General features: G+C 48.8%; 56 protein-coding genes and 1 tRNA gene (2 of these 57 only partly in view). 38 read left to right on the top strand and 19 right to left on the bottom strand.

Going from position 1 to position 56,620, the window contains the following annotated elements:
• Both ACZ50P_RS09140 and ACZ50P_RS09135 read left to right on the top strand, forming a co-directional pair.
• Window positions 1-3,206, top strand: the 3' portion of a protein-coding gene (locus tag ACZ50P_RS09140) for a hypothetical protein (protein WP_464130717.1). 2,587 nt of this gene lie to the left of the window's left edge; the window shows 3,206 of its 5,793 coding nt (coding positions 2,588-5,793); its start codon lies off the left edge, out of view; its stop codon occupies window positions 3,204-3,206.
• Window positions 3,207-3,218: 12 nt separating this feature from the next.
• Complete coding sequence (locus tag ACZ50P_RS09135) at window positions 3,219-3,581, top strand: hypothetical protein (protein ID WP_464130715.1); 363 nt, start codon at window positions 3,219-3,221, stop codon at window positions 3,579-3,581.
• Window positions 3,582-3,623: 42 nt separating this feature from the next.
• On the opposite strand, the gene ACZ50P_RS09130 is transcribed toward ACZ50P_RS09135, so the two are convergent.
• Window positions 3,624-3,699 (bottom strand) — tRNA-Val (locus ACZ50P_RS09130).
• Window positions 3,700-3,820: 121 nt separating this feature from the next.
• Between ACZ50P_RS09130 and ACZ50P_RS09125 the strand changes: the two genes are divergently transcribed.
• Window positions 3,821-4,432 carry a glutathione S-transferase family protein gene (locus ACZ50P_RS09125; RefSeq protein WP_464130714.1) on the top strand — a complete coding sequence of 204 codons (612 nt, stop codon included), beginning with the start codon at window positions 3,821-3,823 and terminating at the stop codon, window positions 4,430-4,432.
• 17 nt (window positions 4,433-4,449) lie between these two features.
• Here the strand turns inward: ACZ50P_RS09125 and ttcA are convergent, their stop codons facing one another.
• Both ttcA and ACZ50P_RS09115 read right to left on the bottom strand, forming a co-directional pair.
• A complete protein-coding gene (gene ttcA, locus ACZ50P_RS09120) occupies window positions 4,450-5,232 on the bottom strand; it encodes a tRNA 2-thiocytidine(32) synthetase TtcA (RefSeq protein ID WP_464130713.1) in 783 nt (260 codons plus the stop codon).
• Window positions 5,207-6,271 carry a mechanosensitive ion channel family protein gene (locus tag ACZ50P_RS09115; protein WP_464130711.1) on the bottom strand — a complete coding sequence of 355 codons (1,065 nt, stop codon included), beginning with the start codon at window positions 6,269-6,271 and terminating at the stop codon, window positions 5,207-5,209. The genes ttcA and ACZ50P_RS09115 overlap by 26 nt, the downstream gene beginning before the upstream one ends.
• A 111-nt stretch (window positions 6,272-6,382) precedes the next feature.
• On the opposite strand from ACZ50P_RS09115, the gene ACZ50P_RS09110 reads away from it, so the two are divergent.
• Together ACZ50P_RS09110 and ACZ50P_RS09105 are read left to right on the top strand one after the other, a co-directional pair.
• Entirely contained in the window at window positions 6,383-7,951 is a 1,569-nt protein-coding gene (locus ACZ50P_RS09110; protein ID WP_464130710.1) for a hypothetical protein, read from the top strand.
• 198 nt (window positions 7,952-8,149) lie between these two features.
• Window positions 8,150-8,857, top strand: coding sequence for a L,D-transpeptidase family protein (locus ACZ50P_RS09105; protein ID WP_464121273.1), 708 nt, complete (start codon window positions 8,150-8,152; stop codon window positions 8,855-8,857).
• Between the two features lie 59 nt (window positions 8,858-8,916).
• On the opposite strand, the gene ACZ50P_RS09100 is transcribed toward ACZ50P_RS09105, so the two are convergent.
• Complete coding sequence (locus ACZ50P_RS09100) at window positions 8,917-9,879, bottom strand: hypothetical protein (protein ID WP_464130709.1); 963 nt, start codon at window positions 9,877-9,879, stop codon at window positions 8,917-8,919.
• 115 nt (window positions 9,880-9,994) lie between these two features.
• Here ACZ50P_RS09100 and ACZ50P_RS09095 point away from each other — a divergent pair, with 115 nt between their 5' ends.
• The 3 genes from ACZ50P_RS09095 (at window position 9,995) to ACZ50P_RS09085 (ending at window position 13,242) form a co-directional block, all read left to right on the top strand.
• Complete coding sequence (locus tag ACZ50P_RS09095) at window positions 9,995-10,693, top strand: PilZ domain-containing protein (protein ID WP_464130707.1); 699 nt, start codon at window positions 9,995-9,997, stop codon at window positions 10,691-10,693.
• Window positions 10,694-10,756: 63 nt separating this feature from the next.
• The gene (locus ACZ50P_RS09090; protein ID WP_464130706.1) at window positions 10,757-12,592 is read left to right on the top strand and encodes a hypothetical protein; all 1,836 of its coding nucleotides are present in this window, start codon (window positions 10,757-10,759) and stop codon (window positions 12,590-12,592) included.
• A 98-nt stretch (window positions 12,593-12,690) separates the two neighbouring features.
• A complete protein-coding gene (locus ACZ50P_RS09085; protein ID WP_464130704.1) occupies window positions 12,691-13,242 on the top strand; it encodes an RDD family protein in 552 nt (183 codons plus the stop codon).
• On the opposite strand, the gene ACZ50P_RS09080 is transcribed toward ACZ50P_RS09085, so the two are convergent.
• The gene (locus tag ACZ50P_RS09080) at window positions 13,219-14,385 is read right to left on the bottom strand and encodes a class I SAM-dependent RNA methyltransferase (RefSeq protein WP_464130703.1); all 1,167 of its coding nucleotides are present in this window, start codon (window positions 14,383-14,385) and stop codon (window positions 13,219-13,221) included. The genes ACZ50P_RS09085 and ACZ50P_RS09080 overlap by 24 nt on opposite strands.
• Window positions 14,386-14,449: 64 nt before the next feature.
• On the opposite strand from ACZ50P_RS09080, the gene ACZ50P_RS09075 reads away from it, so the two are divergent.
• On the top strand, window positions 14,450-14,890 hold the full coding sequence (locus ACZ50P_RS09075; RefSeq protein WP_464121265.1) for a hypothetical protein: 441 nt from the start codon (window positions 14,450-14,452) through the stop codon (window positions 14,888-14,890).
• Here the strand turns inward: ACZ50P_RS09075 and ACZ50P_RS09070 are convergent.
• Window positions 14,887-15,525, bottom strand: coding sequence for a hypothetical protein (locus ACZ50P_RS09070; RefSeq protein WP_464130702.1), 639 nt, complete (start codon window positions 15,523-15,525; stop codon window positions 14,887-14,889). The genes ACZ50P_RS09075 and ACZ50P_RS09070 overlap by 4 nt on opposite strands.
• A gap of 62 nt (window positions 15,526-15,587) precedes the next feature.
• Between ACZ50P_RS09070 and ACZ50P_RS09065 the strand changes: the two genes are divergently transcribed.
• On the top strand, window positions 15,588-18,506 hold the full coding sequence (locus ACZ50P_RS09065) for a M28 family peptidase (RefSeq protein WP_464130700.1): 2,919 nt from the start codon (window positions 15,588-15,590) through the stop codon (window positions 18,504-18,506).
• 80 nt (window positions 18,507-18,586) lie between these two features.
• Here the strand turns inward: ACZ50P_RS09065 and ACZ50P_RS09060 are convergent, their stop codons facing one another.
• On the bottom strand, window positions 18,587-19,288 hold the full coding sequence (locus ACZ50P_RS09060; protein WP_464130699.1) for a hypothetical protein: 702 nt from the start codon (window positions 19,286-19,288) through the stop codon (window positions 18,587-18,589).
• A gap of 149 nt (window positions 19,289-19,437) precedes the next feature.
• Between ACZ50P_RS09060 and ACZ50P_RS09055 the strand changes: the two genes are divergently transcribed.
• The 7 genes from ACZ50P_RS09055 to ACZ50P_RS09025 all read left to right on the top strand — a co-directional run bounded on the left by ACZ50P_RS09055 (window position 19,438) and on the right by ACZ50P_RS09025 (window position 24,612).
• Entirely contained in the window at window positions 19,438-19,836 is a 399-nt protein-coding gene (locus ACZ50P_RS09055) for a hypothetical protein (RefSeq protein ID WP_464130698.1), read from the top strand.
• A gap of 50 nt (window positions 19,837-19,886) precedes the next feature.
• Window positions 19,887-20,771, top strand: coding sequence for an alpha/beta hydrolase-fold protein (locus tag ACZ50P_RS09050; protein ID WP_464130696.1), 885 nt, complete (start codon window positions 19,887-19,889; stop codon window positions 20,769-20,771).
• 5 nt (window positions 20,772-20,776) lie between these two features.
• Window positions 20,777-21,088, top strand: coding sequence for a KH domain-containing protein (locus ACZ50P_RS09045; protein WP_464121259.1), 312 nt, complete (start codon window positions 20,777-20,779; stop codon window positions 21,086-21,088).
• A 79-nt stretch (window positions 21,089-21,167) separates the two neighbouring features.
• Window positions 21,168-22,133, top strand: coding sequence for a phosphotransferase enzyme family protein (locus ACZ50P_RS09040; RefSeq protein WP_464130695.1), 966 nt, complete (start codon window positions 21,168-21,170; stop codon window positions 22,131-22,133).
• A gap of 65 nt (window positions 22,134-22,198) precedes the next feature.
• Window positions 22,199-23,020, top strand: coding sequence for a D-alanyl-D-alanine carboxypeptidase family protein (locus tag ACZ50P_RS09035; RefSeq protein ID WP_464130694.1), 822 nt, complete (start codon window positions 22,199-22,201; stop codon window positions 23,018-23,020).
• A 32-nt stretch (window positions 23,021-23,052) separates the two neighbouring features.
• Window positions 23,053-23,742 carry a YjjG family noncanonical pyrimidine nucleotidase gene (locus ACZ50P_RS09030; protein ID WP_464130692.1) on the top strand — a complete coding sequence of 230 codons (690 nt, stop codon included), beginning with the start codon at window positions 23,053-23,055 and terminating at the stop codon, window positions 23,740-23,742.
• 144 nt (window positions 23,743-23,886) lie between these two features.
• On the top strand, window positions 23,887-24,612 hold the full coding sequence (locus tag ACZ50P_RS09025) for a substrate-binding periplasmic protein (RefSeq protein ID WP_464130691.1): 726 nt from the start codon (window positions 23,887-23,889) through the stop codon (window positions 24,610-24,612).
• A 45-nt stretch (window positions 24,613-24,657) separates the two neighbouring features.
• On the opposite strand, the gene ACZ50P_RS09020 is transcribed toward ACZ50P_RS09025, so the two are convergent.
• Together ACZ50P_RS09020 and ACZ50P_RS09015 are read right to left on the bottom strand one after the other, a co-directional pair.
• The gene (locus tag ACZ50P_RS09020; RefSeq protein WP_464135201.1) at window positions 24,658-28,416 is read right to left on the bottom strand and encodes a tail fiber domain-containing protein; all 3,759 of its coding nucleotides are present in this window, start codon (window positions 28,414-28,416) and stop codon (window positions 24,658-24,660) included.
• Window positions 28,417-28,673: 257 nt separating this feature from the next.
• Window positions 28,674-30,032 carry an MBL fold metallo-hydrolase RNA specificity domain-containing protein gene (locus ACZ50P_RS09015; RefSeq protein ID WP_464130689.1) on the bottom strand — a complete coding sequence of 453 codons (1,359 nt, stop codon included), beginning with the start codon at window positions 30,030-30,032 and terminating at the stop codon, window positions 28,674-28,676.
• A 137-nt stretch (window positions 30,033-30,169) separates the two neighbouring features.
• Between ACZ50P_RS09015 and ACZ50P_RS09010 the strand changes: the two genes are divergently transcribed.
• The 3 genes from ACZ50P_RS09010 to ACZ50P_RS09000 all read left to right on the top strand — a co-directional run bounded on the left by ACZ50P_RS09010 (window position 30,170) and on the right by ACZ50P_RS09000 (window position 34,612).
• Window positions 30,170-30,946 carry an NADAR family protein gene (locus ACZ50P_RS09010; RefSeq protein WP_464130687.1) on the top strand — a complete coding sequence of 259 codons (777 nt, stop codon included), beginning with the start codon at window positions 30,170-30,172 and terminating at the stop codon, window positions 30,944-30,946.
• A gap of 3 nt (window positions 30,947-30,949) precedes the next feature.
• On the top strand, window positions 30,950-32,119 hold the full coding sequence (locus tag ACZ50P_RS09005) for an aminotransferase class V-fold PLP-dependent enzyme (protein WP_464130686.1): 1,170 nt from the start codon (window positions 30,950-30,952) through the stop codon (window positions 32,117-32,119).
• A gap of 180 nt (window positions 32,120-32,299) precedes the next feature.
• The gene (locus ACZ50P_RS09000) at window positions 32,300-34,612 is read left to right on the top strand and encodes a Fic family protein (RefSeq protein WP_464130684.1); all 2,313 of its coding nucleotides are present in this window, start codon (window positions 32,300-32,302) and stop codon (window positions 34,610-34,612) included.
• Here the strand turns inward: ACZ50P_RS09000 and ACZ50P_RS08995 are convergent.
• The 6 genes from ACZ50P_RS08995 to ACZ50P_RS08970 form a co-directional block, all read right to left on the bottom strand.
• Entirely contained in the window at window positions 34,590-34,970 is a 381-nt protein-coding gene (locus ACZ50P_RS08995) for a hypothetical protein (RefSeq protein ID WP_464130683.1), read from the bottom strand. The two genes, ACZ50P_RS09000 and ACZ50P_RS08995, sit on opposite strands and share 23 nt — an antisense overlap.
• A 9-nt stretch (window positions 34,971-34,979) precedes the next feature.
• The gene (locus ACZ50P_RS08990; RefSeq protein WP_464130681.1) at window positions 34,980-36,128 is read right to left on the bottom strand and encodes an outer membrane protein assembly factor BamB family protein; all 1,149 of its coding nucleotides are present in this window, start codon (window positions 36,126-36,128) and stop codon (window positions 34,980-34,982) included.
• 19 nt (window positions 36,129-36,147) lie between these two features.
• Entirely contained in the window at window positions 36,148-36,954 is an 807-nt protein-coding gene (locus ACZ50P_RS08985) for a tetratricopeptide repeat protein (protein ID WP_464130680.1), read from the bottom strand.
• Between the two features lie 216 nt (window positions 36,955-37,170).
• The gene (locus ACZ50P_RS08980) at window positions 37,171-38,301 is read right to left on the bottom strand and encodes a Glu/Leu/Phe/Val family dehydrogenase (protein WP_464135198.1); all 1,131 of its coding nucleotides are present in this window, start codon (window positions 38,299-38,301) and stop codon (window positions 37,171-37,173) included.
• Window positions 38,302-38,415: 114 nt separating this feature from the next.
• Window positions 38,416-40,194 carry an arginine--tRNA ligase gene (gene argS, locus ACZ50P_RS08975; protein ID WP_464130679.1) on the bottom strand — a complete coding sequence of 593 codons (1,779 nt, stop codon included), beginning with the start codon at window positions 40,192-40,194 and terminating at the stop codon, window positions 38,416-38,418.
• Window positions 40,191-40,781: a hypothetical protein gene (locus tag ACZ50P_RS08970; RefSeq protein ID WP_464121239.1), complete on the bottom strand. Its 591-nt coding sequence runs from the start codon at window positions 40,779-40,781 to the stop codon at window positions 40,191-40,193. Before ACZ50P_RS08970 ends, argS begins: the two co-directional genes overlap by 4 nt.
• Window positions 40,782-41,426: 645 nt before the next feature.
• Between ACZ50P_RS08970 and ACZ50P_RS08965 the strand changes: the two genes are divergently transcribed.
• The 13 genes from ACZ50P_RS08965 (at window position 41,427) to ACZ50P_RS08905 (ending at window position 48,971) form a co-directional block, all read left to right on the top strand.
• On the top strand, window positions 41,427-42,041 hold the full coding sequence (locus ACZ50P_RS08965; RefSeq protein WP_464130677.1) for a hypothetical protein: 615 nt from the start codon (window positions 41,427-41,429) through the stop codon (window positions 42,039-42,041).
• A 488-nt stretch (window positions 42,042-42,529) separates the two neighbouring features.
• Entirely contained in the window at window positions 42,530-43,138 is a 609-nt protein-coding gene (locus ACZ50P_RS08960; RefSeq protein ID WP_464130676.1) for a type IV secretory system conjugative DNA transfer family protein, read from the top strand.
• Window positions 43,139-43,403: 265 nt separating this feature from the next.
• Complete coding sequence (locus ACZ50P_RS08955) at window positions 43,404-44,519, top strand: hypothetical protein (protein ID WP_464130674.1); 1,116 nt, start codon at window positions 43,404-43,406, stop codon at window positions 44,517-44,519.
• An 84-nt stretch (window positions 44,520-44,603) separates the two neighbouring features.
• The gene (locus ACZ50P_RS08950; RefSeq protein WP_464130673.1) at window positions 44,604-44,933 is read left to right on the top strand and encodes a GNAT family N-acetyltransferase; all 330 of its coding nucleotides are present in this window, start codon (window positions 44,604-44,606) and stop codon (window positions 44,931-44,933) included.
• A gap of 2 nt (window positions 44,934-44,935) precedes the next feature.
• On the top strand, window positions 44,936-45,673 hold the full coding sequence (locus ACZ50P_RS08945; RefSeq protein ID WP_464130672.1) for a hypothetical protein: 738 nt from the start codon (window positions 44,936-44,938) through the stop codon (window positions 45,671-45,673).
• Window positions 45,674-45,676: 3 nt separating this feature from the next.
• Window positions 45,677-45,922, top strand: a complete 246-nt coding sequence (locus ACZ50P_RS08940; protein WP_464130670.1) for a hypothetical protein — start codon at window positions 45,677-45,679, stop codon at window positions 45,920-45,922.
• On the top strand, window positions 45,909-46,613 hold the full coding sequence (locus ACZ50P_RS08935; protein ID WP_464130669.1) for a hypothetical protein: 705 nt from the start codon (window positions 45,909-45,911) through the stop codon (window positions 46,611-46,613). Before ACZ50P_RS08940 ends, ACZ50P_RS08935 begins: the two co-directional genes overlap by 14 nt.
• Before the next feature lie 2 nt (window positions 46,614-46,615).
• Entirely contained in the window at window positions 46,616-47,095 is a 480-nt protein-coding gene (locus ACZ50P_RS08930; protein WP_464130668.1) for a hypothetical protein, read from the top strand.
• 2 nt (window positions 47,096-47,097) lie between these two features.
• Window positions 47,098-47,559: a hypothetical protein gene (locus tag ACZ50P_RS08925; RefSeq protein ID WP_464130666.1), complete on the top strand. Its 462-nt coding sequence runs from the start codon at window positions 47,098-47,100 to the stop codon at window positions 47,557-47,559.
• Between the two features lie 47 nt (window positions 47,560-47,606).
• A complete protein-coding gene (locus tag ACZ50P_RS08920) occupies window positions 47,607-48,080 on the top strand; it encodes a transglycosylase SLT domain-containing protein (RefSeq protein ID WP_464130665.1) in 474 nt (157 codons plus the stop codon).
• A gap of 9 nt (window positions 48,081-48,089) precedes the next feature.
• Window positions 48,090-48,278, top strand: a complete 189-nt coding sequence (locus ACZ50P_RS08915) for a hypothetical protein (RefSeq protein ID WP_464130663.1) — start codon at window positions 48,090-48,092, stop codon at window positions 48,276-48,278.
• Window positions 48,278-48,490 (top strand): hypothetical protein, encoded by a 213-nt coding sequence (locus tag ACZ50P_RS08910; RefSeq protein ID WP_464130662.1) that lies wholly within the window; start codon window positions 48,278-48,280, stop codon window positions 48,488-48,490. Before ACZ50P_RS08915 ends, ACZ50P_RS08910 begins: the two co-directional genes overlap by 1 nt.
• 1 nt (window position 48,491) lies before the next feature.
• On the top strand, window positions 48,492-48,971 hold the full coding sequence (locus tag ACZ50P_RS08905; RefSeq protein ID WP_464130660.1) for a hypothetical protein: 480 nt from the start codon (window positions 48,492-48,494) through the stop codon (window positions 48,969-48,971).
• Between the two features lie 45 nt (window positions 48,972-49,016).
• Here the strand turns inward: ACZ50P_RS08905 and ACZ50P_RS08900 are convergent, their stop codons facing one another.
• Window positions 49,017-49,604 carry a tyrosine-type recombinase/integrase gene (locus ACZ50P_RS08900; protein ID WP_464130659.1) on the bottom strand — a complete coding sequence of 196 codons (588 nt, stop codon included), beginning with the start codon at window positions 49,602-49,604 and terminating at the stop codon, window positions 49,017-49,019.
• A gap of 858 nt (window positions 49,605-50,462) precedes the next feature.
• On the opposite strand from ACZ50P_RS08900, the gene ACZ50P_RS08895 reads away from it, so the two are divergent.
• Complete coding sequence (locus ACZ50P_RS08895; RefSeq protein ID WP_262552077.1) at window positions 50,463-50,996, top strand: tyrosine-type recombinase/integrase; 534 nt, start codon at window positions 50,463-50,465, stop codon at window positions 50,994-50,996.
• Here ACZ50P_RS08895 and ACZ50P_RS08890 read toward each other — a convergent pair whose 3' ends face one another.
• Complete coding sequence (locus ACZ50P_RS08890) at window positions 50,997-51,332, bottom strand: hypothetical protein (protein WP_464130657.1); 336 nt, start codon at window positions 51,330-51,332, stop codon at window positions 50,997-50,999.
• 183 nt (window positions 51,333-51,515) lie between these two features.
• Here ACZ50P_RS08890 and ACZ50P_RS08885 point away from each other — a divergent pair, with 183 nt between their 5' ends.
• From ACZ50P_RS08885 to ACZ50P_RS08870, 4 genes are read left to right on the top strand one after another with little or no spacing between them, the layout of a single operon-like run.
• Window positions 51,516-52,139 (top strand): 2OG-Fe(II) oxygenase family protein, encoded by a 624-nt coding sequence (locus ACZ50P_RS08885; protein ID WP_464130656.1) that lies wholly within the window; start codon window positions 51,516-51,518, stop codon window positions 52,137-52,139.
• A gap of 2 nt (window positions 52,140-52,141) precedes the next feature.
• On the top strand, window positions 52,142-52,891 hold the full coding sequence (locus ACZ50P_RS08880) for an ABC transporter ATP-binding protein (protein ID WP_464130655.1): 750 nt from the start codon (window positions 52,142-52,144) through the stop codon (window positions 52,889-52,891).
• Window positions 52,888-53,643: an ABC transporter permease gene (locus ACZ50P_RS08875; RefSeq protein WP_464130653.1), complete on the top strand. Its 756-nt coding sequence runs from the start codon at window positions 52,888-52,890 to the stop codon at window positions 53,641-53,643. The genes ACZ50P_RS08880 and ACZ50P_RS08875 overlap by 4 nt, the downstream gene beginning before the upstream one ends.
• Window positions 53,644-53,652: 9 nt before the next feature.
• Window positions 53,653-54,582, top strand: a complete 930-nt coding sequence (locus ACZ50P_RS08870) for an ABC transporter substrate-binding protein (protein ID WP_464130652.1) — start codon at window positions 53,653-53,655, stop codon at window positions 54,580-54,582.
• A gap of 35 nt (window positions 54,583-54,617) precedes the next feature.
• On the opposite strand, the gene ACZ50P_RS08865 is transcribed toward ACZ50P_RS08870, so the two are convergent.
• The gene (locus ACZ50P_RS08865) at window positions 54,618-55,295 is read right to left on the bottom strand and encodes a hypothetical protein (protein WP_464130650.1); all 678 of its coding nucleotides are present in this window, start codon (window positions 55,293-55,295) and stop codon (window positions 54,618-54,620) included.
• Window positions 55,296-55,402: 107 nt separating this feature from the next.
• Window positions 55,403-56,620: the 3' portion of an MFS transporter gene (locus tag ACZ50P_RS08860; protein WP_464130648.1), read on the bottom strand. 72 nt of this gene lie beyond the right edge of the window; the window shows 1,218 of its 1,290 coding nt (coding positions 73-1,290); the start codon falls outside the window, past its right edge; its stop codon occupies window positions 55,403-55,405.

Raw genomic sequence — 56,620 nt, 5'->3', positions numbered from 1 at the left:
CGTGGGCCAAGGATCTTGTCGGCAATGTCTCGGCAGTATCGTCCGTGGTGATGAATCTGGATACCACCGTGCCTTCGTTGGCTTTGACAACCTTCCAGGCTGGGGCCTTCCCAGGTGGTACGACAAGGGCCATCGCCTGGAATGCATCGGATATGAATTTTACGGCGACACCGATTCAAATTGAGTATTCCCAAGACAACGGCACCAGTTGGCAGACGGTCACTGCGGGTGTGGCGAACTCCGGGAACTCATGCACGGTCCCCGTGGGCAGCACGGGCTGTTATAACTGGAGCCTTCCCTCAATTGACAGCACTCAGGTGAAGGTGAGAATCACGGCCCGGGATCAATTAGGATACGAGTCTGTGGTGACTTCGTCTGTGGCTCTGACTATCGATTCCACGCCACCGCTGGTAAACTCTTTTGCTGTGAATAGCGGTGTGGCGACGACCACTTCCAGCACGGTCCCCGTGGGACTTTCTGCCCAGGATAATATTTCGAAAATCAGTCATTTCTGTTTGAAGTACACGATGGGTGTGCAGACGCCCTCGGCACCCGCTGTCGATGATGCCTGCTGGGTGGCGGTGAATGCGCCTTCTCCGGGTGTGAGTCCGGCCTTGAGCATTAACTTCAGCGGTTTCTATTATGCTCTGGGTTTGACCAATGGTCATTACCGGATTTTCTCATGGGTAAAGAGTGAAGCGGGTCTGATCTCAGAACTGAGTGCCGCGGGCAATGGTACCTTGGGTGTGGATCAAGGAGAAGTGGAGTATGCTCCAGGAGCGCCAGCGACGGTTGTTAACGTGATCGGTGTTGGCGCAGACACTCATGCGACGCCTCCCACATCGACTGAAACGACGGTCGCGGCGGGGCAGACTTTGATAGTGAAGTGGAAGATCACTGACGATGCGGCCCTTCCAAATAACAATATTAAGATCTATTACACTCTGGATGAGAAGAACTACACCTTGAAAGCGGAGAATATTTCCAATCAGGCCAACGGTGGTTGTTCGGTGGATGGAGTGAACTATACGGGTTGTTATGTGACGACGTCACCTTCTTCGGCCTACTTTAAATTGCGATTGTCAGTCTTGGATTCTTCGCAGAAGGTGTCATTGGCCAGTGCTTTACCCAACAATCTGGGCGCTTTCCGGGTGTTAGCGGGCAACACCGAAACTGGAATTGGAGGCAGTGCCAACAGTGCGGTCTTCAATGTGAATTCCTCCGGGACCACGTCCGGACTTCCAGGAACCCTTGCCATCACCGATGACGGAACTGTGTTTGTTCGGGACACCCTTAACGGAATCCTGCGTATCAATCCTGCGACGGGTCTTGTGGAAAGCTTTATCCCCACAACCGGAGTCATAAATGATGGTCCGATTGGAACGGCGACATTACGTAATGCCAGTGCCCGCATCAGTGTGGATTTTGCCAATAATCTTCTGATTATGGACTATGACCGTATTCGCAAAGTGAACCTCACAACAAATACAGTCTCTACGCTGATCGGTGGAGGTTCGACCCGGGCTTCTGGCACAGCGGCCAGCAGTTTCCAACTCACGGTCTCTTCGGGATGTAATACTTGCACCCTGACGGCTTTGCCAAATGGAGACATCTTGTTCTTTGATGGATTGAGCACAGAGAAAGTGATCTGGCGCTATCAGGCCTCGGATCAGAAAGTTTATGGCTTGCCTATCTCAGGGACCGGGATGACGGGGCGTCCGGTTACAGATGATATTGCTTCTGCAGATTATCTTTTCCGCCACTTCTCGGCGGCATTTGATGTGACGAGTTCACAGATCACGACGCTCATTACTCAATTCCACCCGACGGTTTGCCCCGGCTGCGGCGCCAATGGTATTCCCGCATTTATCGATCCAAATACGGGGCAGACAATCACATCGCCGACTCCGCCAAATTTCCAAAGCGGCAACTTTAAACCCAGTGTGACTGCGCGGGATGGAAAAATCTATTTAGTCTCTGTTGAAGGCAGTCGACGTCTGGGACGATACAATGCTGACACCAACACCTGGACGCCGGTTCTTGGGACGGGTGCGATCGGATTCTGCGAAGACGGGATTGATGCATTGGCTTGTAATGTGAATATCATGGATGCCTTTGTGACCTCCGACAGTCGCATCTTCTTCATCGACAACGGTCTGGTTCGAACAGTGGATAGTGAAAACAAAGTCCGCACCTTGTTCGGGCAGCGTTTGACCTTTGGTGATGGCGGTTTGGCCGTTTCAGCCCGCATTCAGACAGCAAACTTCTTCGACTTCACATCCTCTGGAGATGTTGTTTTCATTGATGGCATTCAGAACGTCATCCGAAGATTCGCTCCGGGTGGCAATATCAGTCTGGTGATGGGGAATGGCAATGCGCAGAATGCAACCAGCGGATCTCCGGCAGTCACCTCGCCATTGACAGGGTCTTGGTGGGGTGGTCGTTATCAGGTCTTCGTGGATAAAGCCACAGACGATATTTACGTCAACCAGGGAAGTTGGATCGGTCGTATTTCAAATGCTGATGGCAACATCTACCGCGTGGTGGGATTGGGCGGAACCGGCTACTTTGTGGCGGATGGTTTGCCAGGATCTTCTATCAATGTGACAGGGGGCGAGAGTGCTCAGTTGATGGCTGTTACCAACGGGAAGCTGTTGGTGGCGACGAGTTCACGTAATGCCAGTGCACAAAACTATCGCTGTTTCATGAAAGAATATGACATTGCCAACAGCTTTACGCAGTCCCATGTCGCGGGTAATGAGAATCTTTGTGTTAATTCCTACCCAGCAGACGGCACCACCACGGCAACGGCAGATACGGGGAACATGTCTTCGAATCTGCATATGCCAGCGCAATGGAGTACGGAGCTTATGGGCTGGATCTCCCCTAGAACCGGCACTACAACTTTAAAAGCCTATGTTCCCGGCGGTGTGATTACGACGGTGAAGTCAGGTTTGCCGCGAATGTATTCGTCCATGACGGTGGTTAAGAACGCCAGTAATCAGAACGTTCTGTATTATTGCGGCGGAGGGCGTATTTATAAATACAACGTGGCCACCAGCACTGAAACCGCACTTCCATGGCCAAGTTCTGCTTATGTTTGTAACGGATATTCAATTCACTACAATGCCGCTCGAGGAACGGTTGTCTTCCCGATCGTGCAAAATGGCCTGACTTCTTTGGTTGAGATTGTGGACACCCATTAAGGTGATGACGGTATGAAGAAAAAACCTTTGACAAGAAATCTTGTGATAACAGCCGTGTGGACGACCTTGATAGTCTGCGGTGTGCTAGCGGTGACGTCCTATCAGGATTACCATCGTCGGCACAGTCTGGGCACGGATCAGGCTAGGGTGGTGCAGGATCTTGGCAAAGAATGGCTGCAAGAGGCCCAGATGCACAACCGCGTGGCTATCAGTAAAGTGTCTTTGAAAAAAGATGCGGATGATAAAATCGTGGAGGTGCGGGTGTATTTAAACACGTCAGAAAGCTTAAAAGAGAATTATCAGGAAAAGCTGATTGCCTATTTGAATTATCGTGGCATTACGCAAACCGGTGTGCCTTATCAGTTCTTGTTTTGATCTGGAGAGGAGAACTTAAAGATCAGGCAGAAAGAAAAAAAATGGTGCGAATAACTGGACTTGAACCAGTGACCTCTTCCATGTCAAGGAAGCGCGCTACCAACTACGCTATATCCGCACAATGCAAAAAATCTATCTGAATAGTACCGACCCGGCAATCATAGATGCACTTGGTCAAGAGTCCCGTTTTGCAGAATATGGACCTATGCTCTGGGGGTTAGTCCGCAAAGGAGATCTGAATGATTGAATTCTATACCGCTCCCACTCCAAATGGTCGGAAAGTCGCTATCATGCTTGAGGAACTCGGCCTGAAATACAATGAGCACAAGATTAACTTGAAGGAATTAGAGCAAAAGCAGCCTCAATTCCTGGCAATGAATCCCAATGGGAAGATTCCCACTATCGTTGATCCCGAAGGCCCACAAGGGAAAACCACGGTCTTTGAAAGTGGTGCGATTCTTTTTTACCTTGCAGAAAAATACGGAAAATTCATTGGAAAAAGTCTGACGGAAAAAACTCACGCCATGCAGTGGGTGATGTTCCAGATGTCGGCGATCGGACCGATCTTTGGAAATTACTATTACGGTCTGAACACCTTAAAGCCGCATAATCCCGGCTTCATCGAGCGGTTTGAAAAAGAGGCGCTGAGACTGTTAGGGGTTATGGAAATGCAGCTTAGTGATAACGATTATTTGGCGGGGCCCGAGTACACCATCGCCGATATTGCCACCTATCCTTGGATTGCCGGGTTTATTCATGCCCAGCCGAAATGGTTCGAGGATAAAGCGGCCATCAAGGCCTGGGCGACTGGTTTAGCAGAGCGCCCGGCCATCAAAAAAGCGATGGTATAAGCAAAGTTTTTTGCTGATTATGTCTTCAGATTTTTGAAATCCCAGAGCTCTTGATCCATCAACTGGCTGGGTTTCACATTCGACATCGCTGTCTGAATGGAGGCGTAAATGTTCGGGATCTCTTTTTCGAGGTCTCGAACCAGTCTTTTTACGCGCTGGCGTTTTAAGCCATCTTGTGACCCGCACAAATTGCATGGAATCACCGGGAAAGCCCAGGCAGCGGCCAGTTCTTCAATATCCCTTTCTGAAACATAACACAACGGGCGCACCAGAATATTGCGCTCGTCATCGGATTTCAGTTTTGGTGGCATGCTGGCAGTTGTCCCCACATAGAACAAATTCAACAAAGCAGTGTGAACCACGTCATCGCGGTGATGGCCCAAGGCCAGTTTGGTAAAGCCATTGTCATGGGCAAAATCATACAGAATCGCCCGGCGCAGACGGGAGCATAAAGAACAGAAGGTTCCACCCTGAACTTTTTCTTTCACGATGGAATAGGTGTCTTTTTCAATGACATGCAACTTCACACCCAGGCTTTCAACCCAAAGTTTGAACTGAGTGGCATCAAAGCCCGGCTGTTTTTGATCCAAAATCCCGGCTTCGATTTGAAACTTACGCTCAGAACGTCGTTGGATCTCAGTTAAAAGAGCCAAGAGAACGCTGGAGTCCTTGCCGCCAGAAACGCAGACCATGATTTTGTCGCCGTCTTCAATCATGTTGAAGTCGTTGAGCGCCTGCACGATCTGCTTGCGGATTTTAATCGCTAAGGGGTGTTCAAAGTTGACTGCTTGTGTTGTCATGGCCCGCTGTTTTATCCGATAGCTCAATGACTTGTCGAGCTAATTTCAGGCCCTGAGCCTTCAAAGCCTCGATTCCACGCACATAGACCTTGTCGCCGATATTGAACTGAGATCCGTAATTATCGATAAAGTAGATAATTTTCAGTTCCACCCAGTTTTCATTGGCGTCACTGACATAGGCCCACGGGGCTGGAATGCCGCGGATTTCACCAATACCGGCCACCGTTCTTTCCAGAATCTGCTTGGCCAGCTCAATATTTTCCCCATAGGCCAGGCGGAAGATCTGACGGCGGACAATGGGATTCTCCGGTGGAGAGAAGTTGGAAATCTGAGCATTGGCCATAAAACGATTCGGAAAGGTGATCAACTCGTCGGAAAAACCCACCAGTGTGGTGGAGCGCCAGGTGATCTCACGAACCTGACCTGTGGCTTTCTGAATACCACTCGTAATTTCCAGCCAGTCGCCGATTTCAAAGTTGCGATCAAGCTGTAAAGAGATCCCGGCAAAAAGATTTCCCAGCGTGTCTTGCAACGCCAGACCCAGAATCACGGAGGCAGCAGCAGACGTTGCCAGTAAAGGTCCCAGCTCCAAACCAAAGACGTGAGTGATACCCCAGAACAATAATACGATCGAAAGAATCAGCGAGAAAATGTTCACCAGCAACAGTGGAACACCGTGTTTCATCGAGCCCAAAAACAGGTATTGCAGGACGATCAGACGGGAGGTCTTAACAAAAACAATATTGCCCCAGAGGAACGTCAGAAAGGCGATGTAGGGCATAAACTTGCCCAATCGACCCAGTTGGGGTTCTGAAGTTTGCAGAAAAATGAAAGTCAAAAACAGGAAAGCCAAAATGATGTAATGACGCAGCAACGTGCGGAAGTGATTGCGGATACTGCGATGGCGTTCGTCGGAAGCTTCCTTGAGGAAGAACTTATAAAACACCCAGGTGATGGCAATAAGGCAGCCCAAAAGGATAAAAGGCTCCAGCTCCAGAAGTCCGTAAAGTGCCTGAATTTTGATAAACTTTTCTGCCATGTTTTTTAGTCCCTCGTGAACTTCGATTATAGTGACTATTTTTTAGTCTAGTCGAGTCTAAAATTCTTCCTGACCGTAATCTGTCGCAGTCACCCAGCCGATAAGTTCGGTATGAAAAACTACGGAATGACACTGTTATTAGGGATGATGATGACGGCCTGCGCTCCACAAGGGTACGAGGCCATGAACAATATTGCTTCCAATGTCACAAATGACATTGCCTGTAAGGATTCAAAGCTGGAGATGAAGCTTTGGGACGGTTTGAAGGAACATCTGATTGCACAAAAGGAATTGCCATCCGCCGAAGCTTTAAAGCAGGCTTTGCGTGATCAAGTGCAAAAACTGGCAGATGAAAACCCCCAAATGCGCCAAGAAGATCAAGAACGTCTGAATGCTGATCTTGAACGGTTGGTGGTGTCTTTGTTGGAAGAGGCCCCGAAGGGGGAGCGTGTGGAAACACCCGAACAACTTTTGATGCTTTTGTCGGCTATTGACGTCGGCGACCGCTCCACAGTTTTCCGTTCCTACATGCAGGATAAAGTTCGTGGGGACTTTGCCCGTTTGAACAAAACCATTGAAACTTTCGATCTGAATTGCCCTTCAGGTGACAGCAGTCAGGACAACGCCTCTTCCGGCACGCCGTCCACTCCTGATGAAGGGGGCGAAGATCAGAGCAATAACGTGGTCGAAGAGCTCCCTGCAGAAGTGAACCGCGATTATGCCTACCACAAAGCTCAGGCTCTTAGTGCTGGAGAATCCCTGGCAGTCTTTGGCGCGCGTTGGGCCTTCGCCACGACTTATCAAACGTGCCAAAGCGTGAGCCTTCCAGACATGGACGCGCAAACGCCGGACTTGCAAGGTATCAAGATCACAGGCAAGCATTCGGATGGCGTGGGCAGCAAACGAGAGATTGCCAGCTTGTCACAAGTGCAAAACACACATCCCTATATCAAGAATGTCACCAGTTATGGCGAAGGCTGCTTTAATGTGAAGTCCAATCCTTTGATCTATGATTACGGTGGAAAACCTTACGGGACCACGGCTGCAGATTCAGCTATTGATATGTTTAAAAATAACGGCGACGGCACCAAGGTTCTGGGGATTGACTGTTCCGGTTACGTTTACACGTCCATGGCAACAGCGGGCTTGCGCCTGAAGGCGGGCCGCGCTTTGAAGGCATCGGATTCCTGGGCTTGGGGTTCTAGTTCTTACGTGGAGCCTCAGAACAACGGCCTGACTTGCCTGAATAAGATCTCTGTGACGCCGACGACATCCTTGAAAGCGGGGGACATCGTGGCGGTGTACGGTCACGTTCTGATTATCGATAAAGCGGGTGCAGATCCTTTTGGTATTCGCAATGCGAAGACAGAAAGCGATTGCTCCAAGTTGAAATCTTCAGGTTTTGATTTCACGGTGGCACAAAGTTCACCAAGCAAAGGAGGAGTGGGTATTAACTTCTTCGATGCTCGTGTGTATCTGCCAACAAGTTCCAAGATGCAGACAGGTATGGAAAAATACGCTTACTATGCATGTCTTGCGAAGGTGAATAACAAGACCTACACGCCGAACCTGGGAACCCTGTCAGTGGTTCGCCACAAAGGGACGGCCGAGTGCATGGCTCCTCGTGTGAAGATGGCTCGTGAGTCTTGTATCCAGGGCTGCTCCTCCTTGCGTCGCTAATAAATCCAACTGCTATAATTCCGGTTTACAAGCCCCTTTCCCATGTGGATGGGGGCTTTTTATATGGGGCTCTGGAGGCCCAAAATAGGCGACTGTCGAGGTCTTGGACAGCCGCCTTGGATTTAAACGCTTTTCCGGGGCGGCCTTAAAGTTGCTGATTGGAGCCTGTGGAATAATTTCCGAGGATGTGAGGTCTTCATGAAACGATTGGTCTTGATAGCGACTTTGTTGGGATTAACTCAAACGGCGCTGGCGAATAAGTACGACTGCAAAAATATCGATTATATCGGTGAAGATTCGGCTTTGGTGGACCTATCCAACGAAACTGTGGCCTCACTGCAGAAAAAGAAGATCTCTGGAAACCGTATTGTGGTTTCAAAAGAGGGTAAAAAGCTGTACCTGTTTAATGGGGACACTCTTCTCAGAGCGTACCCGGTGGCTTTGGGGCGTTCTCCGTATGGAGACAAACTCAAAGAAGGCGACAATAAGACCCCTGAAGGAAAATACATCGTCGATTTCAAGAAAAAACAAAGTGAATACCATCGCGCGCTGCACATCTCTTACCCAAATCAAGAGGACCTGGCTCAAACCAAAGAGCTTTCCAAAAAGACTGGTCAAGAGCTGAGTCCCGGTGGAGATATCATGATCCATGGTCTTCCGAATGATGAAACCTCACAGACGCTGGTGGGGTTGGCTCATCCGATTATCAACTGGACTCGTGGATGTATTGCCGTGACGAATGCCGAAATCGAAGAGCTGTATGCTTTGGTTCCGGTAAAAGCGGAGGTGGAAATCTGCCCCGCTCGCGAACGAGGTGCGACCTCGAACCCTCTTAAGATGGCTGAAGACATTGCTAAACAGGAACCCGAACTAAAAAACATCAGCATCCCGGGTAAAGCGCAATAACACTTTAATTCCCAAAACACACCGAAGACCCCCGGAGCAATTCCGGGGGTCTTGCTTTTTTAAAGACACTGCGATTTATAGTATTTCATCAAAGCCGTTTCAATCAGGCTGCGATCATATTCATCCACTACAAAAACACCCAGGGCGGCCTGGGGGTCTTTCACCTTAGCAAGTCCCCGCACGATTTCCGGGGCAAAGAAATCCTCTTGGCTGGCGTCATAAGTCAGAATCTGATCTCGCAAGGGTTGATTGGAATCATAAACCACAATCTCAGTGCGGCCATTGCTAAGAAGGCGGAACGACTTGGCAATCACAACGTGCTGGCTCATTCGGGTGGGGCGCAGAATCAGCAAGGTCATGCGGTGGGATTCCAGATTGTTCAGAATCTGGTTGCGGGTGAGTCGATTTTTTTTGGCGCTGCGGGCATCATCTCCAATCACCAACTTCAGGTTTTTTGCGAATTCATGAAAGCGCTCTTTCTGATACTGTTCAATGTCGCCCTTCCACGATCGGTACAAGGACTTTCCTGCCCCTAGATTCTGCGTATAACCATACTGCAGACCCGCCCACAAAGGGGATGTGTTTTTCCAGGTCGGGTCTTTCTGGGTGAACACTTTAAAATCAGTGACGGGGGATTCTTCTATTCGCTTTAGATACTTGGTCAGATAGGGCCTGCTGCCGCGAACCATATCCAGAATATCTGAAACCCGGGCTGAGTCCTGCGGATGATTCCATCGCGCCAGATAGAAAAACAATCTCTGTGTGCGCGCCAAGGACCAACAGGCGGCCAAGTCGTAAAGTTTAGTTGCAAAAGGCCAGTTGACGGAAAGATTGTGATACTGGCTGGAGAAAGCCTCCGGCCTGATACGTCGATAGATTTCGTCCGTGGAAACCCGCGAACAGGCCAGGTTCTCGACCAAAGAGTCGGAAATCACCTTGTGGGGTGAGGCTCCGGAACGGGGACTCAGCAAAGTTAAAAGAAGGGCGACCGAGAGTAAGGGAGATAAAGCTTTTTTGTTCATAACTAAGGTCTAGAGACCTCAAGAGATGATTCCCGGTCAAGTTGCTTTCGTTTAACATACTTTTGGAGGTTTCATGGAAAGTGAGCAATTAAAAAGGCCAACAGGAGTTTACCTATTGGCGATTCTTTTTATTCTTGCTCCTTTGGGGAACATCTTTTTAAGTCTTTGGGGTGGTGGTGTTGTCAGTTGGCAGCATCCTCTGCAGTGGCTGTCTGCTTTAAATTCAATTACAACGCTGGATTGGTTATGGCTGGGGCTTTTGTGCCTGACAGGAATTTTGTTGCTTCGACCGCACAAGGCCACGTGGTCCCTGGCAATCGGTACTTTGATGTTGGTGCTGTTTATTAATCTGTACCGCTGGGGTAACGGAGAGTTCGAGGAAAGTGGTGCCTTGATTCACGGGCAACTTTTTATTTCGTGTCTGATCACGGCGTTCTTTTTGTTGCTGGCATTTTATTTCCGCTTCCCCTATCTGGATCGTCGTGCGCAATGGATGTTTCAAGCGGCCGCTCGCTATGAGTTGCGAACGCGGGTGGATGTGGTGGCGCAGGATATCTTTACTGGGGTGACAGAATCGGTTTCCTTAAGCGGTGTCCGGGTTCGTCTGCAAAGGGATCTGGAAAAAGCGCAGGAGTTGCGTTTTGTGGATGTGATTTTTCCTGACGTTCGTAACATTAAGGTTAAAAGTCGAGTCGTGGAATATCGCGACAATGTACTTCGCCTGAAGTTTAAGGACCTTACGGGTCGGGATCGGACCTATTTGCAGGACTGGCTGCGGTCTCAACTTGAGACAATGCCGGAAAATCAAGGTTAAGTCCGGGTTCTTGTTAAGTAATTTGAAAAGTGTACCGAAAAGACTCAAAAGCATGAGGTCGTTATGAGATGGATGTTTAAACCGAAGTCATTAGTAAAGAGTGTTGCTGCATGCGCGTCGGCGTTTACGATGTGTATGGCTCCTGTTGCGCAGGGCGCGGCTGCGAAGGATCAGAGAAAACTGATCAATCAATACTTGAAGGAGACTGGGCTCACTACGAAGAAAATGACTGTGGGTGAATTCTACAGAATGGTTCGCCACGTTTATCCGCAAAAACTGCGTGGGCAGATGGATCAATGGGTGGCGCTGAATCGTCACGAAATGATGCCTGCGGTGGAAGCCTCCAGCTATAAAGACTCCAGCGGAAAAGAACAAGTGCGTTTGACACTGACTCATGCCGGTCAAACGACGACTTTGACTTTCACTGGTGATGAGGACACTCCGTTAAAAGTTAACGGTGTTTCTTTCGGTCGCAAAGAACTGATGAATTATAACAGCTTCAACAAGATCGCCGGTAAAATGGCCAAGCTGGATCCAGTGGTGGCTAAGGCCTTGAAAACCGGCAAGCAAAAGCCTTTGAGCAAAAACCTGCGTCTGACCTACAAAGAGTTCAATCAGCTGACTCCGCGCCAAAGAGCGGAGTACTTCGTGCGTATTCGTGGAGCCATGGAGGCTGCGCAAAGAGTCTATCAGGTGATCTATGGCGCTCAGGCCATGAATGAGATGAAAAACAAGTACGAGTGGGTGTATCAGACGTTCTTCGGTGAGGAGGCTTATGCGGCTTCCAGCAGCCTGACGGGCAAGCCTTGTATCGTGGCAGGTTATAAATCCACTTACGGTGAAAACGGTTCCTGCGGTGGCTCCAGAAGCGGAGCTGAAGATCTGACTCGTCAGATGCGCGGCATGAACGCGATGTGCTCTGGCAACGCGGTGTCTTGTAACCCGATGGTGTATGGCTATGATGGTAACGGCTCCCCGCACTGCGTGAGTCGTTCGGATGTGAAGTATGCCACTCGCGTTTGTAATCAGAAATCCCCTCTTCGTCGCGGTGATATCAAGTCCGAGAGTGAAGACAAGAAACGTATTATTGAATCTTACTTGAAGAAAAATGGTCAGGACATCAATCTGGTTCTGAATGAGGAAGGGAAGATTTCCCAGGAACAGTTTGATCAGATCTCCAAGTATTTGGGTGATCTTGAATCCTTCATCCAGACGGCTGTAGGTGCGTGTGACCAGGCTCCGTTGAAAGACATTCAAAAACATCGTGAAGACCAGGTGTCTGCATGTAATGAAATCAGAACTCGTGCGTTCTCGTTGCAATCCTTCGTGGTTTCTCCGGAACCTCTTCCACCTCCAGGTCCGGTGGCTGGCGACTGTTCAGTAAACAAGCCAGGCTCAGTGACAGGTGCTGACGGTAAAGGTTGTGTGTGCCCTGAAGGCACGAAAGAGTCTGAACCAGAAGAAGGAAACTCTCAACCGACTTGCGTCGTCATCGAAACGGGCGGCGAAGGTGAGTTGCCTGATGGTAAAACTGAAGTAGGTCAGGGTGCCGAAGACAGTTGTGGCTTCTGGTGTCGTAATAAAAACTGGATCATCCCAGTGGGCGTGGGCTTGTTGGCTCTGGGTGCCTTCTGGTGGTTGTTCAGCAAGAACAAGTCTAAGTCCAAGGACAACACCAATGACTACGTGCCACCAGTAGCGCCGCCAGCTCCAACAGCCACAGCGACAACAACGGTGACTCCGGCTCCAGTGGATCCACCTCCAACGGCTCCATGTCCTGCACCGAACAAGTTGGTTAATAATGTCTGTGTGCCGGTGGTGGTGACGCCTCCGCCGACTCCGGACTCCGAAGGTGGCACTTTGAATGACGGCTCCATCCGCGCAGGCGGGGTCCGCTAAGGAACCACAACTGAATGAATATCGACAGACATCAAGATAAAATCATTCCACAGCGGGCTCCCCAGCAAAGGGAAGCCCCTGTGCCGTTAAGGGGGCCTGTGGTCCGGCGTCGCCGGGCACCGGCAACGCCAGCCCCTTCGCGTGTAAACGGTCTGTTTAAGAACCGTCAGGGATTGAGTTTTGAACAAGGCACGGGTTTTCATGGCGGCCCTTCTCGTCGTAAAGGGGCGCGTCTGGCTTTGTGGTCATGGCTGGCGTCTTTTATCGACGGCCTGATTCTGATCGCCTTAAGCTGTGTCTTTATGCTGATGTTCTCGCTGATGTTGAATACCCCTGTGGGGCATGTGCTGAAAGGTCTGTCGCACAGTCGTCATCAGATGATCTTCTTTGCTGAAGTGTTTGTGGTTTTTGCCTGGTTTTATATGATCACCATACGCAGCCTGATGGGCTCAACGATCGGTGAATGGGCGTGTGATCTGCGCTTGGGGCAGCCGCACGAACGATTGCATGTCAGTTATGTCTTCAAGGTCGCCTTACGCAGCACTTTGATTCTGATAACGGGAATTGTGACACTGCCACTTTTATCTGTGGTGTCTGGAAAAGATCTGGCGGGTTCTCTGTCCGGATTACGCCTTTTTTCTTTGAAGTAACGTTAAAACCTCATAGTGCGATGTTTGCGGAAACTGATCCAGGATATAAAGTTCCTGGATCTGATAATCGCATTCATTCAGTGTTACCAGATCCCGGGTCATAGACTCCGGGAAGCAAGACATATAGATGAAGAACTCCGGTCGCTGTGGCAACGACAGTTCTTTCAGTGGATTCAGAAAATTCATCAGCCCGGAACGCGGAGGATTGGCCAGGATCAGATCGAAGTCAGAAAAATCCTGTGTCAGTTTTTTCTGAAAATCACCGCGATAAATCTGCACACGATTTTTAAGATGTGCCAGACTGGGGGGAAGTTGATCCAGAGAATGCTCCAACCCCTGCAAGGACAGATCATCAATTTCACAAGCCAGCAGACTGTCGGCCTCCGACAATGCCGGGAAGGTCAGATTGCCAATCCCAGAGCCAAATTCAATCACCCGGGACGAGGGCGCCTTTTGCACCCATGAGGCAATCACATCGCAGATCAACTTGTTGGCTTTGTGGCTGGGTTGAGTGAAGCTCGCCACCTGACAGTATAGATCCACCGGGACCTCACCCACCCAGGATTGAAACCACGTATGGTGTTCCGGATCGCGCAGTTTGAATTCAGCCCCGGTCCAAACCGGCACTTTGCGGCGCTGGCCAATTTCCACAAAGGCCTGGGCCTGCAATTTCTTTAAAATATTCTGTTCATCCAAAAGGGTTTTGATATCGATATTGGCCAGGTCGATCCACACCCCGCGGCGTCCGTGCGGGGCGATACGCAGCCGGAAGGAGCCTTTCTTAAAGGGCCACTGGATCTGGCGGAAGTCCGTCAGCCAGGATTGCAATTCCGGTGAAAGCTGGGCGCAAACTTCAATATCCAAAACCTCGTGACGGTCCTTGCGATAAAGCCCCAGGCGGCCGTCTTGCAGACTGAAATCCAAACGGTCCCGCAGGTGCGAGGCGCCCGCTGAGAGGGTCTTAATATCTGCCGGAAGGGGAATGTTTGCCCCCTTAAGTAGCTGCAAAAGCTCGGCCTTTTTTCCTTCTATCTGGTCTTTGTAGGGCCTTTCCAGAAGCTGGCAGCCGCCACAGTCCTGGGCGTAGGGACATTTCACCTTGAGGTCTTTGTCAAAGGTTTCGAAATCATGGAAGTTTGGCATTGAATGCTTGCCCCGGCCGGATTGCTGTTATATCAAAACCACATCTTAGCAAAACTTAGGGGGAATGGTGAGAATTTTATTGCTTGCTGGCATCATGATGATCTTCGCCGGAACTGCCACTTTGGCGGTCGCCAGTAACCCTTGGATGCGCGCATGCCGCATTGAAGAAGGCCAATTCTGGGTTCTTAAGGCCGGGTCTGAGGAATACTCCATGTGCTTCTTTGGGAACGCCGCCATTGGAGCCGAGGCCCTATTCATGTTTAAAGCTAAGACGGGTACGACCGAAGCCCTTCAGGCTTACAAGGGGCGCAACGCTTCTTCAGCTCGCGGTGGTGTGTGTGGTTCCTTTGATGCGGAGGTTGTTCAGGGTAAAGACAGCGAAGGTCAGACCTTCAATCTTTGTCAGTTTTCAGATCATTCCCTGATTGAAGAAACAACTTTGTGGATGGGCCCGGGGTCAGACGACAATCAAGGCCTGGATAAAGCGTTGTCTAAGACGTACTAGTTTTTCTTCTGCTCTTCGGGGCGCAGCGAATAGATGCAAGAGCTGGCGTCCTTGATCACACCATCTTCAAAGTGAAGATCTTTTTTGGTAAATCCCAAAGTCACATGCGGATAGAACTGGTCAGGGTTGAAGTCTTCAGCCTTGCCGCCTTTTGAAGTGTAAAGCATGTGAATCGCCTTACGAATCTGGAAAAGACGATCAGACTCAACCACAGCGTAATAAGTGCTGTCTTCTTTGACAGTCCCTTTTCCCACACACAGCAGGTGATACGGGGCTTTTTGCAGATCCATTTGTTCTGCCAAAGCGTGGATCTCGTTCATGGAGATTTTCTTTTTTAATCGGCTGAATTCCACAGGATTGACGACCGTGATGTGAGCTTCGCCCCGGTGCTGCAGGGTCACGTGCTGGTTTTTCTCCACCTCATGGCGCATTTTTTCAAAGGCCGCATAGGGAAGATCCAGGGAAAGGTAACTTTTGGATTTTTCCTTGTGCGAAGAAACTGATGCGACACTTCGGGTGGCCTGTGGCTTTAAGTCTTCATTTGAGTACGAAAGGGAGGAAAGAGCATAAGGGGATTTACTGGCGCAGGCAGTCAGTGAAAGCGAGATGATAACCAAGTGAAACGCACGCATCATGATTTCCCTTTTCTTTCGGTTGAGTTGACTTAAGGTGGGCCTCCTTTTAGCCTACACAGACTATGAAAAAAGTGAAAGTTCTTCTTACAAGTGCCTGCATTTTCTCGCTAATTTCCTGCCAGGTGAAGGATACCAAACCGGCAAAATCCAGTTCTGAGACTCCGGCAAAAGCCACCGGATCTTTTGTTAACGAGCCCAACACACTGGTCACAGATCCCCGTCAAATCACGTTTGCGGGGCCTAAGTCGGGCGAAGGTTATTTCAGTCCCGATGGTACGAAGATGATCTTTCAAAGTGAAAGACATGCTGGCAACCCTTTCTATCAGATGTACATTCTGGATCTGAAGTCCGGACAGACCACTTTGGTATCCCCGGGCAAAGGAAAAACCACCTGTGGTTGGATCCATCCTTCCATGAAGAAGGTCTTGTATTCCTCGACGCATCTGGATCCGCAGACAGACAGGAAGGCTCAGGAAGAGTTTGAAAATCGTAAAAAGGCCGTCAAAGCCCGTTACTCCTGGAGCTTTGATGAAAACTACGACATTTTCAGTTCTGATCTGAAAGGGCAGGGCATTTTGCGCCTGACCAAAGAAAAAGGCTATGATGCCGAAGCGTCTTACTCCCCGGATGGGCAATGGATCGCGTTTGCCTCTAATCGCGCCGGCTACACCGAAAAACTGGATGGTGAGGATAAGAAGCTCTTTGAACAGGATCCCTCTTACATGATGGATATCTACATCATGAAAGCGGATGGTACCGAGGTGAAGCGCCTGACGAACTCCAAAGGTTATGACGGTGGTCCGTTCTTCAGTGCGGATGGAAAGAAAATCACCTGGCGCCGATTCTCTCCAAACGGTTCCACGGCGGAAATCTTCACGATGAATGTGGACGGCAGCAATCAGACACAGGTGACTCAGTTGAAGTCCATGTCCTGGGCTCCGTACTTCCATCCATCAGGGGATTATATTATTTTTGGGTCCAGCATTCTGGGGTATTCCAACTTTGAACTGTTTATCGTGGATGCGGCTGGCACGAAAGAACCGGTGCGTGTGACTTTTGATGAAGGCTTTGATGGTTTGCCGGTGTTTACTCCTGATGGCAACGGTCTGTCCTGGACTCATCGAAATGAAAAAGGGGATTCGCAAATCTTTATTTCCAAATGGGATGATGCGCAGGCGCGAAAACTTCTGGGCCTTGCTGCTCATGACCCGTTGGCGGTCCCTCTTAGTCCTGAAGTGAAAGTGGAAGATATTAAAAAATGGGTTCACTATCTGGCCTCCCCTGAGCTGCAAGGTCGCGGCACAGGGACTGGCGAAGAGAAGATTTACACTGAAAAGATCGCGCAGGCCTTTAAGTCCTGGGGTTTAATCGGGGCGGGGCCGCAAGGTTCGTTCTTTGAAACCTTCGAATTTACTTCAGGGGTGAATCTGGGGGCTAACAATTCACTTGAAGTAGTGGGTTCTTATAAAAAGAACTATGTGCTTTCCAAGGATTTCGAACCCGTATCGTTCTCCAAAACCGGAGAGTTCAAAGAGGCTCCCATTGTGTTTGCTGGATACGGCATCAAAGCCCCTGCCAGTGACAAAGAGCCGGAATATGATTCTTTCAAAGGTCTGGATGTCAAAGGCAAGTGGGTTTTGGTATTAGCGGATCTTCCTGCGAATGTGACGCCTCAGCGTCGTCATTATCTGAATTTGTATTCTCGTTTGCAACACAAGGTGACCGTTGCGAAAAACGAAGGTGCTGTGGGTATTCTGGTTACCAACGGGCCTGAAAGCGGACTGCCTGAAAAGTTTGGCAAACTCAAATTCGAAGGGGCGTTGTCTGAAAGCACCTTGGGGGTGATTCGCCTTTCCACTGACGCGGCTTCGGGGTTGTTGCGCTATGCCGGACGCGATTTGATCTCGCTGCAAATGAAGCTGGACAAGGGCGAGATGATTGAAGGTTTTGCGATTCCATCTACCTATGTGAAAGCTCGCGTGGATCTGCAGTTCCAGAAGGCGCAAGGAATCAATGTCGTAGCCAAGCTGCCGGTGTCTGGCGCCACGTCTGCGATTGTGATCGGAGCCCACGGGGATCATTTGGGTTATGGGCAGTTCGGCAGCAGCCTGGCTAAAGGGGGCGAAGTTGGAAAGGCGCACGTGGGCGCTGATGACAATGCCTCCGGGGTGGCTGGTGTAATGGAATTAGCCCATCATTATGCACAGTTAAAGAAATCAGCTGCACATAAACTTCAAAAGAATATGTACTTTGCTGTTTGGTCTGGTGAAGAGCTGGGGAATTTGGGATCGTCTTATTTCACTAAGAATTCAACGAAACATAATATCGCCGCTTATATCAACATGGATATGATCGGTCGCTTCAAAGACCGTGTTTTTGTTCAAGGTTTAGGATCTGCTGACAACTGGACCCGTTTGGCAGAGGAAGTGGGTGTTCGCACAGCTGTGCCGATGATCGTCCAGGAAGATCCTTATCTGCCAACGGATTCCCTGGCCTTCTATATGGCCGGTATTCCCACGGCCAACTTCTTTACCGGATCCCATGGGGAGTATCACAGCCCGCGCGATACGGCGGAGCTGATCAATTACGAAGGTGTCGCTCGCGTGCTTTCTGCGGTTCGTGGATTGACGGACTTGTTGGTGGATACGAAACTTCCGATGGTGAAATATGTTAAGGTGGCCAGCGCCCAGAATCGTCTTGAAGGCCGCAGCTTCCGCATTTACCTGGGAACGATCCCGGATTATTCCCAGGAAGGTGTCAAAGGGGTGCGCATCTCTGGAGCCTCCAAAGATAGTCCTGCGGAAAAAGCTGGCCTGAAGGACAAAGACATTATCACAGAGTTCGGTGGAACCAAGATTGAGAATCTGTATGACTATGTCTACACTCTTCAGTCTGTGAAGCCGAATCAGGAAACAGTCATAAAGATCCTGCGGGAAGGCAAACCGATGGAGTTGAAAATCACTCCGAAGTTAAAAGAGTAAGTTGTTATAAAGACTGAAAAAACAAAAAGACCTGAAGTGAATTCTTCAGGTCTTTTTGTATGCCTGAATTGTGTCAGGACTTAGAAAGTCAGTTGCGGACAGCGGCTTTTTAAAAGACTTTGCAGTCCTCTGTCGGAGTGTTTGAAGATCACATCGCCATCGGAGGTGTACTTGAACAGCTCGTAGTTCTGAAGGCGGCAGGTCTTTCCGTTGCGGTCCGTGAAGGTGGAATAAGCACGAGAGTTCCCGGTGGGAGCTGATCCCATCTTAAAGCCTCCGTCCAGTAAAAGCCCCTGATAGTTTAGAATCTCAATGCCCCCGCGATTGGAAGGATGGATGTCGGTGGCGCGGCGAATGGTGGCGCCGCTCATTCCCACAAGTTCGGCGTCCTCGTAATCGAAATAGGCCTTGTTTCCGTTCACAGTGGTGATAATCAGGCGGCGGGTTTCATCGTTCCATTCGTAAGTCGGGGTGACTTGCACGCGGGGAAACATGAAGAACTCACGTGCACCGGTGGTTTGGGATTCATCACCGGGACCAAAGGAATTGAAAATCATCAGTTCGCCATCGGCTGTGAAAAGGTAGTCGCGGTAAAGCAGCCCCTGAGCTTTGCGGTTATGAACAGAAATAAAACAATTATTGCCATCCGCAGAGGGGATCATCTGCATCTGAATACTGCCTCGTCTTTCTACGGCATCCTGGCAGACGGCCGCCTGCTCTTGAGCGGAAGCTTGAAAAGTCCAAAGGGTCGATACGAAAAAGATGGTTCCAAGTAGTTTCATGTGCACCTCGTTGTAATAAGCAGAACCCAGTCAAAACAGGCTGTCAGCTTCGGAGGCAGAGCGGCAAGGAAAATAACCAAATCTGGACTCGATTGGCACTAACCGATTGTGTTTTTATAAGAGTCTCTCTAGGAGCGAGGAAGCGGTTCATGTCTTCATTTGTGGAAGAGTTCAAAAAATACCAAAGACAAGAAAGAATGTGCACCGGCGGACTTGTTCTGCTGTCAGTCCTTGCTCCTGTGTCTTTTACCTGGTTGATCAATCAAAAAGTTCATTGGCTTTTGGCAGGATCGGCGGCGGCATTGTTTGTGGTTGGAGCTGTTTTGCTTCATCTTCTGCGAGCTCAGGTGGGCAGTAAGTTGCTGAGCAAATACGAAAAGCTGGATGTGGGGTCGGTCTTGGCGAAAAAGATTTCTCCACAAAGTCCCCGTCGTTTTGTGGTGACCAACAGAGGTTACAATCACTTCTATCTGCGCTGCCTAAATACGGGCGAGCAAGTGCTCGTGTCTAAACACAGAGTTCGCGAAGATTTCGATATTGCAAATTGATTTTTCCATTTCACCAAGGGAACCTTTTTTACAAGTGTAGAGGGGGTTTTATGAAAAGTCTGATTTTGGCTTTTCTCCTTCTGTACGTTTCGCTGACAGCTTACGCAAGTGAAGATCTTTTATACGAAGAAGATGTGCCGGAAACGGAGTTCAGTCGTTTCATCTGCGGTTCAGAAGAACTGCAAGGGGGGAGCTTCCGATATTGCTTTCGTGATCCCGAGGGGGTTAATCACAGCGATATCGTCTATTTCTTCCACGGCTTGGGCGGGTCAGAGAAAACCTGGCACCGTCAGTTTCTGGGAACGAGAATGATCCAGGACTGGTGGACCTTGCGGGGGTACCGGCCTCGTGTGGTCTCGGTGTCTTTTGGATCCCAGTGGTTGATGGTGGACAACAAACGCTATCCCCTGATCACCTACTTCACCAAGGTGATCATGCCCTTTTTGGAAAAGAAAATGGGCGGGCTGCGGGGCGGGCGACGGCACATTATCGGCCAGTCGATGGGTGGATTTAACGGAGCTGAGTTGGCCTTGAAAAAGCCAGGAATGTTTTCCCGAGTGGCGTTACTTTGTCCGGCAATTTCCACCGTGGGGCCTTACTCCAGTGATCGTGAGATCGAGGACTATATCGAGCGCACGGGGGCACGGCGCCGTCTGGTGAATAAGATGTTGCGAATCTCGCGATCCGTCTTCATCGATAAAAAGGATTGGGACAATCACGATCCTTTGCGGCTGATGAAGAATTATTCTTCCAGCAAAAAACCGCGGTTTTATGTCTCCGTCGGTACCAGTGACGGCTATGGTTTCCAGGAAGGGTCCAGAGTGTTCACGCAAAGGGCCAGCGCATTTTCCTTCCTGTTTAACTGGGTCCCGGTGCCGGGCGGGCATTGTAACTTTAAAAGGATTGGCACAGCTAATTTCATCATGGGGGATTAGGTTCTATGAGTGACATCGAAGCCTTTAAGTATGAAGAACGTAAGATCAAAGGGGCTGATATCGATCCGGAGCAATACCGGGAGGAGATTCGTCAGCTGATAGAACATATCGTAAAACTTCTGGTGGATCACCCTGACACCGTGACTGTGAGCACCTATGTGGGGCCCAAAACCACCGTTTATCGGGTGAACTGCGCCAAGGAAAATCTGGGGCAGGTGATCGGCACACAGGGCAAGACCATCATGGGGCTGCGGGCTGTTGTCCATGCCATGACGGCACGGACAGGCATTCGTTCGATTGTCGAAATACCGGTTTAAGGATTTTACGGGATGTCTGCAATAAGTTTGTAATTCCACTTGGATTTTGGCTTGCGGCGCATGTATTCTTGATCCAGTGATGAAAAATTCGGCGGACCGTGAACGATTGCAATCCATTCTGGAGTACTGGCCCTTGGGCTCCATCTCTTCTGTTGATGAAATACTCAACGGTGCGGTCAATCAGGTTTATCGCGTCCAAGCCAGTCTGGGGAACTTTTATTTACGTCTGTATAAAACCAGTGAGCGTGCCCGGGTGGAACGCGAACATGCTCTTTTGGAGTATGTAGCGGCCCATAATCTGCCCGCCGTGCAGACACTGCCATCGCGTTATGGTTCATCTTTGATTGAGCATGACGGTAAGTTTGGCGCTCTTTATTTTGAATCACCGGGAAAACAGGTACCCAAATCTGAACTGACGGCTGTGCATGCTCAAGCTGCAGGGAAAATGTTAGCTCAGCTGCATAAGATCCTGGAACCACTGCCGGATGTGGGATATCGCAAGTATTCCTTGAGCTGGAATGGGCCGGAGTGGGTTGAGCGTCTGACACGTATCGAAACAGCGATTCTGGCCCGATCTTCTTTAAGTGATGCGGATCAGTGGGTCTTACAAAGACTGCGGGCACAAAGGGACTGGATGCAGAATCCCGCCTGTGTGCACATTTATATTCCCAAGTATCCAGCCCAGGTTCTGCATGGGGATTACCACCAGGGAAATCTTTTCTTTCAGAAAGAAACCGTGTGTGGAGTGATCGACTGGGATCAGGCTGTGTATATGCCACGGGCCTTTGAGCTGGTGCGTGTGGCTTCGTACATGTTTGATCTGCGGCCGGAACTCACCCGGGTGTTCATGAAAGCGTATCTGGATTTGAATCCCTTAACGTCAGACGAAATAAATGATGGGGCGAAGGCCTGGGGCAGTCACAGCGATCACTATGTCTGGGCTCAGGAAGAGATCTATCTCAATAACAACGAACGGGCCCGCGTCTTTATTCCAGACGTTCCATTTGTGCCGTTTCATATTCTTTGGGAAAAGCTTGGTCTTTAGCAGCCCGTCGGCCTGAAGAAGTCCGAACAGATGATTTCGTGGTATCTTGATGTCACGAGGCTCTTATGAAAGCGGCAGGCTTGTTCCTTCTGTTTTTTCTAAGTCATCAATCCGTTGAGGCACACAATATTGAGGCCCAATCGTGGGTTCTTTTTAAGACTCCCTCCGGAGAAATCCTGGACGCCTTTGAGCCCGACAAGAGATTCTCACCGGCCTCATTAACAAAAGTCCTGACGGCCTATGTGGTTTTCAAAGAAATCAAAGAAGGGCGTTTAAGCTTAAGGACTCAGATTGAAGTGCCCGCATTGGTCCTGCAAACCCGCCCAGGGGAATCGCAGATGCAATTAAAGCCAGGTGAATACATTAGCATTCGAGAGCTCCTTAAAGGGCTTATCGTCGTGTCCGCCAATGATGCGGCCTTGGCTTTGGCAAACCATGTCGGGGGCAGCCTGAAGCGCTTCGTTGGTATGATGAACCTGGCAGCCCAGGAGATCGGAATGCAGAACAGTTCGTTTGTGAATCCGACAGGATTATTTGCGTTTGGCCATTACTCCACGGCCCGGGATCTGATGAAGTTGGCACAGGCGATCAGTCAAAAACATCCTGAGTACTTTGAATATTCCTCTTTGCCGGAGCTCACTTACAATCAATTCAGGAAGAAAAATACCAATGAACTTTTGGGCTCCTCGACGGCCGTGGATGGGATGAAGACCGGGTATATCAAAGCTTCGGGTTGGTGTGTGATGATCAGTGCGAAAAAAGCTTTGGCAAAAGGCGGGGAGAGGACGATTGCTGTTGTGCTGGGCTCCCCGTCCCATCAAAAAAGAATTCAAGCCGGGCGGGAGTTGATTCGGCGGGGACTTGAGGCGTCCGCGGAACTGGACTAGGTCTTTGTCGTTGGAAAGTTTAATCTGATTATATGCCATACGATCTGTTTTTGTTTGATCTGGATGACACCCTGCTGGATTTCAAGGAATCCGAACGGCTTTCTTTTGCAACTGTTTTACAAAGCTTGGGGGTGCATGATCGCCTGGATGAATTGTATCGCATGTACCAGGTGGAAAATCGCCGGCTTTGGACTCTTTTTGAAGAAGCCAAAACATCCAAAGAACACCTGAAGGTGGAACGATTCCGCCGTGTCTTTGAGGCCTTTAAAATTGAAATCGATCCCCACAAGGCCAGCGACCGCTATCTGGAGGCTTTGCCAGAAACCGTGGTGCTGATGGATCACGCCGAAGAGATCTGTCAGTGGCTGGCGGCCCGGGGTGAAATTGGCATTATCACCAACGGAATGCACGCGGTTCAGATGAAGCGCATTGAAAATTCAAAGTTGGCTCCGTATATCAGTTTTACCAGCGTGTCGGAAGAATGCGGTTATGCGAAACCCGATGTTCGCTTTTTCGAGCACAGCGCCAGGATGGCGAAAAGGTTTCATAAGGATTCTGCCGTGGTTATTGGTGATCGGATGGAAACCGACATCCTGGGAGCACGTAATTTTGGTTTGCGCAGTTGCTGGTTTAATCCGGAAAAGTCGAAACATAATTTTTCTTTTCAACCAGACTACGAAATCACCCATCTCTCGGAAATTCAAAACCTGCTAAAGAAATAGTCTCTTACAAATGAAACTTACAGTGAGTTTTCACAATCCTCAGGGGACGAAAAAGAATGTCGTCGCACATAATGTAATGTTTAAGATTGAAATAAGACTTTTGAATGGCGAGCCGTGGAGGGATAATAATCACTGGAGATTTGTTTGAAGGCATTGGTTGTTTTTTTTATTTTGGCCTTTACATCCCTCAGTGAAGCTCTGACCCCGCTGAGGGTGGCCTTTTCTTTGGACAAACCCCCTTATGTGATTCGAGACACAGAAAGCGGCCTGGAAGTTGAAATTCTTCGTCGGGTTTTTTTGGACATGGGTTATGAGATGACCCCGATCTTTCAACCTCCGGCAAGATCTGTAAGAAGTCTGGAGCTGGGGCGGGTGGATGCGATGGCCACGATCACCAACATGCCCAACTTCCATCTTTCTGATCCCTATATCACATTTAAAAATTTCGCCTGGACGATGAAAGAGCGAAAAATTCAGCTTAAGACCTTGAGTGATTTGTCCAAGTACCGGGTTATTGCATTTCAGAATGCACGGCACTTTATCGGAGCGGACTTTGATAGTGCGGTGGCAAAGAACAAAAACTATGAAGAATATGCCGATCAAAAGAGACAGATCAAAATGCTTCTGTCAGATCGTGTAGATGTGATTATCTGTGAAGAGAGAACACTGAAGATCGTTCAAAAGAATCTTGAAGAGATGAGCGCGAAACAAAAGTTGCCGGACATCGAGAAACACCCGCTTTTTGGGGAGTCTCATTATTCCGTTGCCTTTCGCAGCGTCAAGCTCAGGAACTCCTTTAACGAGTCCTTGAACAAGCTGGAGTCAAAAGGGAGTCTGCAGGAAATCTACAAAAAATATATTACTGAATAGCTGCCTTGTGACCACATAAGGCAGCGCTCGATAAGATCGGATCATCTAGTCGATGTGCTCCAGTTTCTTTTCCAGCTTTTCAAGGCGGTTTTTAAGATCCTGATTTTCTTGTTTTAAGGCCGTCAGTTCAGCCTGCTGGCTTTGGTAGTGCGTATGAAGTTCTTTTATGGCCTCAATGATCGGGGCCACCAGATTTTGATAAGCCACGCTGAGATAGCCATTCGGAGCTTTGCGAACAGCCTCGGGAAACACCTTTTGGACTTCTTGAGCGATCAATCCAATTTGGCGGTTTTGCTCTCGTTCCTTGTCCTTCCAGTTGTATGTGACACCGGTCAATTCCTCGATCTTCGCAAGGCTTGAGGGGATACGTTGAATGTTTTCCTTTAAGCGAATGTCCGAGTTTTGTGTCAGTGTTCCCGCCATTGTGCCATTTCCGGTGTAGCTAAATGAGACGTTTTGACTTCCGTTTTTTCCCAACGCCAAGGTAGCTTCTGCATAGATATCCCAGGACCACAATCCGCCCCCCCACGACGCGGGAAGAGATGTCAACGGCGCAGGATTCAGCTTTAAAAACGGAGCCGTTGGGGAGTTTAGAACAAACTTTCCGGCGTCCATATTGTTGATGCGGAACATTAGTTCATTGACGATTCCTGTTGTGGGGTTTGCATTAAAACCGATGGCGGTTCTTTCCTGATCTGTTCCTGTGCCCTGTGGGCCGATAAAGGCGTTATTGACTCCATCCAGGGTCATGAAGATGCGGCTGCCGGTATTGATATTAGACTTGAAGGTCGCAGCGCCCGTGGCTCGTGAAATCATCATAGGGGTATCAATGTAGGCGCCCGTATCGTCGGCACGATTGATGTAGAAGTCTGAGCCGGCATTGCTGCCGGACTCTGCATTACTGCTAATGCCCATATGCCAGCGGCGACTGGTGGCCGTGGTAAAGTTGAGATAGCCGAAGGCACCCGCAGGGCGAGAGATCAGAAGCGATTCGCCTCCGGTATTTTCGACGCGCAAAGAGCCACCGTTGACATGCAGACGCGACTGGGGCGAAGCCGTTCCCACGCCGACATTGCCGGCATTATCCAAGGCCATTCGAACCGGGCCAGCCGCCGTCGATCCCGCGTAGAATTGGATCTTTCCGGATTGATTGTTGATGATATTCAAATTTTTTCCTGTGGCCGTTCCACCGGAATTATAAATGAAAGAGTCTCCCGGAGAGCCATAACCTACGTTGGTGTTGCCTGAGCCGATGATGCCCAGGTAAATACCGTTTTTATCGTTGAGCGCCTGGAAACTGGCCGCGGTTGAAGTTCCCGTGGCGTGATTATTTTTGATCATCACAGCCTCGTAGGCATCAGATGTTGCCCCTACTTCCAAAAGAGAAGAGGGATTTGTAGTTCCCAGTCCGGCGCGCCCGGAGGAGTCTATCGTCATACGTGTGACACCCGCAGTTTCCAAGGCCAGTGCCTGCGCATCATTGGTTCCCAGGGTGGCTGTGGCTCCAAAGGAGTTACCGCCATTCACGAACACCGCTCCTGTTGTGAAGGCGGAACAAGTCATCAGGCCGGTACCATCGAAGGTGACAAGCTGACCCACGGCACAATTAAAGGTGGTCAAGGCATTTCCAGATCCATTCGTGGCAAGCAGGCGGTTGGCAGTGAATGAGGTCACACCGGTTCCCCCTTTTGCAACAGGGACTGCCGTGGGGAAATTAACCGGGTCTGCGCTGATGGTTCCTGAAGAGACTGCGATGCCAGCACCAATTTGCACAGCTCCTTTGGCGGATGTTGTGGCATCACTGATGGAAACAACCGGTGTGGTGCTTCCACTTGCAACGGCGATGGGAGCGGTGCCGGAAACAGCTGTCACCGTGCCGTTGGTCGGGGATATCCATTGAAGGCCTGACCCTTGAGCTGAGTTTGCAGACAGCACTTGGCCGTTGGAGCCTACGGGAAGGCGGATGTTGTTCGTCCCATTACTGACTATTAAATCCCCTTTGAGCGAGCTTGGTGCCAGGGCATTGAAGGCGGCAGTGGCTGTTATCTGTCCGGTGCCGCCATTGGCGATAGGCAAAGCTCCCGTCACCTCTGAAGTCAGATTGATGGCAGCTCCATTGCTGGCGGCCGTTAAGCGCCCTTGCGCATCCACGGTGATATTCGCACGATTGTAAGCTCCTGCTGTAACACTGGTGTTTGCCAACGAGATAGTTCCTGTGGAGCTGATAGGCCCACCTGAAAGTCCGGCGCCCGTGGCAATATTGGTGACGGTTCCTCCCGAGGACGTATCCGTATCGTTGGCGCACTCCCAACGGGAGTTGGCGGAGATCCACTTTAAAACCTGACCATCAGAACAAGCCACGTTGTTGGGTCTGTAGGTCAGATACTTTGTAGCGGCACTATTGATATCGCCGTAATCCAAAGACACGGCACCTGTTCTTCCCACCACCGAAGTCACAGGAAAGGCGATGGACGTATTGCCAGCGGCGGTCAGACGACCTTGAGCATCCACTGTGAAGGCGGGAACTTGAGTTGTGGATCCATAAGATCCAGCACTCACAGTCGTGTTCGCCAAAGAAATAGTTCCCGTGGATGTAATAGGCCCCCCGGAAAGGCCGGTGCCTGTGGCAACATTTGTGACGGTTCCACCGGCATTGCTGTCATTCGAGGGCAACCATTTGGAACCGTCATACTTAAGTATCTGTCCAGGGGCCAGTCCGGTGGTGTCAACATCAACGCCTTTGATTTTATTCACGGACACATTGCCAATGCTTCCACTCACATCACCTGCGACGGACACATTGATGGCCTGACATAGGAAAGAACCGGAAACTGAATTCCAATAGGGCGTTTGATGAGCGGCGCAGTTACCGGAAGCCACCGCTGAGTTAAAAGCCGCTATTGTGTGATAAGTTCCCAACGTCGCAGAAAGATTTACCACATCGCTAATGGCGATCGTTGAACCACCCCATTGAGACCCATCAAACTTAAAGAAATGCCCATTGGTCGGAGCCGTGTTAGAAACTCGAATATTCTGAATCTTTACAACCGAAGGACTAGGGTAGGTCCCGGCTAAATCTCCACCTGCAGGTCCTGTCGGAGTGCGAGCATTGCTGAAGCGGCTGTCATCTCCAGAGGCCACGGTGCCAGCAGCTGTGCCCACGTTAATAGAAATCACCGGCGTGGAAGTGTTGTTCGTCACGCTCAAATAAGAATTCCCCGCAGTCACATTTGTGACCGTTCCGCCACTAGCTCCGGTCACGGGAGCACAGCTTAAGTCGGTCCCATTCCAGCTCAAAAATTCATTGGTCGAACAGGTGGGAAGTCCGGTCTTTATAACAAAATCATTCTCGGTCTTGGTTCCCAGTTTTTCTGCGGCAAGGGCATAGGCCGAAAACGGAACAGAACGAATTTCGTTCGAGGGAGAAATCACTTTCCAGCCCGAGCCGTCATGAAACTGCACTTTCAGCAGACGAATGTCATTGGATGATGCCGTGTAAGTCGAGCCGCCATAGCAGTTGTGAGTGCGGGAGTTGTTGAAAGCCTCCAGCAAAGTGAATAGGGGATCGGCAGGGAAGAGTTTGGTCCCCGACCCAATAGGCACGTCAAAAACCCCTTTGGAGTCGAGCATATTCACGCCATCGCGTTGCTCACGATAAATCACACAGTTTCCGTTAGGACTGGTGACTTCAAATAGAAAGCTGGTGTTGCTGTACTCTAACGGAACTCCGTCGGCCTTGATGATGCGACCTTGATAGGTCAATGCATTGGGGGCCGCCTGTACCTGTGAAAAGGCAGACAGCATGAAGAGAATCCGCGACGTCCAAGTTAAAAAAATCTTCATGCTTATCTTATCGGCAGCATTAAGATTCTTTTAGATTAAATCCACTCAATGTGAGTCAGATTGATATCATTTCAATGAATTTGTTATGAGTTCAGAGGATTCTCAGCTTTCACCAGCTAAAAAAATGGAAGCACTTAATTCCAAGAGGTGGCCCATAAAATCTTCTGATAAGTTATATTATGTAACGATAGGTAGAGGGGTTTCCTAAGAAAAACCCTCTAAGTGCTTATAATCTGGTTCATTCTAGGCACTGAAACGATCCATTTGAGCTCTTTATCGATGCGTTTACGAAGCTCATCCGCAGCCACGCTTTCGCCATGAACCAGGAAGATTTTGGCCGGTTTTTTAGGTGCCTGTTTAAGCCAATTGATCAGATCTGTGCGGTCCGCATGGGCTGAAAACGAATCCGAAGGAACCACTTTGCAGTTTATATCCACATAAAGTCCATGGATTTTAAGCTCTTTAGCGCCAGCTAATAAGCTGTGTCCGCGAGTTCCCGGGCTCTGAAAGCCTGCCAACAGCAAGATATTTCGCGAATCCGGTCCAAAAGCTTTCACGTGATGTAAAACTCGGCCACCAGTCAGCATTCCGCTGGCTGCAATAATGATTTTAGGCCCGGATTTATCATCATTGAGCGCCTTGGAATCTTCGGCTGATTTGACTGAATGAACCTCGGCCATGATTTCAGCAAATTGACCCGGACCTAGACGATGGAAGTGCGGGAATTCCTCATAGAGTTTTGCAACTTCGTGGCCCATGGGGGAGTTGAAATAAACGGGGATTTGGGCGGGGACCTCCCCGTCTCTTTTTAACTCCGTGATTTCAAGCAACAAATTCTGCGCTCGTCCGACGGCAAAACTTGGAATTAATAAAACTCCCCGTGATTTTGCCACCTCTAAAATGCATTGTTTAAGAATATCTTTAGAGCTGACCGGTGAATGATCACGGTCTCCATAAGTGGATTCCATCACAATATAATCAGCTTCTGCCGGAGGCTCTGGGGGTGGCATTAATGGATCATTATTTCGTCCTAAATCGCCGGAAAAATAGATGCTTTTTTCGCCGTTGGACACCCATGCGGAAGAAGCTCCCAGAATATGCCCGCTGCTATACAGACAAACCCTTAATGTGCCAATTTGGAATTCCTCATGAAACGGCACCGCCTTTAACAGCGGCAAGGTTCTTTCTACATCCTCTGTGGTGTACAAAGGCAGAGCCGGAGCATGCTTAGAGAACCCTTTTTTATTGGCGTATTCCGCATCTTCTTCCTGGATCTTGGCGGAATCCAGCAGGATGATTTCCGTGAGCTCCAATGTGGGTTGGGTGCAGTATATAGTCCCCTTAAATCCCCGCTTCACCAACAAAGGCAAAGCCCCACTATGATCCAAGTGAGCATGGGTCAGCACGACAGCTTGCAGATCCCGGGGATCCAGCGGGAAATCATCCCAGTTCAACTCGCGGAGCTCTTTGAAGCCTTGAAACATCCCACAATCGACCAGAATACGTGTGCCATCATCGTGGACTAAAAACTTGGAACCAGTCACCGTTCCTGCAGCACCAAAAAAGCCGATTTCCATAAGCAGAACCCTCCAAAGAGCTTTATTAATAGTACTCCCTAAACGAACCGTTTTTTGACCATTAATGCATTCGGTCAGAATTGTATTCCGGCGCAAGGTTCGTTAGTCTCTGGACGAACTTTTTGAGGGGGACTTTTATGAAAGCATTCTGGATCTTATGGCTCTTGATCCCAACGACTTTTCTGGTGGGTTGCACCAAGCCTAATTCAGCAGAGGTTCCTCAAAAACCGATCACGCCGGCAGGTCAAACAGATGATTCCTGGAAGAATGAATTCCCTGCGCACTGGTGGAAACCGGTACCACGCGAAGAGGCCAAGTCCTGGGAAATTCTTCCGCAGGATGCGGGTTACAAAGAAGTTGTGCTTAGTAAACGCAACGAACTGGGCTTGCTTTCAAATTTCACGGAAACTCCGTTTGTCTTCCGTGGTGTTTGTTATCCGACGGTGGAAGCTTTCTGGCAGATGATGAAATACCCGGAAACTGAAAATGATCCGCGCTGGAAATGGGCGAAGAACTGGAAATACACGCGCCAGCAAGTGTCTCAAATGAATGGTTATGCCGCTAAAAGTGCCGGTGGGTATGCCAACTTCCTGATGGAAAAAAACGACGCCAACTGGGTGACCTTCGAAGGCAAAGTGATTCCTTTTGCCACAAAAGAGCCTCAGGAACATTATCAGTTGATCTGGGAGGCTTTGATTGAAAAGCTTCGCCAAAACCCTCAGGTTCTTGAAGTGGTTCTGGCGACCAAAGATCTAAAACTTCTGCCAGATCACGGCGTATCCGAAAGAGCTCCTCGTGAATGGCATTACTATTTGCTGTGGATGGATATCCGTGAACTTTTGAAGAGCGGTCAACTGTCCCTGCAAACCAGCGAAGACCTGTCCCTGCGAAACTGCAAAGCTCGTAACAACTAGATTATGTTTCAGAACTTTTCCCAGGATTTTGCCAAGTACAAAGACACTTCGTTTATTAATCTGAACAACGGCACCCTGGGTCTTTGTCCCTCGGTGGTGATTGATCAGCAAAAGGCCGAACTGGAAGCTTTTGAAAAGAACACCTCCTCCGGTTATAGCCAAGCCTGGGCTCGTTTATGGAAAATTCAGCAAGGTTTGGGACAGTTTTTAAAGGCCCGGCCTGAAGATCTTTTTTTGCGCCCCAATGTCACTCTGGCTTTAAATGAAATCATCATGGGGCTTCAACTCCCCGCCAATTCCGAGATTCTGACGAACACATTTGAGTACGGCGCTGTCGTCAACATCCTGAAGCACAAAGCGCAGCGTGATAGGTTATCATTGCGCAGCGAGGATCTGAGCGCCCTCTATGACTGTTCAAGCGATGAGTCCGTGATCGAAGTCATTCTTAAAACGATCTCGGAAAAAACCAGGATGCTTTTAATCAGTCATATCTTCACCGGCAATGGTCTGGTGATCCCGTTGGGAAAACTGTCCCGGGCGTTGCGTGAAAAAGGTGTCTTACTGGTGGTTGATGGAGCTCACGCACCGGGATTATTGGAGCTGGATTTTACGCAGGATCTGAAGGATGTGGATTTTTATGCCGGAAATCTTCACAAATGGTTTATGGGCCCGAAAGGAACTGCGTTTGGCTGGGTTCATTCGGATCATCAAAAGCACTTAAATCCGCAATACGGCTCTTGGACCACAGCTGAAAATCCGCCGCCCAATATGTCAAGCTTTGGCCAGCCCGGAGAATTTGCCTCGCGCATGTTGTGGTCTCATTCACAAAGTTTTTCGACGTACTATGGTCTGGAATCCACCCTGGATTACTGGAATCTTCACAAACCCGAAGTGATCTGGGCGCAGATTCAAGAGCGCATGATATACCTGAAAAACTCTTTGGCTGAAGCTGGAGTTTTCATGCGGGTGAACAATTATAACTCCGCTTTTTTATGTTACAACGCCAGCGAGTTTCCTCAAGCAACCTTTAAGGGGATTTTCCTTGAGAACACACCGTTGCAGGTGGGTTTGCCACGTTTGCCGGGGGCTCAATTGCTGCGCCTGACTCCGCATATTCATAACACTGAAGAAGAACTCACAGAAGCGGTTCAGATTCTTCTAAAACACCGCTGAATCTTTAAAGCTGGCTCCCCTTCAGGCTTGTCTAAACTCTGATCGGCTGCTTACGCAAATTGCGCTTTTCTCATTCTGAGACGGGGAGTCCTGCTCTCCCCGCCTTTTAAGTCCTTTATATTGCTTATCACCTAGCACGGGCGTTGCTTTGGTAAGGACATGAGGAAGAGGAGTTTGCTTATGTCTTGGCATAAAGTGACGCGTTTGTTTTTATCTATTTGGATGACCCTGGCTTTCTTGAGTCCTGCTCATGCGGCCCCGATGTGCGAATACGTTTTCGCAGATCCACAAATCAAGGCCCGTGGTGTGGATTTCGGTCTCAGATCCGAAACCAAACAGATGCCAACTCCAAAAGAGCTCTTGAACTATAAAGAGATCAAAACCAATCTTTGGAGCACCATCAGAACCCTGCCGCCTAAAAGACAGGCCGAAGTCGAGCACTTGCTCGCGGCCGTGGAGTTCTTCGACTACACTCACACAGCCAAAGAGATTCTTCCCAACTTCCTGGAAGGCACTCGCAAGACTTTTGACTTTACCAAGATGTACGATCGCGGCGAGCTAAGGGAAGGGGCACCTTTCAACGGCTTTATCAACGCTCGTGATAACTATCTAAGAAAAGAAAAACCTGCGGTTACCGCAGAGCTGCTGACTGAAATCCATAAGCGTATCATGGTGGACGGAGTTGAAGGCATTCGCTCTGAACAGTTGGGTGTATGGCGCAATGGTCACTGGATGGGTAATGTTGCCGGTGAATTTAAAATGAAACCCAAGGAAGTGGAAGTTGTTAAGGAAAATCCTTACCTTTCCTTCGAAGAAGGTTCTCACGATCGCAGCAACTTGAATGAAAATGTCTGGAGAAACATCAAGATCTGGGGCAAGCACAAAGACATGGTGATGGAGACCGGCGACACGACTTTAATCAGTGGCCGTATCCACTATCCTTTTGTGACAACGCCAAAGCAAGCCACTGTTGATATCATCAAAAACTCCCACCCGGCAGTTTACAAACAGATTATGGACTATCGTGCCCAGCATGGCACAAGCTACCAAGGTCAGGGTCCGGCGGCGTTGGAGCAGGCCTTCACCAAAGCTCTGGTGGAAGAACGCTTTGCCCGCTTCAATAAAGAGCGCGCCGAACTGGGTGAAATCCGTGTCGGTGCCAACGAACAACGTTATATCGATATCGTAGCTGATTTGCAGCGCGATCTGGTGGCTATCCACCCGGTTTTAAATGGGAACGGCCGCACGACTCGTTTGGTGATGAACTATCTTCTGACCAAAGAAGGTCTGCCTCCAGTGCGCCTGGTGGATCCTTTCCTGGATGTTCAGGTTTCTCAAAAAGAATGGCGTGAATACGTTCACAAAGGCGTGGTTAACAGTGCCCAGTTGCAGGCGGACATCGCTTACCGTATCAAAAACGGTCTGACGGTGGAATACTCTCCGGAACTGTTGTACCCGGGCTTGCCTGAGATGGTGAATATTTCCCTGAAAAAACAAGGAACTGCGAAAGAAGTTGAAAACTATGCTCAGACAAAATTGAACAGTGATCAGTTCGGTGCCTTCCTGAGAACTCTGGTGCAGACACATCCGCAGTTGAAGCAGGAAATCCAGACTGACCGTCTGCGCGCCATGTCCCGTATCGCTGACATGTTCGTGGAATACTATAAATCCAAAACCGTGCGCTTCGTGCACGACAAAGATGGTGAGCGTGAGATCGGTGTTCGTTTGGTTGAACCGGACTTTATCGACACCTTCGGTGTCACAACAGCCAGCTCCAAGAGCCGTTGGGACGCTAAAATCAACCGCTGGTACGACAAGAACCTGCTTGTATGGCGCGGTCTTTCCAACAGAACAGCGGAACCATCCCGCGCTGAATTGCTGAACTACTTCAAAAAACCAGCAACTCACCTGGCTTCCAATAATGTTCTAAGAACGATCCGCAATGGCACTCCACTGCTGGAAGCTATTAAGCAGGACTTTGCTTTGTACAACAAAGAAACTCTGAATGGAGACATGATCGAAATGGCGATTGATCACCACAGAAGTGGTCCTAAATACGGTGTGTCTTACGGGTACTCCACGTCCAAACGTGAAGTGGTCGGTAAAGCCTTCGCTATGGGTGCCATGGTGGTTGGTGAGTACGGAAAACACATGGATCCAGCCCTGCAGGCTCAGTTGAAATCCCGTATCAACGTAGCTTCCTTCCGCGCAATGAAGGACGTCGATCTGGGCCGCTTGAAAGCTTTCGACAATGACTTCGCTTACACTTACGGCCGTCAGGCAGAAGTAATGGGTATCGGTGCCACAGATCCGGATGCAGTGATGCTGATCCAAAGACTGGATGCGACCGGTAAAGTGATGGAAACATTGCTAAGAAATATCGAAAAGCCGAATGAGATCCTGATCATCGAAGGACGTTATGTCCCAGGTGAAGGACCTCTTCCGACAGAGAAAATTAAAGAACGCGTGTTTATTCAGCCAGCCACTCTTTAAAGCCTAGCTTCAGGGCAGCGTCTAAATCCTTACGATCAATTTCGTAAACATTAGCGTTGCCTGTAGGACTTCCACAAAGCTGAATACGCATCATTCCGTCATTTTGGTTAGATGAAGAAAAGACCTGGATACCCTTCAGGTCTTTTTGCATTTCAGCCACGGGAATCTGCTTCCCCTGACCACATTGCAAAGAGCCGTCGTATTTAAACACCTTCACACGATCTGTCGATTTGGATTTATCCACAATCACCTCGCTTGCAGTGGCGTTCTTTCTGGCATCTTTTTGTGTACGACAATTGCCATGTGTGCAACCGACCAACAACGCAAAAACAGGCAACAATACTGCGAACTTTTTCATAGCTTACTCCTAAAAGTAAGGGGTTTTAATCCATCCAGCGTCCATGGCCCAAAGATTCGCCTCACCAGAGATGAAGTAAACCCGGCCATTTTTTTCATCCACTTGCGGCGCTGACAGGATACCGCGACCAGGCTCAAAGCCACCAATCACAGCCCCGGAGTTCGCATCCATAAAGCGCAGGAAGCCCTGAGACTCACCAAATACCAAGACCCCTTTATAGGGCTTGATCTGGGTCGCAATGCCTTCCTTCAGCTTATAGGACCACAGTTTATCACCGTTGCTTTTCTTTAAAGCGACAACTTCACTGTTTGTTGTAGGATAATACAACTTCTCCCCGACGATGGTCACAGCGCTGTAGCCGCCACCATCCACACGCCAAAGGATTTCGCCCTTGTCTGCGGAAATGCAATAAAGCTTATCGTCATAACCTGCCACATAGACCTGATTGCCATCGACAACCGGGGTGGCATCAATATCGCGGAAGCGCTTGTTGCGATTCAACTGGACTTCCCAGATCGCAGATCCATTTTTGGCATTCAAAGCCACCAATGATCCATCAGAAAAGCCGACATACAAAATGCCGTTGCTTAAGGCCGCCTGACTGCCCCCACGGATCGAGAACTGCGATGTGTCCTGACGGGAATGCAACCACAATTGACGTCCCGTAGCCGCATCCAGTGCGTAAAATACGCTATTGCCTGCTAGGAAGTAGACAATGCCGTCGTCCAACAATGGAGCCGCTAGGTTTTCAGATTTGGTTGCAAAGGTCCACTGAACCGTGCCGGTGCTGGCTTCGATGGAATAGAAGTTTCCATCACTGGCACCGACAAAAAGACGGTCGCGGATCAGGGTGGCACTGGGTTCCGCCCCATTGGAGATCGGAAGTCTCCAGCGTTCCTGGCCGTTATCGCGGCTGTACGCCACAATCCCGTCCATGCCGTTACCCTGGATGATCAGATCCCCAGCCAAAACCGGAGTCATACGATTGATTTTACGGAATCCCAGATTGTCTTTTTCGGTGGTGCGACGAACCCAGGCGGTTTTGACTTCGTATTCACGTTTGCTGTTATTCAGGGAGCTCCATTTTTCCAAACCGGAGTTCAGAGTGGAGCACCCAACCAAAGTCATCAAAAGAGCGCCAAGCAGGACAATCTTCATTGATATCCCTCAATAAGGACTAAAGGTTTTTCTTCGCTTTCAAAAGACGAAGATATTTCTGAGCCTCTTTAGAAGCGGCAAAGTCGGTCGTGTTCAAATCTTCTTTTTGTGCGATTTCCGTGTAAAGCGCTTCCGCTTTTGCCAGATCGTTCATGGATTCAAAACACAAACCCATGCGAAGTTTCGCTTCGTCGTGCGCAAAAGCCAGACCTTTGGAGTCTACAAGAGTCTGCCATTTTTCAACAGCCGCTTTACAATCACCTTTGTCTGCCAACACGTTCCCAATTTGCATTAAAATCAGACCCGTCAGCACATCACCCTTGGAAAGTCCTGGTTCAACCTTCGTCAAGACCGCGGAAGCTTCATCTGATTTTTTATAGTTGATATAGATTTCGCTCAGGTTCAAAGCGGCCATCTGAGCAGCTTTTGTCTTAGGAGCCTCATTGATGAAGGCCTCAAATCCAGCAACCACAGTTCCATAGTCCTTCTGAAGATCGCCGGAAGCTTTCTTGGCAGGATCAAATGCAGGAACATTCTTTTTGTCTTTGCTTTGAGCATTGATCGTTTCAGCACGAGCCGCTTCTTCAAAGCCACGTTTTTTCTCGGTGTAGGCTTTTTCAAGTACGAAGTACTTTTCCTGCTGTTCAGTTTCCTTTTTATTTGCAAGGTAACCCATCAGGGAAAGCCCGGCACCCACAACCACAAAGACAGCCACGGCTGTGATCACAAGTTTGGAGTGGCCCGTCGTCCATACGAAACCTTTTCTCAAAGTTTGTGTAACCTGATCTGGGGACTTCAAATCGTCTTTAGTAATCTTTGTGCTCATTCTTCCTCGCTGAAACGGCTAATTAAAATAACTATTTACGAGGAAAGATTGTTCTTTGGTCGAGGTGGGTTGTCAATCACTCGGCGCATAAAAAAAGGGGTCTTTCGACCCCAATTTTAAGCTGCTTCAGCTTGCGTGCCTACCAGCACTCCAGCTCTGCCGGGCAGTGCCGAAGCTCTGCCGGGCAGTGCCGAAGCTCTGCCGACTACCAGCCGACTAGCGGTTGTGAACTTCACGAAGCGTAGTGAACGCGCGAGAAGATTTACCTGGGTGACGTTGTTTGAGACGACCAATTGTGTTGATACGCTCTTCAGCCAAACGGTCCGCAGCTGTGTGAGTCCCGATATTGTCACGTTTTGCGATTTCGTAAACTTTAAGGATATTGTCATAAACGCGCTTGGTTTTTTCAAACGCACGCTCTGGAGAGTAACCCTCAAGTTCAACAAACACGTTCATCAAGCCACCGGCATTGATAACGTAATCTGGAGCGTAAAGGATGCCCAGTTCTTTCAATTGATCCCCGTGACGAGCTTCCGCAAGGACGTTGTTCGCGCCACCCGCGATCACTTTTGTTTTAAACTTAGTGATGGTCTGATCGTTCACAATTGCCCCCAAAGCACATGGAGCAAGGATGTCACACTCTGTGAATAAGATGTCATCAGAGCTAACCGCTTTCGCGCCGAATTTGTCTGCGATGTTTTTAGTGCGGTTCGTGTCGATATCAGCCACTGTGATCACAGCGCCTTCTTCAACAAGGTATTTTACAAGGTTGGAACCCACGTTCCCCAGACCTTGAACTGCGATACGAAGACCTTTCAAAGCGTCTGTGCCGAATTTTTCCTTCGCAGAAGCCTTGATCCCCATCAAAACACCGTGCGCAGTGTACGGAGACGGATCGCCAGATCCACCGAAATCTTTCGGGATACCAGTCACCCAAGGAGTCTCCATATAGATGTGCTCCATATCCTGAACAGACGTCCCCACGTCTTCAGCCGTGATGTATTTACCGTTCAAAGAGTTCACGAACTGACCGAAGGCACGGAACAAACCTTCAGATTTCTGAGTCTTAGGATCGCCGATGATTACAGCCTTACCACCACCCAAGTTCAGGCCGGAAGCGGCTGCTTTATAAGTCATACCTTTGGACAAACGAAGAACGTCAACAAGAGCCTCGTCTTCGTTCTTATAGTTCCACATACGGGTGCCGCCCAATGCAGGCCCCAAAGAGGTGTTGTGAATAGCGATGATCGCTTTCAAACCAACATGAGGGTCGTTACAGAAAACAACCTGCTCATGATCACCATGCTTAGAGATAATCTCAAAAGTTCCCAATGTAGGCTCCTTCATTTTTTTGAATTGCCGAAAGATCATGGGTCCAATTGAGTAAAAAGACTAGCGTTAATGCGGGGTATAAGGTGAGGCCTCCGCATTTTCAATCAGAGGCCTATATGCTCAATAAAACTACATTTTTTCAGGAGCTGGCATTCCCAGAACATTCAAACCGTTCTTCAGCACAAGACCTACGGCTTCACTCAAAGCCAGACGCGCTTCGCGAACCGCCTCGTCTTTTTCTGTCCCAATCGGACACTCGTGATAAAAGACGTTAAAGCTCTTGGCCAACTCATACAGATAAGTGCAAATAGCCGCGGGCTTGAAGTTCTCAGCCGCCTGGGCCACCGCACTGTTGAAACCTGCCACAGACTGCATCAACTGACGTTCTGAGGCGTGAGACAGGCGACTCCAATCCACTTTAGCTCCAGCCGTACGCGGGAACTTTCGGCCCAAGCTGGAAATACGAGCATAGGAGTACTGCACAAATGGACCGGACTCACCATCCAGCTTCAGCCATTCGTTCATATCAAAGACGATCTTTTTGTTGGTATCAATGCGAAGCATTCCATAGAAGATCGCCCCTTTGGCCACCTGACCTGCGATTTTCTCGATTTCCTCTTCGCTCCATTCACCTTTGTAACGACTTAAGTACGTGGTCTTTACATGGTTTTCCATATTATGAACAAGCGCGGTCAAAGGCACGATATTGCCTTTGCGGGAACTCATTGCGCCGTCTGGAAGCTCGACATAGTTGTACTGAAGGTGGAAGCAGTTTTTTGCCTGCTCAAAGCCCAGCAATTCCAAAACACGGAAGACCTGCTTGAAGTGCAAAGCCTGGCGCATGTCCACGATGTAAACGCTCTTTTCGATATGCACATCTTCAAACTTGTGTTTCGCCAAAAGCAAGTCCTTGGTGGCGTAAAGCCCCGTGCCATCCGACTTCAAAAGCATGCAGAAACCCAGGTTTTCTTCCTCTAGGTTTTTACCAATGGCCCCTTGGGACATCTCAAGTTTGCCTTGGGCGTAGAGCTCTTTCACCCATTGCGCAGAAGGCGTGTCCATCTCAGACTCAAAATACCATTCATCGAATTTTACATCGGCCCAGTCATAGACCTTCTTCATCAGGGCAATGGACCATTCTCGTGTCTCCAGCCACAGGTCATAATAAGGACCGGACTTGCCTTCCAATTGGTGCAGGATCGCCGTTAGTTCCTGACGATTGATTTCTTCCTGCGGAGTTCCGTTTTGATCTTCCAAAAGCAGATTGGCTTTGGAATACATGCTGCCCAACCATTCGCCTTTTCCCGTTTCCGGAACCGGCTCTTGATTGTGTTTTTTCATGTACCAAAGACATTTGGCCACGTGCGTGCCCATGTCGCCCGGGAAAGTCGAAGACACGATTTCACGACCGCTATAACGAAGCATTCTGACAATAGCATCCCCCAGACACAGATTTCTCATGTGACCCACGTGAAGCTCCTTGTGGGTGTTGGGTTGGGAATACTCGATCATGGTTTTCGGGGCTTTTTCCACCAGTTGCTTCTTAAAGAACGCCCCATTCAGGATCGTTGCTAAAACCTGCTCCCCGTGAGTTTGTTCATTGAAACGAATGTTAATGTAAGGACCGGCCGCCACAGCGGTCAAAGCCCCTTGTGATTCCTGTACACCGGTTGATCCCGTCAGTTCAGCCGCCACGGCCGCTGCCACCTGCGGGGGAGCCGCTTTAAGATTTTTAGCCAGGATAAAACAGCCAAAGGCCAGATCGCCAAGCTCTGATTTCGGAGGATTCACCAAAGACTTATAAATGTCGTCTTCAAGAGCGGAAACATCTGTATTTGGATAAGCGCGACCAATCGCGGATTTTAATAGATTTGTCGCAAGCAATCGAATGGAGTCGTGTTTAATCATAGACCTTTCCAAAAGAAAAAGACGCCCGCCCAGGCGAGTGAAACAAGAAGGACAACTATACTGGTATTTCTGTGAAATTTCAGGTCTTTTTTCAAGACTTGAAGCTCCGTTTGCAGGCGATCGCGCTCCAGAAACACACCTTGAAGATCTGCTGACAGCTTTTCAATCTCTTCTTTGCGGGTTTGGCGCTCCAAATCCAACTGTTGAAGCGCCTGCTGATGCAGCACTTGGGGGCTCGATCCTAAGAAGTAATTCGGCGTCAGTCCCGGGATCTTTTCCCGCAGGGTCAAATACCACTGCAAAGCCCGCCAAATATGTGGAGGAGCTTCATCCCCCTGCTTCACCCAGCGAGTCCAGCTCGATGGATCGACCAAAAGAAGTTGCGCCATCTTGCGCTGAGAAAGCCCCAAATCAGCGCGAATTTTCTCCAAATCCCCGATCTGATTCTGGATGACCTGAACCTGGGCCTCATAATGCATACGCAGCGAGGTCTTTGAGCGAGGGCCTATTTCATCCTCTATAAAGCTCTCGTTTAAAGTGGCCTTTTGCAGCGGGTCCTCGACCAGACCCTGGAGATCCTTTTCCATTTAAACCCCTCTAGACTATTGCATTACACAACATTTATATTGTTTTTCACAATGTAAGTCGTTGTATAATACAGATATAATTCCAGAATTGATTTTGGAAGGTCAAGCTAAGTTATTGAAACCACGAAAGAATCCTTAAAGGCATAGCCCAGCATACCCTTTTTCAAAACAGACTAAAGCTTATAGCCATATTATTTAGGCCTAAGTACCCAAAATGACAAAAGAATTTTTCAGAGCGAGAAGCGGCGAAACCGCTTTCATTTATTTCGCACCGCGTTTATGCATTGCAAAACTAAAGCTTTTCGGTCACTTAGGGCTTTGGATGCAGCGCGTTTAAAGTCACTTCACTTTGTTTAAGATTTTTCCTTGAATTACCAGATTTAAATAATTACGGTTTATTCACCACAGTTAATAAAAAATAAATAAACCAAGGAAACGCAACCGTGCCGACCCCTTCCGAAACACAGTCCCAGACTGCTCGCAAAACCAAGCCCAAAGAATTTTATGCATTAAAACTTCACGCGCTTTTTGATGAAATCGAAGCGGTCATGGACGCAAAAGTCTATGCCACGGAGCAGAAAGTTAAGTCTGTCCAGCTTTTGAAATGCGCGAGATACTTTGTGCTAAAAGCCTTTGAGGCCTGCTATGCAGACTGAAAACCAAACCACACCCGTACTTGAAAAGCCACCTGGGCAGCCGGATCTGGCTCAGGTGATCGCTGAAAGCACCGCAAAACTCGAAGAGCAAGCCGCCCCCAAACGTGGGCGCGGGCGCCCGGTTGGCTGGCGCAAAAATCCCGGCGCAGAACCCAAGGCAAACGAAAAACCCCCAGGGCAAGGCCCCGCCGCTTCCCGCAAGGTCGAAGGGGATCTGGTCAAGATCAATGAAATCGAACCACTGTCCGCTGAAATCTGCAAAGCGCCGTTTGATTTCATCGGCTGGAAGGCTGGCGTTGATATTACGCCGACCGACGAGGAAACAAAAGCCCCCGCCAGGTATCTGTCGAAGCTGATTGATGCTTACATCCCGGATCTGGAATCGAAGGACCCAAAGATTTTTGCATGGGCCGCGTTCGGGATCTCATACCTGCTTTTAGCGATTAAAAAATTCAGAGTTCTTTTCGCACAGAAAAAGAAGGCCAGCGATGAAACTAGCACCGTGGTTGTTGAAAACGACAAAGGCGAGATGGTGGTCAAAGAGCAAGAACCCCTCAACCTACCCGCTGAAACTATTCATGCTGGGCAGTTCTTTAGAAGGTAACAATGACAACTCTGGCAATCCTTTTGTGGGCCTTTTTGTGGAACCTCGTCGGTGCAACCCTCGGTCTTATTCCCATCGGGATCATTTTTCTAATTAGTCGTGCGCTGGCCCGCCTGGTGAGGTTTTTCCGTGGGTAGCCCTTCTTATTCGGCAAGGCCAAACTCGTCGTTTAAAGACTCAATGATGGAGTGGCAGAAGGCCCTTGCTGAAATTGAAGCACAGAGGATCGAATCTTTTTTTGAATCGAATTATGACCACGGGAACGGTGATTAAATGATTTTTCGAGTGGCGCAGTTGAATCATATCAATAACAGGATGCAGGCAGATAATTTTATTTATATTTTTGAACCCTTCTTAATCGAAGCAATCAACGAAGAGCATGTAATTGCAATTCTAAAGAGTGATTTCATGGTCCGAGATTATATAAAATCAGGCCGTAAGCTGCATTTTTATATTGAAGAATGTCCCGCCATGAAGCGAGTTACGTTGTGAAGTTTGAAGCTGGCAAAAATGTTCACTTTACTATCGTCGGCAAAACCGGATCTGGCAAAAGCTACCTGGCAAGACAGCTTTTAAAAAAGGACTTCAAACGCCAGGTGATATTTGACCCTGTGATGGACTGGCACGACGGTATTATCGTTGAATCATGGGCCGCCTTTGCGGAAAAAATCATGCTTTTTGCGAAGCTGAAAGAGTTCAAACTGATTTTTAGATTTTCCCCGGATGACCCGCATAAGCCTGAAACCCTCAATGAGGCTTTGCGGGTTATCTATCACATTGGAAACATCCAAGTGGTGATAGATGAAATCCAGCTTTTCTGCACACCACACTACATGCCGCCGTATATGGAAAACCTTTATTTCATCGGTAGGCACAAAAATATCGGCGTCATGGGTATCACACAAAGGCCGTCGAAGCTGAATAAATCAGCCCTTGCACAGAGCACACACGTCTTTGTGGGGCAGCTTCACGAGCGAAACGATATTCGCGTCGTCGCAGACTTCCTGGATGAAAACACACAAAGAATCGTCGGCATCAAACCGCGTGAGTTCATTTATTTTTCCCCGACCTTCGGCAAACGGGATTTTAAAACTTAATTTAATTAAATAATTAAATCCGTTAATTAAATAATTCGATTTAAAACAAAATAAATAAAATAATTATATCAACAACTTAGGACTTCAACTTTGCAGAAAACCTTCCGAGACTTTGGCTATCGGTAAACGAAAACCAAAAACAAGGAAGGTTATCATGTTCGGAGTGAGCAAAAAAACAATGGCTGTCATGGCTGTGATCGCGGTAGTGGTTGCGGTTGTTTTGAACAAATTCCCAGATATCAAAGCAAAAATCGGAGCGTAAGCAATGGCAAATAAAAATGTCATTCCACCGATTTATTCCACGCGAACGCGTGTTCTGACGGCAAAGTTTGAAGAGTCGCAGAATATCTCTATCCAGCTACCACGCGACACTGTGCTAGTTGGCTTGATCGTTCGCTTGATCGGTTCTGTAAGAACCACATTCACAGGCGGCACACCGTTTGGACGTGTCGAAGGTGCCATGGAATCATTGATCGACCGTATCACGGTTGAAACCAATGGCCAGCGCACGATCAAGTCTGTGACTCCTCACATGTTGCACATGCAACAATTCTTCACTGGCGCAAACGGATCTGAAAGATTCGCGCAAGCTGGTGCGGCGCCGATTGCAGACAATCAGCCCACAACCGAGGGGCCTTTTGTCTTTGGCACAACTGGGCAGTACACGACCATTCGCGAATCGGTTTATTTGCCTTTTGAGCAAATTCACTGTGAGCCGGGCATGGGCCGTGAAAACACATACCTCAACTTGAAACGCGCCTCTTCTGCTGAGATTCGCTTCGCGACGAAGCCTCTTAGTCACTTGAACGCGGCAAGTGGTGTGACGGGCCTTGTGATTGACCAGGCAAATTTGCTTCTGGAAGTGACCTTGATCGAGCGTCAAGACATCCCGGCAAGCATGGCCTTCCAGGACTGGAAACAGACTTTCCGTCGCGTTCCTATCACTGGCGAGGTTAGCGAAATGGCCCTGGACATCCCGCAAGGAAACGCGCTTTCAGCTCTTTTGCTTTACACGCAAAACGGCAACAACGCGTCTTCCCTGGTGCAAAAAAATGCGCCGTCCAATTCAGTGATTTCAACTTTGCAGCTTCGCAAAAACGGTCAGGAGTCTATTCAGACTTTGGACTTCAAGACGCTGCAATCCAGAAACCGCATTGATTACGGCATCACAGCCAACACGGCGGCGGGTATCTCTCGTCTTGACGGCGTGGCGCACTTGAATCTTTTGAGTCGTAAAGACCTGACAACGGCCTTTATCAACTCCAAAGCGTTCGGCGTGGATAACTTGCAGCTTTTGATTGCTTCCAAAGCGGCGGGCATTGTGGACTACACGAACCCGGCTCAACTGCTTTTGGTGCAAGAAGAAATTGTAAATTATTAAAATTCAGAGCCCCCTTGATCTTGTCGTGAGTGACTCAAGGATGAGTCGCAAACAAAGACAGGGGGCCTCACCTTGGGGCCTCACATGAAAATGTATGCAAATTATATCTTGGAACGCTTAGGACGGGATTTGATTCTTTACCCGGATCTGGGCTTTGCTACATTCCAAATCACAGAAAAAGAGTGTTATCTCGTCGATATTTACGTCGAAAAACCCTATCGCAAGCAGGACGTGGCAACCCGCCTAGCAGATGACGTGGTAAAAATCGCGAAGGAAAAAGGTTGCACGATTCTAAAAGGCTCTGTCGATCTGAGGGCAAAAAATCCAGACACTTCAATGCGGGCTCTTTTGAGTTACGGCCTGAAACCGTACAGCGCAGAAGATAGCTTCATTATTTTTTATAAGGACATTTAAACATGGGTGACGTTGTAAAGGTCGTTAATAACGTGGTCAAGGAAGTGGACAAAGGCGTGAATAACGTCGTGCGGGAAACATCCAAAGGCCTGACCCTGGCAGGGCAAGTTACATCAAACATCGGCAACGTGGTGGGCGGCGATGCCGGAAAAGTCATCAACGCAGTCACCAATCCATTCGGCGCCACCATCCAGGCTGGCGGCGACCTCATAAAAGGCGATTTAAAGGGCGCAGTCGCAAGGCAGACTGGGGCCTTCCTGGCGGCGGGAACGGCGCCTGTGAGCGCGTCTAGCTCGATTCGCGAGGTTGCAAAGCACGACACGGTAAATACGTTCTTCGGTGGAATGACAAACGACATTGTGGAAGTAAACGACGCGTCCCGTCGCATGATTCATTCTGGTGAAATCAAAGCGCAAGACTGGTCAGCAATGGGCCGCCTGGGCGCTCGCACGGGCGCAATCTTAGCTGGTGGCGCTATTGCCATTAAGGCAGGCCCGGCAGTCAGTGGAGCACTGTCAACGGGCACCGGCGCGGCGGTGGCGGTCGGTGGCAAGGCCGCTGGCACAGTCGCAACGGCGGTTGTGGGCCGTGAAATCAACCGACAACTAAACGGTGATAAGTCCTCACCGTCCCCTACCCCAACGGCGGCGCCCGTTGCAAAAGCCAGCATGGGCATGATGCCGCTGGTTTTAATCGGCGGCCTTGGGGCTTTATTGTTGATCGCTTTAAAAAGGAAGTAAGCCATGTCTGATTTTTGGAACAACACAGTCAATCAAATTGAAAACGGCGTAAGCCAGTTTTTGCAGAATGAAATTGATCGCCATATCGCTGGCCCCGCAAAGCAGGAACCAGCGCCGGACACTTCAAAATCAGTGCTTGAACAGGTGCAGGCGCAAATGAAAAAGAACATGGTTCTTTTTGTCATTGTGGGCTTGTTCATTGTGGGCGCTGTCTTGCTTTCCAGCGGGGGCCGCCGTGCAAAGAGATAACGTACAAAGCTTTGAAGCTGCAAAGACCCTGGTTGAAAACAGCCAGGACCTTGCGCAGGCAAGCATCCAGGTGCAGGCTGCACAGCGCCCGCAAAATGTTTTCCGCGTGGTCTTGGATCTCTCAAAAGAACGGTCAGAGGATGACCCTTATTCTGTTTTAAAACACTTTAAATCAGTCCTTTTTGAATCATCAACGGATCAAAAAGCTGAGATATTCATGCGCCCAATCTCAAAGAGCCAGGAGCAAGATTACTTCGCTTTGCGGTATCGTGATTCCTGGGCCGTTTCAACGGTCGTTGCAAATGCACACTTCCATTGGAGCAAGCAACCGGGTGTGAAGGTCACTTTGGTTTTCTTCTCTGATGCTGAGTTCCGTTCTGGATCTCAAATGTCTATCACGTCCGGCGGCGTCTCAATCAATGAAGGCTCGTCTGTGAGCGGCCCCCTTCATGTAAACCTTGCCGCAGGTGTAGCCGCTGAAATCGCACCGCAAGACTTTTTCAGGAAGGTTGCAGTTATTCAAAACAAGACTGGTGCTGACCTATTTCTCGGCGCAAATAACACTGTGAACGCAACCACAAATGAGGGCTTAAAGGTCCCGCCAGATGGATTCTTTGAGTGGAGAAATACGGGGGCACTTTACGGGTTTAGCAGTGGTGGTGGAAAAGTTTCTCGCATCGAGGAGCAATAAAAATGAAATTCTTTAAATACTTCGACTGGTCTAGAAAAGTATCTACCACGCAGAAAAGTATCGGCGATGTCGTTTATGTCGATGTACCTTTTGTAGTCCCACAGTCAACCCCATACAGCCTACCTGAGACCCTCACAATCAAGTCAACCGGACGGCCTGTTTTTATAAAATTTCAAACTAATAAAAAAACCGCAGATGCTAGTTCACCCTTTGGATGTCTTGAGTCAAGCAACAGTACTCATTACAATAGAGTAATGTTCGGGATTCTTAGAAATGGAACATTAATTGGGTTTACATTTGCCCAAGTAAAAATAGATGGCGGCACATCTGGGGGACTTGGCTTTCCCGTTGGTTGTCTAGATTTTATAGATGTAGAGGCGCCACCAGGAACAAACGTATATTCATTTTATTTTTACGACACCTTAGGGAATACCGTTAAGGTTCGACTAAATACTGTCCGTATTATAGCGATGGAACTTTAAAGATGACAGATATTGAAATCGGGCGCGAAGCCCTAAGACACTTTCACAACGCCAGCCTCAAATTCGACTCATACGAGCCCGATTCGCTTGACGAATTGATCTCTTATTACGGGAAGAAAAAAGACATCTACCTAGACGGCGTTGGTATGGTTATTCGAGAAAACAACATGAGCCAACACGCGGTTGAAGGTGCAATGCAGACCCTAGCAAAACAGGCGCAGGGCCGCATCCCCAAAGATCACCAGGGATACGTCTCGGCGTTGGGCAACCAGGCAAGCAAAATTAGCTGGCTGGATCTCACTTCAACCGTCGCCGTTGAAACCGTTTCAACCGTCGCAAAAGGCGCACAGTCTTTGGGTGATAACGTCGTTTCAACTTTGAAGGTTGCAAACTGGATCTGGCCCATCGCTTTATTTGCTTTTGTGGGGCTCTGGTATTTTGGAAAAGTGAAAAAGCACACATGAACCCGCTTTTGATTCTTTTAACTCTTGCGACGATAGGGAGTGTTGTTTTGATTAAAGAAACAATTTCAAATAGATTCGACGCTCTTTTTAAAAAGTACGGCGCCAAACACGGCGTGGACTGGCTTTTATTAAAGCGCATCGCAATGATTGAATCAAAAATCGGCCTAAATCCCCGCGTGGCGCGTGGGCTTTTAAACCCTTCCGACGTTGCAGGATCTATTTCATACGACGGCAAGTCGTGGGGGATCATGCAAGTCACGCTGACAACGGCGAAGTGGCTTGATGACAGCGCCACGCCGGAAAAACTTAATAACCCAGAATACAGCATAAACCTGGGCGCAAGATATGTGGCTTATTTGCAGGGATTTTTTCCAAAGTCAGACCCACGCTACTGGGAATGGGTGATTAAGTCTTACAATCAAGGCCCTGGCAATTCATCAAAAGAGCGTGCGGGCACATCCCAGGGATTCGCGCACGACTACTGGGCAAAGTATCAAAAATATAAAACGCTGATCGCGTGAGGGGGATTAATGAATTTTGCAGTTATGGCAGTTTTAAAAAAGGTTTTCGGCGCAGTCTTTACTAAAAAGCGCGTTGGATCTTGGATCGCAGCGGTGGCAATCGCGGCGGCTGGCTTTGCCGCTGGCATGTCGGCAGAAGAGATTAAGGCTATCGTCGCTGACGCGCCGGTGATCGCACTTCCTGACGGCGGCAAATAATGTTTGTCAATCACGCGCAGCAATTCACAGCGGAGCAGGTTAACGCTTTTCTGGTGGTGATCGGCGGCGTGTTGATCGCAAACATCGGACACATTGCTGGGTGGGCTTTCCGAAGCTTGCGAAAAAAAATCAAAGGCGAGGCCGACATAAAGGCCGCGCATGACAAAATTAGAGAGTTAACAAAAAGAGTCGAGCGACTCGAAGGAGAATAAAATGCTTTCATTTGTGGTACATTACAAAAACAAATATCCAAAGGCCCGCGTTGAACACAATGAGGATCAACTCAACGTGTACGCGCAAGACGGATCTCTGCTTGTGGCACTAAAACGCGGCGGCGGCGGCGCCCTGGTGGACGTTGGCGAACAGCTTGGCGCCAAAGACAAGCACGACATGTCACCGCTTCCAAAAAATGCGCGTGTTCACAAGCTAACCGTTGACGGCAAAATTGCCCTGGACGAAGAACATGCGGACCGCAAGCCTGTTGCTGTTGCGCTTGCGGATCTCTTCGGCGGCAAGGTTCCTTGCATCCCTTCCCTGAAAAAGAAGGGCTATGAGTTCGACGGTGATTCCTTGCTTCCGTCCGAAAAAACAGCGGCGGCGGCAGATAAGACAATCGCAGAGAGCGTGACTCCTAGCGCCCCTCAGGGCGGCGCAGATGACGGTGAAGGTGAGAGCCTTCCACCTGCTGAATAAATTCAATAGCGACGATTTTAGAGGGCGGTTTTCACCGCCCTTTTTTTATTCTCCCACCACAAGGGCTTTTCTCATCGCATCCTGGGCGTAAATGTAATTCACGTAAACCATGGTGTTTTCAATCCGGCGGTGCCCCAGGGCGGTTTTCACGAGCATAATATCCCTGGTGCGCAGATAGGTATTCACAGCGAACGTATGACGAAGGCAATGCAGAGTCTTTAGGGGCGATGGCCTGAACATGCGCCACACTTGCTCGAAGCGCGGATATGAGATTTTGAATACTGATAGGTCCTTTGGGATTTGGGCCGCATGCTCGGCCTTATAGGCTCTTAAAACGTGGGCGCGGATCTCGGCTGTAAGGCGCTTTGAAATCGGCAGAACGCGGGCATTGGAGCCCTTGAGGCTTTTAATCGCAACACTCCCATGCACAAAGTCCACGTCACGGATACAAAGCCGCAGCAACTCCGAAGCTCGCAAGCCACACTCCAGGGCAAGTAAGATCATAACAGCGTTGCGGTGATCTTTTTGAGTCCCCATGAGACGATCACACAGCCGACGCAAGTTCTTTTCTTCGTCTGAATTAAGAACTTTTTCCGGCGTAATTATATAATCTTTGTGAGCAATCATTCTCATATATCCCCCTTTATTAAATAAAGTTTTGTTAATTCGGAATAAATAAGGTTTTGATGAGTATTTTTTTCTAAAGATTTATTTAAATCGGCCCCCTTTGCTTCACGCTCGCTGCATTTCCGAAGGAAATCAGGAGCAACCAAGCGAGAGCGCGGTAGGTGCGGAGTGATTTATTTTGTTATTAAATAAAAGAATTAAATCCGAACTATCCCGAAGGGAACTCTGGGTAAATAGGTTCCATAAGTTAAAATGCGTCTTTTGAAAACTAGACTTGAAGAGCCAAGATTGCCCTTGTCGGGCCACACAGGATTGTGTAGGTGTGCTTTTCCCTCTCGGGTTTTCAGCCTTTGCCTTCTTGATATGCCTTGACTCTCGGTGCGGGGGCCTTGTTTTGAACTATTACCCGCGCACTTTTCCCTCTATTTCGCAAGCCTGGACGCATATTCAGCCATTAAAACCGCAGTCCCTCACCTTTTCGCTTTTATTTAAAAAGCGAGTCTGATAAGTTACTTTTTCAAGGGGTGCGGTTGCGTTTAATTGTATTTCGCACGGCTAATGCGTTTATTTATTTTTAACTGTGGTAAGTCCGAAAATAAAAAAACTGTACAATCTACGCGGCTAAACCCCTGTCTTCTCGCTCTGGAAAGTTCTAATCCGAACGACTAGCCATAAGCTTTAGTGCTATATTGTTGTTTTTACTAGCTTTTGTTGGTGTGGATATTTGAGTGGTTTATCATGCTGCGTTGCATTATGCAGAACCTGGACTGGACTAAACAAAATATTTATACATATCACCACTTTAAATGCGTAGCGTTATGAATACCCCTTGTCAAAGGCCCTCATCATTTTGAATGATGAATCATGGCTTCGGCACCTCGGTATCAACTCAACAAGAACAAATATCTGCTCGCACCTGAATCAGAACGTTTGCGAAAGATTCTCACAGATTTTCAAGACAAGGATCCCCGTAACTGTTTGATGATCTGGACGGCTTTACGAACCGGAGCCCGGGCTCAGGAAGTCTTAAATATTCAAAGGTCGGATCTAAACCCCTACGATGAAAGCATCTTTATCCGGGGTTTAAAGAACTCCAATGACCGGGAAATCCCGGTTCATTCAGCCTTTTTCGAAAGACTTCATCGCTTCGCCGAACAGCAAGGCGGAACCTCGGTTTTTCCGATTTCATACAATCGATTGTTTCAAATCTGGGAATTGTATCGCCCCGTCCCAAAGAAGTTTCATTCTTTAAGACATACTTTTGCGATCGAACTTTATCAGAAGACGAAGGATTTAAGGCTGGTCCAGGTGGCGTTGGGACATCGAAACATCGCCAACACCATGGTTTATGCGGATTACGTTTATTCTCAACAGGAGCTGCGGAAGCTTATTCTATAGTTACTCTTCGATGCTGCGAATTTCGTTCGCCAATCGATCGAATTGCTTTTCTTCTGATGCGCGGTGATTGGATTTTTCTTTTTTGAAGGCCAGCAAGTCTTTTTTAGTGGGAGCATTATAAGAAGTGCCGGAATTTTCCACCACAACAATGCGCTCACGCATTTTCTCCTGAGCTGCCACCTTGTCGCGAGTCGCCTCCAGATTACTCTGAACATTATGATGAAGCTCACTTTGCGCTTTGGTGTTTTCACTGATCAAAGCGTTAAAGTCCGAGATCTTGGCAAAACTGATTGCTGGGATCAGGGTCATAACTGCGATAAGTGCTTGCTTCTTCATACTAACTCCTTGCTGAATGCTTCTAGTTAAAGCAAAGCTGATGCCATCCGGTGCACGCTTAAATTGCTTTAGACGACAAACTCCCGACAAAGTCGCTTACAACTGTCTAAGAAGTAGCTATCAATTCTTGTAATGAAACAGAATTAGCCCTATGGTGAAAAGTATATTTATAGGTGTCTCAGAATGATAAAAGCCCTTTTTCCCACCTTCGTTTACTATGCCCCCGTGGCCGGAACATCCGCCAAGGGAGTCACTAAATTAAATAAAGAACTAAAAGCGGAGTCCTTAAAGATTGCTGAAATCGACGAGGAAGGTCAGCTCTGGTCTCAAAAGAACTACAAAGGCGGCTACACTTCTTACGGATCCATGAGTCAGCTTCATCAGTTTTCCTCCACCTTTGGTGACTTGCAAAAAATGCTGGATAAGCATGTTCGTAAGTTCGCAAAGCATCTTGAAATGGACATCAACCCTCGTGAATTGCAGATGACCTCCTGTTGGGTGAATATCATGCCAACCCATGTGATTCACACCATGCACATTCATCCGCTTTCTGTGATCAGCGGGACTTATTATGTGCAAACCCCCAAGAATTGCTCTGCGCTGAAATTTGAAGATCCTCGTATGGAATCCTTCATGGCTTCACCGCCGCGCAAACACGACGCCAAAGTTCACAATCAGCGCTATTACTCCTTGGCCCCACAAGAAGGCCATGTCGTGCTGTTTGAATCCTGGACCCGACACGAAGTTCCTCAGAACGCGGCCGACAAAGAGCGCATCAGCATCAGCTTTAATTACGACTGGGTGTAGTGATGCCAGAAGCTGCTGGAATCCAGATAGAAAACCTGCATAAGGAATTCGCCGGGAAAAAGGTGATTGAGAATCTAAACCTCAACATCGAAGCGGGTTCATTTGTTTCTATCGTGGGTCCTTCGGGCTGTGGAAAATCAACTCTGTTAAGATTGATTGCGGGCCTTGAAGCACCTTCTTCCGGAACGCTCAAAAAGGCTTCAGAAAAAGAACTCCATTTCAGCTTTGTTTTTCAGGATCCCAACCTGCTGAGCTGGAGAACCGTCTACGAAAATGTGCGCCTGCCTTTTGAACTGAACGATCATCTTAAAAGTGTTCCCCCCGGCGAGCAGCACAGACGCATCATGGAGTCCCTTAAAAAGGTGCATCTGAACGAGTCCCAAAATCTCTTCCCGCACCAGCTCTCGGGCGGGATGAAGATGCGTGTCTCACTGGCACGGGCCCTGGTAAACTCTCCACGCCTGCTTTTAATGGACGAACCTTTTGCCGCTCTGGACGAAAGCACGCGCTTTGAAATGCAGCGTGAACTGCATTCCCTTTGGATGAAGGAGCGAATGACGGTGATCTTCGTGACACACTCTTTATTTGAATCCACCTTCTTATCCGAAAGAATCATCATGCTTAAAGGGGCCGGGGCCCCTGTGGTTTTGGATCAAAAGCTGACTCTGCCAACCAACAGAGAAGAGAGCCTGCGCACCACAGAAGCCTTCAATAAGATTGTCGAAGGTCTTTCAGAAAGGCTGCGTGCATGAAGCGCTCTTTGCCTGCATTGATCAGTTTTATCATCCTCACCCTTGGTCTTGAGTTGATTGTGCGTGGCGGGTGGGTGAGTGAGACCCTGCTTCCCTCCCCTTCCATGGTTTTGCAAAGTCTGACTGAAATGCGCAGTGATTTTATCGTAGCCTTTAAAGAAACGCTTTTGAATGTTCTGGCTGGATTGTTTTTAAGTATTGTCATCGGAAGCCTGGTGGCTTTTGTTTTCTCGTTGTCGGACCTTTTAAAACGGGCGATCTTACCTTTTGCCATCTTCTTTCAGACCGTACCAATCATCGCCATTGCACCTTTGCTGGTCATCTACTTTGGCTTCGGTTCGCCGACAGTGATTGCCTCCAGTTTTATTGTTTCCATTTTTCCCATCATCGCCAACACCCTGATGGGACTTGAAAGCGCCAGCCAATCCCAACGCGACCTTTTTCGCATCTATAAAGCAACACCACTGCAAACGCTGTGGAAACTGAAGTTGCCCCATGCCTACAGCTACATCTATTCGGGCTTTAAAATTTCTGCGGGACTCTCGATCATTGGAGCCATTGCCGGGGAATTTGTCGCGGGCGGCGGTCTGGGCGCCATGATTGATTCCGCCCGCACACAGCAGCGGGTGGACATCGTTTTTGGTGCACTGTTGCTGCTCTCACTTATGGGGTTGCTCTTTGTGGGCGCCATGGCTTTAATCAACCGGATCATCTTAAACAAACGCCCCTTGGCCACTTTATCTCAGGAATAGGAGATGCTAATGAAATCTTGGATCGCTCTTGGAGCTCTTTTATTTTCTTTTGCAGTTCAGGCTGCCGACACTCCGGTGGAAATTGCTTTAAACTGGAAGGCCGAGCCTGAATTTGGAGGCTTCTATGCGGCTTCCCTGCAGGGTTTGTACAAAGCCCAAGGTCTGGATGTGAAGATCTTAGAAGGAGGCTCTGGCACGCCGACAGTGCAAATGCTGGCGAATGGTAAAGTGGACTTTGCCATTGTTAGTGCGGATGAGCTGATCATTTCTCAAGATCGCAATAAGCTGAACAAAGTCAAAGCCCTGTTTGCGGTCTATCAAGTTTCTCCTTACATCGTGATGACTCACGCGGATAGAAACTTCAAAACATTGAAGGATGTCTTTATCAGCGAGGGTTTTTTATCCATGCAGTCCGGCCTTCCCTACTTTCAGTATCTGGTGCAAAAGTTTGGTAAACCTAAAGTTCGTGTGGTCCCGTACACGGGGGGCGTTGCTAATTTCCTCAACGACAAGACCTTCTCTCAGCAGGGTTTCATCACCACCGAACCACTGACGGCAGAAAAAGCGGGCGCGAAAGTGAAATCCTTCCTGATTGCGGATGAAGGATTTAACCCCTATCTGGTTGTGCTTGCCACAACCGAGCAGGTCTTGAAAAACAAACCCGACCTGGTCAAGAAAGTGGTCGAGGGAACGCGCGCCGGGTGGATGGCTTATCAAAAAGATCCTAAAGCAACCAACGAGCACATGGCGAAACTGAATAAGGCCTTTGATCTGGAGACCTTCAACAAGGCCGCCGAGATTCAAAAGCCTCTTATTGAACCTGCAGGAATCCCCCTGGGGAGTATGAGCGATGAGCGCTGGGAGACCCTGACTCAGCAACTTAAAAAACTCAAACTGATCAAGACCACGCCCAAGGCTGCGGATCTTTATATTAAATAAACATAGGGGGCATGGATAAAATGCCCCTGCCATTTTCATGGAAACTGCTTGCTGATACCGTCGGCGAGCATATCGGACATGTGCAGAATCTGTACGTGAACCAGATCATAGAGCTCCACACTGCGCTCATAATCCCCGCCAATTTCAGCTATCGCCTCTTGCGCCGTGAGGCTCAAATGCTCATGCAGCATTTCCTTGAGATCCTCCACCTTCCAATATTCAGGATTGGCACTGGATAAAAACATCGCAATGGCATCGGCATTTTCATACCACAGACGATTGTTCTCGGTGATTGCATCAGAATCGTTGTTTTTTACGGCCGTTAAGAGATTTGAGGCGATAAGAATATGATCAGTTAAAAGACGGGTCAGCTCGGTTCCGGCTGCCTCACCATAATAAGGCTTTATCGCATTACCAATATCCACTTGATTTTGTAAAAGCCTTTGGGTGGTCACGGACAAATTAGGCAACTCATGGACGGCTGAGATGATAAATAGCCGGGTCCAGGTCGCATGATCTTCCCAGAGCTTGCGCAGATCTTCCCGCAGCTTCACAGGATCGTTCTTCACTTCATGCCTATCCACAGAGATCACAGGTCCGACCGGTGTTTTCGTCGAAGTGTATGACGGACCAAGAGCCCATCCCGTTGTGGACGTAAACATCGCGGATATAACCATGCCTTTTACCAGAGTTTTCATTCTATCAAATACCACAAATGCCTCCTTGCTTATGGGTATTCAAACTCTAACTTCTTCAGGCTGGTTATCAATTCGAAGACTCCCTTTATGGTGAGTTACAAAAACCTTTCCCGCAGGGGACGTTATTTGTCATCCTGATGTTGGCGCGCCCAATGGGAAAACACGACGTTGGCCGCCACCACAGCCAGCAAAGAAAGATACACTAAATATTTAAAATCCTCTGTGTTTGGCAGAAGGCTTCCCAGTGCAAAAAGAATCAGCGTCGCCAATGTCGTCGTCAGGGAACTCAAAGAATTCAGCTCCCCCCGCTGATCTTCTGGAATCAATCTTTGCCTCAACTCAAATTCACCATTGGAGAATCCATAAAGACCCACACGCGAAAGCAAAATACATCCAAGGAAAACATAGACCGATGCTGGCGTGTTCAGCACAAATGCCCCCAACCCGACAGTCAAGGTCACCCCTTGAAACGCCAGATGGCATCTGGAACTGAAAATCAACCCCGTCTTTGCCACCAAATACGGGAAGGTCAGCGTTGAGATCAACCCAAACACAGCTCCCAGACCGCGAAACAGGCCAATTTCCACCTCCGGCAAACCCATCTGATCTTTCAGATATCCCGCCAATAAGACCCCATGCGGACTCAGCACGGAAAGCCACAGCAGAGCATAGCTCAGAATCAGCCAAAATATCGGATTCCCCAGGGACTCTTTGAGGTTAAAGTGAAATTGTTCCTTCCAGTTCTGAAGGGCTCGGACTTTTCTGTTTTGAAGACCGGATTTTTGAATCACGTTCCTGAGAAGAAAATATTCCGGGGCAAACGACAAAAGGTTCCAAATTGCGATCAAAACCAGTCCCGCCAAATGCAGATAAGAAGACTGAACTGCAAACAGGATCCCGGCAAGAATGGGCGCCCCGACTTCAGTTCCCAGATCAATTCGGCGCAACCAGCTATTGAAGTGGGTCAGTCTGTCATGCGGAATCAGAGACGGCGCCAGATCATTTCCCACAGAGATATCCGTAATCAGAGACCCCAGCGAAGCCAGTATTCCAAAGAACGCCAGAGCGGCAAATAGTAATGTCACCCCCAAGAACTCCGGGCCATGTTCATGAACCGTCTTATCTAAGACGAAGAAACAGATCACGCCGCCCAGAACTGCAAAAAATTGAATCCACACCCCGACTTTAACAATATGTCCGCGCTGCTGGGAATCCATCCACTTTCCCGACCAGGGGGTCAGTAGAAAAGTCCCAACCTTGATGATCAGATAATACAGAGCCGCCATCTGGAGTTTTCCCGGAAACACATGCAGCAATGCAAACGGCACCACAAAATCCCA

The organism is Bdellovibrio sp. CKG001, from assembly GCF_055397465.1.
This window is presented reverse-complemented; position numbering and strand designations above follow the sequence as displayed.

Excerpts from the sequence above, each read along its gene's own strand:
- ACZ50P_RS08875 (WP_464130653.1), top strand. The coding sequence starts at position 52,888 with ATGAAGCGCTCTTTGCCTGCATTGATCAGTTTTATCATCCTCACCCTT.
- ACZ50P_RS09070 (WP_464130702.1), bottom strand. The coding sequence starts at position 15,525 with ATGATGCGTGCGTTTCACTTGGTTATCATCTCGCTTTCACTGACTGCC.
- ACZ50P_RS08880 (WP_464130655.1), top strand. The coding sequence starts at position 52,142 with ATGCCAGAAGCTGCTGGAATCCAGATAGAAAACCTGCATAAGGAATTC.
- ACZ50P_RS08990 (WP_464130681.1), bottom strand. The coding sequence starts at position 36,128 with ATGAAGATTGTCCTGCTTGGCGCTCTTTTGATGACTTTGGTTGGGTGC.
- ACZ50P_RS09080 (WP_464130703.1), bottom strand. The coding sequence starts at position 14,385 with ATGCCAAACTTCCATGATTTCGAAACCTTTGACAAAGACCTCAAGGTG.
- ACZ50P_RS08885 (WP_464130656.1), top strand. The coding sequence starts at position 51,516 with ATGATAAAAGCCCTTTTTCCCACCTTCGTTTACTATGCCCCCGTGGCC.
- ACZ50P_RS09115 (WP_464130711.1), bottom strand. The coding sequence starts at position 6,271 with ATGGCAGAAAAGTTTATCAAAATTCAGGCACTTTACGGACTTCTGGAG.
- ACZ50P_RS08930 (WP_464130668.1), top strand. The coding sequence starts at position 46,616 with ATGAAATTCTTTAAATACTTCGACTGGTCTAGAAAAGTATCTACCACG.
- ACZ50P_RS09110 (WP_464130710.1), top strand. The coding sequence starts at position 6,383 with ATGAAAAACTACGGAATGACACTGTTATTAGGGATGATGATGACGGCC.
- ACZ50P_RS09065 (WP_464130700.1), top strand. The coding sequence starts at position 15,588 with ATGAAAAAAGTGAAAGTTCTTCTTACAAGTGCCTGCATTTTCTCGCTA.
- ACZ50P_RS08915 (WP_464130663.1), top strand. The coding sequence starts at position 48,090 with ATGAATTTTGCAGTTATGGCAGTTTTAAAAAAGGTTTTCGGCGCAGTC.
- ACZ50P_RS09010 (WP_464130687.1), top strand. The coding sequence starts at position 30,170 with ATGAAAGCATTCTGGATCTTATGGCTCTTGATCCCAACGACTTTTCTG.
- ACZ50P_RS09050 (WP_464130696.1), top strand. The coding sequence starts at position 19,887 with ATGAAAAGTCTGATTTTGGCTTTTCTCCTTCTGTACGTTTCGCTGACA.
- ACZ50P_RS09055 (WP_464130698.1), top strand. The coding sequence starts at position 19,438 with ATGTCTTCATTTGTGGAAGAGTTCAAAAAATACCAAAGACAAGAAAGA.
- ACZ50P_RS09125 (WP_464130714.1), top strand. The coding sequence starts at position 3,821 with ATGATTGAATTCTATACCGCTCCCACTCCAAATGGTCGGAAAGTCGCT.
- ACZ50P_RS08900 (WP_464130659.1), bottom strand. The coding sequence starts at position 49,604 with ATGAGAATGATTGCTCACAAAGATTATATAATTACGCCGGAAAAAGTT.
- ACZ50P_RS08940 (WP_464130670.1), top strand. The coding sequence starts at position 45,677 with ATGTCTGATTTTTGGAACAACACAGTCAATCAAATTGAAAACGGCGTA.
- ACZ50P_RS09060 (WP_464130699.1), bottom strand. The coding sequence starts at position 19,288 with ATGAAACTACTTGGAACCATCTTTTTCGTATCGACCCTTTGGACTTTT.
- ACZ50P_RS08970 (WP_464121239.1), bottom strand. The coding sequence starts at position 40,781 with ATGGAAAAGGATCTCCAGGGTCTGGTCGAGGACCCGCTGCAAAAGGCC.
- ACZ50P_RS09135 (WP_464130715.1), top strand. The coding sequence starts at position 3,219 with ATGAAGAAAAAACCTTTGACAAGAAATCTTGTGATAACAGCCGTGTGG.
- ACZ50P_RS09035 (WP_464130694.1), top strand. The coding sequence starts at position 22,199 with ATGAAAGCGGCAGGCTTGTTCCTTCTGTTTTTTCTAAGTCATCAATCC.
- ACZ50P_RS08955 (WP_464130674.1), top strand. The coding sequence starts at position 43,404 with ATGGCAAATAAAAATGTCATTCCACCGATTTATTCCACGCGAACGCGT.
- ACZ50P_RS08945 (WP_464130672.1), top strand. The coding sequence starts at position 44,936 with ATGGGTGACGTTGTAAAGGTCGTTAATAACGTGGTCAAGGAAGTGGAC.
- ttcA (WP_464130713.1), bottom strand. The coding sequence starts at position 5,232 with ATGACAACACAAGCAGTCAACTTTGAACACCCCTTAGCGATTAAAATC.
- ACZ50P_RS08965 (WP_464130677.1), top strand. The coding sequence starts at position 41,427 with ATGCAGACTGAAAACCAAACCACACCCGTACTTGAAAAGCCACCTGGG.
- ACZ50P_RS08995 (WP_464130683.1), bottom strand. The coding sequence starts at position 34,970 with ATGAAAAAGTTCGCAGTATTGTTGCCTGTTTTTGCGTTGTTGGTCGGT.
- ACZ50P_RS09105 (WP_464121273.1), top strand. The coding sequence starts at position 8,150 with ATGAAACGATTGGTCTTGATAGCGACTTTGTTGGGATTAACTCAAACG.
- ACZ50P_RS09045 (WP_464121259.1), top strand. The coding sequence starts at position 20,777 with ATGAGTGACATCGAAGCCTTTAAGTATGAAGAACGTAAGATCAAAGGG.
- ACZ50P_RS09075 (WP_464121265.1), top strand. The coding sequence starts at position 14,450 with ATGGTGAGAATTTTATTGCTTGCTGGCATCATGATGATCTTCGCCGGA.
- ACZ50P_RS08980 (WP_464135198.1), bottom strand. The coding sequence starts at position 38,301 with ATGAAGGAGCCTACATTGGGAACTTTTGAGATTATCTCTAAGCATGGT.
- ACZ50P_RS08890 (WP_464130657.1), bottom strand. The coding sequence starts at position 51,332 with ATGAAGAAGCAAGCACTTATCGCAGTTATGACCCTGATCCCAGCAATC.
- ACZ50P_RS09005 (WP_464130686.1), top strand. The coding sequence starts at position 30,950 with ATGTTTCAGAACTTTTCCCAGGATTTTGCCAAGTACAAAGACACTTCG.
- ACZ50P_RS09100 (WP_464130709.1), bottom strand. The coding sequence starts at position 9,879 with ATGAACAAAAAAGCTTTATCTCCCTTACTCTCGGTCGCCCTTCTTTTA.
- ACZ50P_RS08905 (WP_464130660.1), top strand. The coding sequence starts at position 48,492 with ATGCTTTCATTTGTGGTACATTACAAAAACAAATATCCAAAGGCCCGC.
- ACZ50P_RS09020 (WP_464135201.1), bottom strand. The coding sequence starts at position 28,416 with ATGCTGTCTGCCTTTTCACAGGTACAGGCGGCCCCCAATGCATTGACC.
- ACZ50P_RS08985 (WP_464130680.1), bottom strand. The coding sequence starts at position 36,954 with ATGAGCACAAAGATTACTAAAGACGATTTGAAGTCCCCAGATCAGGTT.
- ACZ50P_RS08895 (WP_262552077.1), top strand. The coding sequence starts at position 50,463 with ATGGCTTCGGCACCTCGGTATCAACTCAACAAGAACAAATATCTGCTC.
- ACZ50P_RS09040 (WP_464130695.1), top strand. The coding sequence starts at position 21,168 with ATGAAAAATTCGGCGGACCGTGAACGATTGCAATCCATTCTGGAGTAC.
- ACZ50P_RS08950 (WP_464130673.1), top strand. The coding sequence starts at position 44,604 with ATGAAAATGTATGCAAATTATATCTTGGAACGCTTAGGACGGGATTTG.
- ACZ50P_RS08925 (WP_464130666.1), top strand. The coding sequence starts at position 47,098 with ATGACAGATATTGAAATCGGGCGCGAAGCCCTAAGACACTTTCACAAC.
- ACZ50P_RS08870 (WP_464130652.1), top strand. The coding sequence starts at position 53,653 with ATGAAATCTTGGATCGCTCTTGGAGCTCTTTTATTTTCTTTTGCAGTT.
- argS (WP_464130679.1), bottom strand. The coding sequence starts at position 40,194 with ATGATTAAACACGACTCCATTCGATTGCTTGCGACAAATCTATTAAAA.
- ACZ50P_RS09090 (WP_464130706.1), top strand. The coding sequence starts at position 10,757 with ATGAGATGGATGTTTAAACCGAAGTCATTAGTAAAGAGTGTTGCTGCA.
- ACZ50P_RS09030 (WP_464130692.1), top strand. The coding sequence starts at position 23,053 with ATGCCATACGATCTGTTTTTGTTTGATCTGGATGACACCCTGCTGGAT.
- ACZ50P_RS09015 (WP_464130689.1), bottom strand. The coding sequence starts at position 30,032 with ATGGAAATCGGCTTTTTTGGTGCTGCAGGAACGGTGACTGGTTCCAAG.
- ACZ50P_RS09000 (WP_464130684.1), top strand. The coding sequence starts at position 32,300 with ATGTCTTGGCATAAAGTGACGCGTTTGTTTTTATCTATTTGGATGACC.
- ACZ50P_RS08910 (WP_464130662.1), top strand. The coding sequence starts at position 48,278 with ATGTTTGTCAATCACGCGCAGCAATTCACAGCGGAGCAGGTTAACGCT.